Annotated in this window: 45 protein-coding genes (2 of these 45 running past the window's edge); 22 read left to right on the forward strand and 23 right to left on the reverse strand. The window is 71.7% G+C overall.

What is annotated here, in order from left to right; all coding sequences use genetic code 11:
• The 3 genes from ACIRB4_RS16930 to ACIRB4_RS16940 all read right to left on the reverse strand — a co-directional run.
• Positions 1–431, reverse strand: partial view of a 6-phosphofructokinase gene (locus ACIRB4_RS16930; RefSeq protein WP_403291961.1) — the 5' end (the start) only. 595 nt of this gene lie to the left of the window's left edge; the window shows 431 of its 1026 coding nt (coding positions 1–431); its start codon is at positions 429–431; its stop codon lies beyond the left edge, outside the window.
• A 177-nt stretch (positions 432–608) separates the two neighbouring features.
• Complete coding sequence (locus ACIRB4_RS16935; protein WP_356886556.1) at positions 609–1337, reverse strand: glutamine amidotransferase; 729 nt, start codon at positions 1335–1337, stop codon at positions 609–611.
• 19 nt (positions 1338–1356) lie between these two features.
• On the reverse strand, positions 1357–2604 hold the full coding sequence (locus ACIRB4_RS16940; RefSeq protein WP_403291963.1) for a MurT ligase domain-containing protein: 1248 nt from the start codon (positions 2602–2604) through the stop codon (positions 1357–1359).
• A 126-nt stretch (positions 2605–2730) separates the two neighbouring features.
• On the opposite strand from ACIRB4_RS16940, the gene def reads away from it, so the two are divergent.
• Positions 2731–3270, forward strand: a complete 540-nt coding sequence (def, locus tag ACIRB4_RS16945; RefSeq protein WP_403291965.1) for a peptide deformylase — start codon at positions 2731–2733, stop codon at positions 3268–3270.
• A 97-nt stretch (positions 3271–3367) separates the two neighbouring features.
• Here the strand turns inward: def and ACIRB4_RS16950 are convergent, their stop codons facing one another.
• Positions 3368–4015, reverse strand: a complete 648-nt coding sequence (locus tag ACIRB4_RS16950; protein ID WP_403291967.1) for a TetR family transcriptional regulator — start codon at positions 4013–4015, stop codon at positions 3368–3370.
• A 162-nt stretch (positions 4016–4177) separates the two neighbouring features.
• Between ACIRB4_RS16950 and ACIRB4_RS16955 the strand changes: the two genes are divergently transcribed.
• The 3 genes from ACIRB4_RS16955 (at position 4178) to ACIRB4_RS16965 (ending at position 9607) form a co-directional block, all read left to right on the forward strand.
• Positions 4178–5401 carry an acyl-CoA dehydrogenase family protein gene (locus tag ACIRB4_RS16955; RefSeq protein ID WP_403291969.1) on the forward strand — a complete coding sequence of 408 codons (1224 nt, stop codon included), beginning with the start codon at positions 4178–4180 and terminating at the stop codon, positions 5399–5401.
• Between the two features lie 112 nt (positions 5402–5513).
• The gene (locus ACIRB4_RS16960) at positions 5514–8132 is read left to right on the forward strand and encodes a DUF6185 family protein (RefSeq protein WP_403291970.1); all 2619 of its coding nucleotides are present in this window, start codon (positions 5514–5516) and stop codon (positions 8130–8132) included.
• Between the two features lie 110 nt (positions 8133–8242).
• Positions 8243–9607: a cytochrome P450 gene (locus ACIRB4_RS16965; protein WP_403291972.1), complete on the forward strand. Its 1365-nt coding sequence runs from the start codon at positions 8243–8245 to the stop codon at positions 9605–9607.
• 11 nt (positions 9608–9618) lie between these two features.
• On the opposite strand, the gene ACIRB4_RS16970 is transcribed toward ACIRB4_RS16965, so the two are convergent.
• Positions 9619–10413: a putative protein N(5)-glutamine methyltransferase gene (locus ACIRB4_RS16970; RefSeq protein ID WP_403291974.1), complete on the reverse strand. Its 795-nt coding sequence runs from the start codon at positions 10411–10413 to the stop codon at positions 9619–9621.
• Complete coding sequence (locus ACIRB4_RS16975; RefSeq protein ID WP_403291976.1) at positions 10406–10888, reverse strand: glutathione peroxidase; 483 nt, start codon at positions 10886–10888, stop codon at positions 10406–10408. The genes ACIRB4_RS16970 and ACIRB4_RS16975 overlap by 8 nt, the downstream gene beginning before the upstream one ends.
• Positions 10889–10925: 37 nt before the next feature.
• Between ACIRB4_RS16975 and ACIRB4_RS16980 the strand changes: the two genes are divergently transcribed.
• Positions 10926–11144, forward strand: a complete 219-nt coding sequence (locus ACIRB4_RS16980) for a DUF6011 domain-containing protein (protein WP_403291977.1) — start codon at positions 10926–10928, stop codon at positions 11142–11144.
• Here ACIRB4_RS16980 and ACIRB4_RS16985 read toward each other — a convergent pair.
• Positions 11141–12004, reverse strand: a complete 864-nt coding sequence (locus ACIRB4_RS16985) for an acyl-CoA thioesterase (RefSeq protein ID WP_403291979.1) — start codon at positions 12002–12004, stop codon at positions 11141–11143. The two genes, ACIRB4_RS16980 and ACIRB4_RS16985, sit on opposite strands and share 4 nt — an antisense overlap.
• 85 nt (positions 12005–12089) lie before the next feature.
• The gene (locus ACIRB4_RS16990; protein ID WP_403291981.1) at positions 12090–14603 is read right to left on the reverse strand and encodes a DEAD/DEAH box helicase; all 2514 of its coding nucleotides are present in this window, start codon (positions 14601–14603) and stop codon (positions 12090–12092) included.
• Between the two features lie 131 nt (positions 14604–14734).
• Between ACIRB4_RS16990 and ACIRB4_RS16995 the strand changes: the two genes are divergently transcribed.
• On the forward strand, positions 14735–15526 hold the full coding sequence (locus tag ACIRB4_RS16995) for a metal-dependent hydrolase (RefSeq protein ID WP_403291983.1): 792 nt from the start codon (positions 14735–14737) through the stop codon (positions 15524–15526).
• Between the two features lie 104 nt (positions 15527–15630).
• Here ACIRB4_RS16995 and ACIRB4_RS17000 read toward each other — a convergent pair whose 3' ends face one another.
• Both ACIRB4_RS17000 and ACIRB4_RS17005 read right to left on the reverse strand, forming a co-directional pair.
• Positions 15631–17412 carry an ABC transporter ATP-binding protein gene (locus tag ACIRB4_RS17000; protein ID WP_403291984.1) on the reverse strand — a complete coding sequence of 594 codons (1782 nt, stop codon included), beginning with the start codon at positions 17410–17412 and terminating at the stop codon, positions 15631–15633.
• On the reverse strand, positions 17409–19289 hold the full coding sequence (locus ACIRB4_RS17005) for an ABC transporter transmembrane domain-containing protein (RefSeq protein WP_403291986.1): 1881 nt from the start codon (positions 19287–19289) through the stop codon (positions 17409–17411). Before ACIRB4_RS17005 ends, ACIRB4_RS17000 begins: the two co-directional genes overlap by 4 nt.
• A 194-nt stretch (positions 19290–19483) precedes the next feature.
• On the opposite strand from ACIRB4_RS17005, the gene ACIRB4_RS17010 reads away from it, so the two are divergent.
• Positions 19484–21103: a peptide-N4-asparagine amidase gene (locus ACIRB4_RS17010; protein ID WP_403291988.1), complete on the forward strand. Its 1620-nt coding sequence runs from the start codon at positions 19484–19486 to the stop codon at positions 21101–21103.
• Between the two features lie 65 nt (positions 21104–21168).
• Here ACIRB4_RS17010 and ACIRB4_RS17015 read toward each other — a convergent pair whose 3' ends face one another.
• From ACIRB4_RS17015 to ACIRB4_RS17025, 3 genes are all read right to left on the reverse strand, one after another.
• Entirely contained in the window at positions 21169–22626 is a 1458-nt protein-coding gene (locus ACIRB4_RS17015) for a Gfo/Idh/MocA family protein (protein WP_403291989.1), read from the reverse strand.
• Between the two features lie 178 nt (positions 22627–22804).
• On the reverse strand, positions 22805–25729 hold the full coding sequence (locus ACIRB4_RS17020; protein WP_403291991.1) for an FAD-binding and (Fe-S)-binding domain-containing protein: 2925 nt from the start codon (positions 25727–25729) through the stop codon (positions 22805–22807).
• Between the two features lie 35 nt (positions 25730–25764).
• Positions 25765–26256 carry a MarR family winged helix-turn-helix transcriptional regulator gene (locus tag ACIRB4_RS17025; protein ID WP_403291992.1) on the reverse strand — a complete coding sequence of 164 codons (492 nt, stop codon included), beginning with the start codon at positions 26254–26256 and terminating at the stop codon, positions 25765–25767.
• A 95-nt stretch (positions 26257–26351) separates the two neighbouring features.
• On the opposite strand from ACIRB4_RS17025, the gene ACIRB4_RS17030 reads away from it, so the two are divergent.
• Both ACIRB4_RS17030 and mltG read left to right on the forward strand, forming a co-directional pair.
• On the forward strand, positions 26352–28208 hold the full coding sequence (locus tag ACIRB4_RS17030; protein WP_403291994.1) for an ABC transporter ATP-binding protein: 1857 nt from the start codon (positions 26352–26354) through the stop codon (positions 28206–28208).
• Between the two features lie 286 nt (positions 28209–28494).
• Positions 28495–29349 carry an endolytic transglycosylase MltG gene (gene mltG, locus ACIRB4_RS17035; protein WP_403291996.1) on the forward strand — a complete coding sequence of 285 codons (855 nt, stop codon included), beginning with the start codon at positions 28495–28497 and terminating at the stop codon, positions 29347–29349.
• A gap of 12 nt (positions 29350–29361) precedes the next feature.
• Here the strand turns inward: mltG and ACIRB4_RS17040 are convergent, their stop codons facing one another.
• A complete protein-coding gene (locus ACIRB4_RS17040) occupies positions 29362–30426 on the reverse strand; it encodes an NAD(P)-binding domain-containing protein (RefSeq protein WP_403292397.1) in 1065 nt (354 codons plus the stop codon).
• Between the two features lie 112 nt (positions 30427–30538).
• Here ACIRB4_RS17040 and ACIRB4_RS17045 point away from each other — a divergent pair, with 112 nt between their 5' ends.
• Complete coding sequence (locus ACIRB4_RS17045) at positions 30539–30958, forward strand: secondary thiamine-phosphate synthase enzyme YjbQ (protein ID WP_403291997.1); 420 nt, start codon at positions 30539–30541, stop codon at positions 30956–30958.
• A 193-nt stretch (positions 30959–31151) separates the two neighbouring features.
• Here ACIRB4_RS17045 and ACIRB4_RS17050 read toward each other — a convergent pair whose 3' ends face one another.
• A complete protein-coding gene (locus ACIRB4_RS17050) occupies positions 31152–32339 on the reverse strand; it encodes a helix-turn-helix domain-containing protein (protein ID WP_403291999.1) in 1188 nt (395 codons plus the stop codon).
• Positions 32340–32427: 88 nt separating this feature from the next.
• On the reverse strand, positions 32428–32610 hold the full coding sequence (locus tag ACIRB4_RS17055) for a hypothetical protein (protein WP_403292000.1): 183 nt from the start codon (positions 32608–32610) through the stop codon (positions 32428–32430).
• A 237-nt stretch (positions 32611–32847) separates the two neighbouring features.
• Here ACIRB4_RS17055 and ACIRB4_RS17060 point away from each other — a divergent pair, with 237 nt between their 5' ends.
• The 8 genes from ACIRB4_RS17060 (at position 32848) to ACIRB4_RS17095 (ending at position 43926) form a co-directional block, all read left to right on the forward strand.
• A complete protein-coding gene (locus tag ACIRB4_RS17060) occupies positions 32848–33801 on the forward strand; it encodes a DUF3068 domain-containing protein (RefSeq protein WP_403292002.1) in 954 nt (317 codons plus the stop codon).
• A gap of 314 nt (positions 33802–34115) precedes the next feature.
• The gene (locus tag ACIRB4_RS17065) at positions 34116–35342 is read left to right on the forward strand and encodes a glycosyltransferase family 4 protein (protein WP_403292004.1); all 1227 of its coding nucleotides are present in this window, start codon (positions 34116–34118) and stop codon (positions 35340–35342) included.
• Positions 35335–36084 carry a class I SAM-dependent methyltransferase gene (locus tag ACIRB4_RS17070; RefSeq protein ID WP_403292005.1) on the forward strand — a complete coding sequence of 250 codons (750 nt, stop codon included), beginning with the start codon at positions 35335–35337 and terminating at the stop codon, positions 36082–36084. Before ACIRB4_RS17065 ends, ACIRB4_RS17070 begins: the two co-directional genes overlap by 8 nt.
• 22 nt (positions 36085–36106) lie before the next feature.
• Positions 36107–40387 (forward strand): alpha-(1->3)-arabinofuranosyltransferase family protein, encoded by a 4281-nt coding sequence (locus ACIRB4_RS17075; RefSeq protein WP_403292006.1) that lies wholly within the window; start codon positions 36107–36109, stop codon positions 40385–40387.
• The gene (locus tag ACIRB4_RS17080; protein ID WP_403292007.1) at positions 40384–41985 is read left to right on the forward strand and encodes a condensation protein; all 1602 of its coding nucleotides are present in this window, start codon (positions 40384–40386) and stop codon (positions 41983–41985) included. Before ACIRB4_RS17075 ends, ACIRB4_RS17080 begins: the two co-directional genes overlap by 4 nt.
• Positions 41982–42776, forward strand: a complete 795-nt coding sequence (locus tag ACIRB4_RS17085) for a class I SAM-dependent methyltransferase (RefSeq protein ID WP_403292008.1) — start codon at positions 41982–41984, stop codon at positions 42774–42776. Before ACIRB4_RS17080 ends, ACIRB4_RS17085 begins: the two co-directional genes overlap by 4 nt.
• A 3-nt stretch (positions 42777–42779) precedes the next feature.
• Entirely contained in the window at positions 42780–43691 is a 912-nt protein-coding gene (locus ACIRB4_RS17090; protein WP_403292010.1) for a DMT family transporter, read from the forward strand.
• Positions 43681–43926, forward strand: coding sequence for a Trm112 family protein (locus ACIRB4_RS17095; RefSeq protein WP_403292011.1), 246 nt, complete (start codon positions 43681–43683; stop codon positions 43924–43926). Before ACIRB4_RS17090 ends, ACIRB4_RS17095 begins: the two co-directional genes overlap by 11 nt.
• 130 nt (positions 43927–44056) lie before the next feature.
• Here the strand turns inward: ACIRB4_RS17095 and ACIRB4_RS17100 are convergent, their stop codons facing one another.
• On the reverse strand, positions 44057–45280 hold the full coding sequence (locus ACIRB4_RS17100) for a PQQ-binding-like beta-propeller repeat protein (protein WP_403292013.1): 1224 nt from the start codon (positions 45278–45280) through the stop codon (positions 44057–44059).
• 824 nt (positions 45281–46104) lie between these two features.
• On the opposite strand from ACIRB4_RS17100, the gene ACIRB4_RS17105 reads away from it, so the two are divergent.
• On the forward strand, positions 46105–47121 hold the full coding sequence (locus ACIRB4_RS17105; protein WP_403292015.1) for a hypothetical protein: 1017 nt from the start codon (positions 46105–46107) through the stop codon (positions 47119–47121).
• 34 nt (positions 47122–47155) lie between these two features.
• On the opposite strand, the gene ACIRB4_RS17110 is transcribed toward ACIRB4_RS17105, so the two are convergent.
• Genes ACIRB4_RS17110 through ACIRB4_RS17130 form a run of 5 tightly spaced genes read right to left on the reverse strand, consistent with a single transcriptional unit; the run spans position 47156 to position 51481 of the window.
• Positions 47156–48610 carry a cytochrome P450 gene (locus ACIRB4_RS17110; protein WP_403292016.1) on the reverse strand — a complete coding sequence of 485 codons (1455 nt, stop codon included), beginning with the start codon at positions 48608–48610 and terminating at the stop codon, positions 47156–47158.
• A complete protein-coding gene (locus ACIRB4_RS17115) occupies positions 48607–49230 on the reverse strand; it encodes a GTP-binding protein (RefSeq protein WP_403292018.1) in 624 nt (207 codons plus the stop codon). Before ACIRB4_RS17115 ends, ACIRB4_RS17110 begins: the two co-directional genes overlap by 4 nt.
• Positions 49211–49576: a DUF742 domain-containing protein gene (locus ACIRB4_RS17120; protein ID WP_403292020.1), complete on the reverse strand. Its 366-nt coding sequence runs from the start codon at positions 49574–49576 to the stop codon at positions 49211–49213. Before ACIRB4_RS17120 ends, ACIRB4_RS17115 begins: the two co-directional genes overlap by 20 nt.
• Positions 49573–49980, reverse strand: coding sequence for a roadblock/LC7 domain-containing protein (locus ACIRB4_RS17125; protein ID WP_403292021.1), 408 nt, complete (start codon positions 49978–49980; stop codon positions 49573–49575). The genes ACIRB4_RS17120 and ACIRB4_RS17125 overlap by 4 nt, the downstream gene beginning before the upstream one ends.
• A gap of 1 nt (position 49981) precedes the next feature.
• Positions 49982–51481 (reverse strand): ATP-binding protein, encoded by a 1500-nt coding sequence (locus ACIRB4_RS17130; protein ID WP_403292023.1) that lies wholly within the window; start codon positions 51479–51481, stop codon positions 49982–49984.
• Positions 51482–51969: 488 nt separating this feature from the next.
• Here ACIRB4_RS17130 and ACIRB4_RS17135 point away from each other — a divergent pair, with 488 nt between their 5' ends.
• The 3 genes from ACIRB4_RS17135 (at position 51970) to ACIRB4_RS17145 (ending at position 56877) form a co-directional block, all read left to right on the forward strand.
• Positions 51970–53151, forward strand: coding sequence for an aldose epimerase family protein (locus ACIRB4_RS17135; protein ID WP_403292025.1), 1182 nt, complete (start codon positions 51970–51972; stop codon positions 53149–53151).
• A 175-nt stretch (positions 53152–53326) separates the two neighbouring features.
• A complete protein-coding gene (locus ACIRB4_RS17140; protein ID WP_403292027.1) occupies positions 53327–55315 on the forward strand; it encodes a hypothetical protein in 1989 nt (662 codons plus the stop codon).
• Positions 55312–56877 (forward strand): hypothetical protein, encoded by a 1566-nt coding sequence (locus ACIRB4_RS17145; protein WP_403292028.1) that lies wholly within the window; start codon positions 55312–55314, stop codon positions 56875–56877. Before ACIRB4_RS17140 ends, ACIRB4_RS17145 begins: the two co-directional genes overlap by 4 nt.
• Positions 56878–56931: 54 nt before the next feature.
• On the opposite strand, the gene ACIRB4_RS17150 is transcribed toward ACIRB4_RS17145, so the two are convergent.
• Positions 56932–57190, reverse strand: partial view of a polysaccharide lyase 8 family protein gene (locus ACIRB4_RS17150; protein ID WP_403292030.1) — the 3' end only. The gene runs 2177 nt beyond the window's last position; the window shows 259 of its 2436 coding nt (coding positions 2178–2436); its start codon lies off the right edge, out of view — the gene reads right to left on this strand; the stop codon is at positions 56932–56934.

A 57190-nucleotide genomic window follows, 5' to 3' on the forward strand; every position in this document is an offset into this window, starting at 1 on the left:
CCGACGGCGGTGTCGAAGCCGAAGGTGACATCGGTCGAGGAGATGTCGTTGTCGATGGTCTTCGGGACGCCGACGATCGGCAGGCCGGCCTCGGAGAGGAGGTGGGCCGCCTTGAGCGTGCCCTCGCCGCCGATCGGGATGATCGCGTCGAGACCCAGCTCGGCGACATGGCCCCGGGCGCGCTCGACGCCGTCGACCAGGTGCGCGGGCTGGACGCGGGAGGAGCCGAGGATGGTGCCGCCGCGGGCGAGGATGCCGCCCACCGCGTCGAGGTCGAGCTTGCGGTAGTCGGCCTCCAGGAGACCCTTCCAGCCGTCGTGGAAGCCGATGACCTCGTCGCCGTGGTCGACGACGGCGCGGTGCACGACGGAACGGATGACGGCGTTCAGACCGGGGCAGTCGCCGCCGGAGGTGAGCACACCAATGCGCATAGCCCGAAATACCTTTGCAACGTGGGCCGACTCCCGGACCACGTCGTCCGGTTGGATCCCCGCCACCCTATCGGTGCGGGATGGCGGGGCCGAACCGGATGTCCGCGTAGTGGACACCCTCTTCACCGACGAATCCCATGGGCGTATGCGTGCTCAGACGTGCACTCCGCCGGACGGTCAGGCGGGCTGCGTCGCGGCGGCGATGCGCTCGGCGCGCAGCGCCTCGTACCACCGGTCGTCGGTCGGCGGCAGCGCGTTCACGTCGAGGGCCAGCTTCAGGAGCAGGTCCGCGATCTGCGGGTTGCGGGCCATGACCGGGCCGTGCATGTACGTACCGAAGACGGTGTCGTTGTACGCGCCCTCGGTGCCGTCGCCCGTGCCGTTGCCCTTGCCGAAGACCGTGCGGGCGAACGGGCGGGCGGTGGGGCCGAGGTGGGTGATGCCCTGGTGGTTCTCGAACCCCGTGAGCTGGGGAAGGCCCAGGCGCGGGTCGATGTCCGCGAGGACGTCGCCGACGCACCGCTCGCCCTCGCCGCGGGTGGAGATCACGTCGATCAGACCGAGGCCGGGCTCGCGCTCGCCGAGGTCGTTGATGAACTCGTGGCCCAGGATCTGGTAGCCGGCGCAGACCGAGAAGATGATCGCGCCGTTGGACGCGGCGCGCTCCAGGCCGCCGTCGCGGCGCAGCCGCTCGGCCGCGAGCCGCTGGGGCCGGTCCTCACCGCCGCCGATCAGATAGATGTCGCCGGAGGTCGGCACCGGCTGGTCGCTGCGGACGTCGACGCGCTGGACGTCCAGACCGCGCTGGCGGGCGCGGCGCTCGACGACGAGGGCGTTGCCCTGGTCGCCGTAGGTGCTGAGCAGGTCGGGGTAGACCCAGACCAGCCGCAGGCTGCTCTCACTCATGCTGCAAGTCCTCTTCGGGTCAGTTGCCGACGCGGCGGCGGACGTCCTGGAAGGCGGTGTAGTTGGCGATCAGCTCGATCTGTCCGGGCGGGGACAGCTGCACGGCCTCGTCGATCGTCTCGCACACCCGGAAGTCCACGCCTGCGACCTCCAGGCGGACCGCCAGGTCCAGCTTGCGGTCGCCGATGACCATGATCGGGTGACCGGCCAGCCGGCCGTAGTCGACGTCCCACAGCCAGGAGGTGTCCGTGCCGTCGGCGCCGCGGGCGTTGACGGAGAGGATCACCGGGGTCGGCGGCTGGTCGATGAGGGAGAACGTCTCCAGCCACCCGGCCGGGTTCTTCGCGAGCAGCAGCCGCAGCTCGCGCCCCTGGAAGGTGACCACGTCATAGCGGCCGGCCACGGCCTGCACCTGGTACATGCGCTCCAGGGCCACCTGCGGCGGCACCCCGAAGACGGCGGCGACCGCGGCCGAGGTGGCGGCGTTGGCCTTGTTGGCGCGGCCGGGCAGCTGGAGGTGGATCGGCCAGGCGGAACCGTGCGGGTCGAGGACGTGGTCGCCGTTGAGCGCCCAACTCGGGGCCGGGCGGCGGAAACCGCACTCGCCGCAGAACCAGTCGTCGCCCGGACGCTGCATCACACCGCCGCAGGAGGGGCACGACCAGGCGTCGTCCTTCCACTCCTGGCCGGCGGCGACCCACACGACGTTGGGGGAGGAGGAGGCGGCCCACACGATCAGCGGGTCGTCGGCGTTGGCGATGACCACGGCCTTGGTGCCGGAGAGCCCCTCGCGCCACTTCTCGGCGAGCATCCGGGTCTCGGCGGCGCGGTCGAGCTGGTCACGGGAGAGGTTGAGCAGCGCGATCGCCTTGGGAGTGGTGTCCCGGGCGACTCCGGCGAGGTACTTCTCGTCGACCTCGATCACGCCGTACTTGGCGTCGGAGCCGCCGGCCAGCGCCGAGGTGATGCCGGCGGGCATGTTGGCGCCGAGCGCGTTGGAGACCACCGGGCCGCTGGCCCGCAGCGCCTCGGCGATCAGCCGGGTGGTGGTGGTCTTGCCGTTGGTCGCCGACACGAGGACGACGTCCAGATGCTGCGCGAGCCGCCCCAGCAGATCGGGGTCGAGCTTGAGCGCCACCCGCCCGCCGATCACCGATCCGCTGCCGCGTCCCGCCGCCCGCGACACCGCGGCGGCGGCCTTGCCCGCCGTCACGGCCAGCTTGGCGCGCGGCGACAGCGGCTCTGGATTACCGGGGTGTCCTGACATCGTTCTTGTTCCTCCTTGCGTCGGTCCGGGCTCAGCCTATCGAGATCCGGCCAGCGCCCCGAACCGCGGCACCACCGGGACCCTTGCCGAAACAGCGAGGTCACAGCGGACCGTACCCTTACGCCCATGCGAAACCGGCCGATCCCCGGCAGTTCCGGCCACGTCCGAGCCATGACCCTGCTCGGCGACCCGGTGCTGCACACCCCCTGCGAACCCGTCACCGACTTCGGCCCGGAGCTGGCCCGGCTGGTGGAGGACATGTTCGCCACGATGTACGCGGCGAACGGCGTCGGTCTCGCGGCGAACCAGGTGGGTGTGGGCCTGCGGGTCTTCGTCTACGACTGCCCGGACGACGAGGACGTCCGTCACCTCGGACACCTGGTCAACCCGCGTCTGGTGGAGGCGGACGGGGACGTGGTCCGGGGCCCGGAGGGCTGCCTCTCCCTGCCGGGTCTGGAGGCGCCGACGCCCCGCTTCGACCGGGCGGTCGTCGAGGGCGTGCGCCTGGACGGCACCCCCGCGCGCGTGGAGGGCACGGGGTTCTTCGCCCGCTGCCTCCAGCACGAGTGCGACCACCTGGAGGGCGGTGTCTACGCCGACCGCGTGACGGGGTGGCGCAAGTCACGCCTGATGCGGGCGATCAGGAAGGAGCCGTGGGGGAGCTGACTCACCCGGCTGTGGGCATGCGTTCCGCCGGGGCCCCAGGGCAGGTGGGCACAACCAGGACCGCGGCGCGCGTTCGGGCCTGTCGCCCCCGGGGCCCTCAGAACCCCGGACCCCCGGCGCGGTCACCGGCCTCCGCCAGCCGCCCCCACAGCAGGTCCGCGAGGCTCTTGACCAACTCGCCGCGCGAGCACGGCCGTTCACCCAGCCACCAGTCACCGGCCGCGTGCATCATGCCCACGATCCCGTGCCCCCAGATCCGCGCCTGCGCCTCGCCGCCCGGGCCGAGGTCGATCCGCTCGGCGATGACCTGGCCGAGCTCCTCGCCCATGCGGCGCAGCAGCGGGGCCGAGTGGCGGCCCACGTCGAAGCCCTGCTCCGCCTGCTGGGTCTCCTCCGCCGGGTGCATCAGGAAGCGGTAGACCTGGGGCATCGCCTCGATCGAGGCGAGGTAGGTGTCGAGCGTCGACTCGACCCGGGCACGCCGGTCGGCCGGCGCGTCCAGCGCCGCCCGCAGCGCGGCGAGCAGCGCGTCGGTGTGCCGGGTCGCCAGCGCTCGGTAGAGCCCGCCCTTGTCGCCGAAGTGGCGGTAGAGGATCGGCTTGGTGATGCCGGCCTCCGCCGCGATCGCGTTCATCGAGGCTTTGGGGCCGTCCCGGAGCACCACCCGGTCCGCCGCCTCCAGCAGTTCACGGCGCCGTTGATCGGCCGGCTTCTGCTGGTCGGTGGTCCGGTGTGTGGTCTCCATAGCGTGTCTCCCCGCCCGTGCGAATTCCGTGAGGCTGTCGCAACGTAACACCCGATCCGCCCCCGGTGCGGCGCGGGCAGGAGCGCTCCGCCGCAGGTTGACACGGCCTACTTGCGAGTAAAGACTGCTGTTACCGCAAGTAACGTAATGCTGGGAGGGAACATGGCCGAGTTCACGCTCGAACTCAACGACGACCAGAAGCAGGTCCGTGACTGGCTGCACGGATTCGCCGAGGACGTCATGCGCCCCGCGGCCGCCGAATGGGACGAGCGTGAGGAGACTCCCTGGCCGATCATCCAGGAAGCCGCCAAGATCGGCATCTACTCCCTCGACTTCTACGCCCAGCAGTTCTTCGACCCGACGGGCCTCGGCATCCCGATGGCGATGGAGGAGCTCTTCTGGGGGGACGCCGGCATCGCGCTGTCGATCGTCGGCACCGGCCTCGCCGCCGTCGGCGTCCTCGCCAACGGCACCGAGGAGCAGATCGGCACCTGGATCCCGCAGATGTACGGCGACGCCGACGACGTCAAGGTCGCCGCCTTCTGCTCCTCCGAGCCCGACGCCGGCTCCGACGTCGCCTCGATGCGCACCCGGGCCGTCTACGACGAGGCCAAGGACGAGTGGGTCCTCAACGGCACCAAGACCTGGGCCACCAACGGCGGTATCGCCAACGTCCACGTCGTGGTCGCGGCCGTCGACCCCGGCCTCGGCTCCAAGGGCCACGCCTCCTTCATCGTGCCGCCGGACACCCCCGGCCTCTCCCAGGGGCAGAAGTTCCAGAAGCACGGCATCCGCGCCTCGCACACCGCCGAGGTCGTCCTGGAGAACGTCCGCGTCCCCGGGCACTGCCTGCTCGGCGGCAAGGAGAAGCTCGACGAACGCCTCGCCCGCGCCCGCGAGAAGGCCAGGAGCGGGGACCGGGTCAAGAACGCGGCCATGGCCACCTTCGAGGCGTCCCGCCCCGCGGTCGGCGCCATGGCCGTCGGCACCGCCCGCGCCGCCTACGAGGTCGCCCTCGACTACGCCAAGACCCGCGAGCAGTTCGGCCGCCCGATCATCGACAACCAGGGCGTCGCCTTCCAACTCGCCGACATGCGCACCCAGATCGACGCCGCCCGGCTGCTCGTCTGGCGCGCCTCCTGGATGGCGACCACCGGCAAGCCGTTCACCTCGGCCGAGGGGTCGATGTCCAAGCTGTACGCGAGCGAGGTCGCCAAGAAGGTCACCGCCCAGGCCATCCAGATCCTCGGCGGCAACGGCTACACCCGCGAGTACCCGGTGGAGCGCATGCACCGCGACGCGGCGATCTACACCATCTTCGAGGGCACCAGCGAGATCCAGCGCCTGGTGATCGCCCGGACCCTCTCCGGCATGCCGATCCGCTGACCCGGGCGGGCGGCCCGGGCTCCCCTCGCGGGCGAGGGCCGGAACGGAGCGGCATGCGTCATGATGGGCCCCGACGGAGTCGAGTCGGGGGGCGCATCTGTTGAGAAGCCGCGTGCTGAGGCCGGTCGTACTGATCCTGCTCACGGCCTTGGGGGTGCCGGCGGCCGAAACCCCTGCTCGCGCGGCGGCGGGGCCCGGACCCGCCGCCGTCTGCCGGCCGGCCGGCCTCGCCGAGGCGAAGGTCACCGCATCGGCCCGGCTCGAGCACGACGACCGTTCCCACACCAAGATCACCACAGAGCTGACCGTCGACGTCCCCGACGACTGGCCGTTGGCGCGGGATCTGCTGCTCGGCGAGACGAGCGGGCCGTACATCACGGCCATGTCCTGTCTCACCATGAACGAGGTGGGCCAGCAGCGCCGTTGGCGGTCCTGGCGTACCGGCAGCCCGACCGTGGTCGCGAAGGACGGCCGGGTGAAGGTCGTCGACCGGACGCACTCCTGGGTCAACCGGTACCGGGAGCACATCGATGTCGGCCCCTGGCGGATCAGGGCCGGAGCCGAGCGGTGGACCGTCACCCTCCGGCCGCCGCCCGCGCTGGCGGGCGCCCGGTGGGAGAAGGTCACGGTGGACCCCGGCGCGCCCGGCGCGGAGACGGCCACGCCTCGCCCGACGACGGGAGAAGGCGCCTCGGCGCTGGTGTGGAAGCCCCAGGCAGCGGAGAAACCCCCGTCGGCGAAGGGGCGGAAGGCGCCCGAGAAGAAGCCCGGGCAGAAAGCCGCGGCGGCCCCGGCGCCGGACGTGACGGTCTCGCTCAAGCCCCCGTGGCAGCGGTCGTGGGCCGCCCAGAACGACCGTCTGGTCGCCGTGGGCCTCGACCGCCTCGGCCGCCTGCTCTGGACGGGCGCCGTCTCCGCCCTGCTGCTGGTCGCGGCCAGGCGCTACCGCCACCGCGGCGGCGTTCCCACCGCCCAGCAGCGGCGCACGCTCGGCAACCTCGTCGCATGGGCACCGGCCGTCGTCCTGCTCGACCTGTTCATCTTCGCGGACGACCTCCTCGTCCGGTACGCGGAACGCACGGGCGACGGATACTGGGGTGACGAGCGGATCCTGCTCGGGCACTGTCTCGCCCTTGCGGCCGCCTCCGTACTGCTCGGCTTCGCCAAGCCGTCGGGACGGCTCTGGGCGGCGGCCGCCGTACTGGCTCTGCCACCGCTCGCGGTGATGATGTGGCCGGCGGAGTTCAGCCTGTTCGGTCCCGAGGCCGGCCCCATGGCTCTCGCCACACTCGCGCTCGTCTCCTGCTGCCTGCTGGCTCTGCTGCTGCTCGGTTGCGCGGCGGCGGCCTGGCGGCTCGCCGCCGACGGGGGACTGCTGCCACCGAGCCGACGCCACCCGGGGAACCAGCGCATCATGAGGCTCCGCTGGGCCGGCCCGGCGGTCGGCGCGGTGGTGGCGGCCGTCGGCGTGTCCTTCGCGGTCGCCGAGGAGCGGAGCTGGCGGCGCGTCTCCTGGCTGAGCGACCGCACGGAGAACGCCTACGGCCTCGGCCACCGCAACGACTGGTACTGGGAACTCACGTGGTCCGTCACCCACGCCCCGGAGTGGATCCTCGACTACAGCTGGCTGCTCACCTGCGTCGCCGCGCTCGCCGTTCTGCGCACCTGGCGTGCGCCCTCCTCCCTGTCACCCTTCGACGACCCGGCGGACCGGCTGCTGTTCCTGAACTTCTACGCGTTCGGGGTCGCCCTGATCGTCGGCTACTACGCAGGCAGCTCGCTGCTCACGAGCCTCTCCGTCCCTCTCTCCATGCTGGCCCTGCTCGGTGCGGCCTCCATGGCCGCCCACCATGCGGTCCTGGCCCAGCACTTCGAGAGATCCGCGCGACCCCTGGCCGCGGTGAGGGGACCCGCGACCCGCGGAGCGCTGCTGCGCAAGTCACGCGCGTACCGCGAGACCCACGCCGAGCTGCGCCGCCTCGACCAGGGCCTCTTCGGCGACGTCCCCCCGAAACGCAAGGACCTGGAGAGGGAGTTGAGCGCCCTGCACGACTGGCCCGCCGGGTTGGGCGGATCGTCGGCCGGCCCCGATCGGCTCCCGGCGAAGGTGTCGGTCGTGGACGCCACCCTGGCGCTCGGCCCGCGCGACGACTGGTGGGCCAACGGCACCCGCGGCGCACGCTTCGCCGCGGTGTGCGGTCTGCCCGCGGCCGTCCTCGCCACATGGGCGTGGGGAGTGAGAGGGGAGGCGTGGCAGGACACGCTCTCGTACCTGTACGGGCTTCCCGACCTGCTCCTCAACTTCCTCACCTGGATGGCGACATGGGCCGGAGCGGGTTTCGTCCTCGGTGCTCTGTGGCGCATGCTTCCGGGACGCCGGGGTGCCGCCAAGGCCCTTCCGGTGGCGGTGGCCTTCGCCCTGCCCGTCGCTCTCGACATCGTGGGCATCCGGTTCGTCCGGGAGGGCTCCGCCAACCTGCCGCTCTACATGTCGCTGATGCTGTTCGTCCTCACCGTCACCGGCATCGCCCTCGACCTCGACACCTTCCAGGGCGAGCGGCGCTACTGGCAGAGCCGGCTCGGCCTGCTCCTGTCCGTCTACCAGATGCGCTACTACTCCCTGCAGCTGGCGTATCTCATCGCGCAGATCCTCGCCATGATCACGGTCTGGGAGTTCCTCACCGAACCCGATGCGTCCCCGACCAAGGAACTGACCGGCGGAGGCCGCTGACGATCGACCCAACGGACAGAAACCGGCCGGGTGTTCGCCCGCGCCTTCCGCCGGGTTAGGTTGGGCGGAAGAATGCCAGGACCGGTGACCACCCAGGGGGCAACGTACGCATGGCAACCACCACCGAGGTACCCGGGCCCGCGGGACTTCCCCTGCTCGGCTCGATGTTCGACCTCAAGAACGACTCGCTCGGCACCTTCCTGGCCGCCCAGCGCGAACACGGCGACGTCGTCCGCATCACCGCGGGCCCGCCCGGCGTACGAGCCACCGTCTACGGCGTCTTCTCCGCCGAGGGCGTCCAGCAGGTCCTGGCCACCGATTCGGCCAACTTCCGCAAGGACAACGCCTTCTACCAAGAACTCCGCGAGTCCTTCGGCAACGGCCTGCTGACCAGCCAGGACGACGACTACCTCCGCCAGCGGCGCCTGGTCCAGCCCCTCTTCACCCGCCGCCGCGTCGACAGCTACGCCGAGGCCGTCGCCGCCGAGGTCAGGGCCGTCGTCGGCGGATGGGCCACCGCGCCGGACGCCACCGTCGACGTCCTCGACGAGATGACCCGGCTCGCCCTGCGGGCCGTCTCCAGGATCCTCTTCGGCACGGACGTCGACGCGGCCGTCGAGATCGTCGAGCGGGCCTTCCCGGTGATGAACGACTACGTCTTCCGCCGAGGCTTCTCGCCCCTCAACATCCCCCGCGAGTGGCCCACCCCGGGCAACCGCCGCGCCGCCGTCGCCCACGAGGAGCTGTACGCGGTCTGCGACCGGATCATCGCCGAGCGCCGGGCGGCCGGTACGGCCGAGGGCGGGCAGGACCTGCTGACCCTGCTCGCCGAGGCCGAGAGCGCCGAGGACGGCAGCTTCGACGCCTCCGAACTGCGCGAGCAGGTCCTCGTCTTCCTGCTCGCCGGGCACGAGACGACCGCCACCTCCCTCGGCTTCGCGCTGCACCTCCTGGCCCGCCACCCCGAGGAGCAGAAGCGGGCCCACGAGGAGGTCGACCGTGTCCTGTCCGGCCGCACCCCGGGCGCGGCCGACCTCGACGCCCTGCCCTATCTCACCCGGGTGCTCAAGGAGACGATGCGGCTCTTCCCGGCCGCGCCCGCCGTCGGCCGCCGCGCCGTCACGGCCACCGAGATCGGGGGCCACACCGTTCCGGCGGGCGCCGACGTGATCGTCTCCTCCTGGGTCACCCACCGGCACCCCGCGTACTGGGAGGACCCGGACCGCTTCGACCCCGAGCGCTTCACGCCGGAGGCCGAGGCATCCCGCCCCCGCTACGCCTGGTTCCCCTTCGGCGGCGGCCCGCGCGCCTGCATCGGCCAGCACTTCTCGATGCTGGAGTCGGTGATCGCGCTCGCCATGATCCTCCAGGAGTACGCACTGGAGGCGGTCGACACCGAGGTGCCGGTCACCTCCGCGATCACCCTCCGGGCGACCGGCCCGGCCCGCGTCCGACTGCGCGCCCGTACCGCCTAGCGGGCGATAAGTCAGGCCCGGGCCGCCGGCTGGGGGACGGCGGGGCGGGTCGCGATCAGTACGGTCGCGTACCACTCCTCCGAGGTGACCACCCGCGGCGTCAGTCCGTGCCCGGAGACCGTCTCGACGGCCCGGGCGGCCTGGCGCTCGCTCGTCTCGACGAGGAGATGTCCGCCCGGCGCCAGCCAGTCGGCGGCCTCGGCCGCCACCCGGCGCAGGACGTCGAGCCCGTCCGCGCCGCCGTCGAGCGCCACCAGCGGCTCGTGCTCGCGCGCCTCGGCCGGCAGCAGCCCGACCTCCTCGGTCGGTACGTACGGCACATTGGCGACCAGCACCTCGACCCGCCCCCGCAGCCCGCCCGGCAACGCGGCGAACAGGTCGCCCTCGTGGACCCGGCCGCCGCGCGGTTCGATGTTGCGCCGCGCGCAGCGCACGGCCGCCGGTTCGATGTCGGAGGCGTGCACCTCCGCACCCTCCACGGCCGAGAGCAGCACGGCCCCGGCCGCGCCGGATCCGCAGCACAGATCGACGCACACGGCACCCGGCCGGGCCAGGCCGACCGCCCGCCGGACGAGGAACTCCGTACGCCGCCGGGGGACGAACACCCCCGGCTCGACGGCTATCCGCAGACCCGAGAACTCGGCCCAGCCCACCACGTGCTCCAGCGGCAGGCCCGCCGCACGCCGCGCGACCATCGAGTTCAGCTCGTCGGGACCGGCCGCGGCGGCGAGCAGGACGTCCGCCTCCTCCTCGGCGAACACACAGCCCGCCGCGCGCAGCCGGGCGACGACGCTCGCGTCAGGCAAGCTGCGCTTCGATCGCCGAGAGGACCTCAGGGGAGTCCGGCTCGGTGCGCGGGCGGAACCGGGTCACCCGGCCGTCGCGGCCGATCAGGAACTTCTCGAAGTTCCACTGCACGTCCCCGGCCTCGCCGTCGGCGTCCGGGACCTGGGTCAGCTCGACGTACAGCGGGTGGCGGCCCTCGCCGTTCACGTCCGTCTTCTCCAGGAGCGGGAACGTCACGCCGTACGTCGCCGAGCAGAACGTCTGGATCTCGTCCGCGCTGCCCGGCTCCTGGCCGGCGAACTGGTTGCACGGCACGCCGAGCACGGTGAAACCGCGCTCCCCGTACTCCTTCTGCAACCGCTCCAGGCCGGCGTACTGCGGCGTCAGACCGCACTTGGAGGCCACGTTCACGACCAGGACGGCCTGGTCGCGGTAGTCGGCCAGCGAGATCGGGTCGCCGGACAGCGTCCGCAGGGGGATGTCGTACAGACTCATGGAGAGCTCCTCGTCGAGACTAGGGTGTGATCACAACATGAGTGACGAACCGCTGGCAATCGACATCGACCCCGCCCCGCCGAGCACACGACGGCCCGTGCGGTGCCGGCTGTGCGGCCGGCCGCTGACCGGCGCGCAGTCCCGGCGCACCGGCCTCGGCCCGTCCTGCGACGCCAAGCTCCACCCTCCGGGCCCGGAGATCCGGACCCGCCGCCACGAGGTCGCCCAGGACCCGCTCCCGGGAATCTGCCCCTAGAGCTTGCGGAAGAGACCCTCCTGCACCACGGAGACCAGCATCCGCCCCTCGCGGTCGTAGATCCGGCCGCGCGCCAGGCCGCGGCCGCCCGTCGCGATCGGGGACTCCTGGTCGTACAGGAACCACTCGTCCGCACGGAACGGCCGGTGGAACCACATCGCGTGGTCCAGCGACGCCATGTCGAAGCCGCGCGGCCCCCACAGCGGTTCGATCGGGATGCGGACCGCGTCCAGGAGCGTCATGTCCGAGGCGTACGTCAACGCGCAGGTGTGCACCAGCGGGTCGTCGCCCAGCGGGCCCACCGCGCGCATCCACACCGCGCTGCGCGGGTCCGCGCCCCTGACCTCCTCCTTCGTCCAGCGCAGCCGGTCCACGTACCGGATGTCGAACGGCTGGCGCCGCGCCATCCGCTCCAGCGACTCCGGCAGCGTCCCCAGGTGGTCGCGGATCTCGTCCGCGAGCCTCGGCAGGGTCTCCGGGTCCGTCATGTGCCGGGGCGGCAGCTGGTGCTCGAACCCGGCCTCCTCCGGCAGATGGAAGGAGGCCGTCAGGTTGAAGATCGTGCGGCCCTGCTGGATCGCCGTGACCCGGCGCGTGGTGAACGAACGCCCGTCCCTCACCCGCTCCACCTGGTACACGATCGGGACGCCCGGGCGCCCCGGCCGCAGGAAGTAGGAGTGCAGCGAGTGCACCGGCCGGTCGCCCTCGGTGGTGCGGCCCGCGGCCACCAGGGCCTGACCGGCGACCTGGCCGCCGAACACGCGTTGCAGCGACTCCTGCGGGCTCTGGCCGCGGAAGATGTTGACCTCGATCTGCTCCAGATCGAGCAGGTCGACGAGACTCTCGGCGGGACTGGTCACGACTGCGCTCCTTAAACCCGGCTACAAACCCCGGCCGCAGACTCCGGCTACGGCCCCCGGCAACGAACCCCGGCTGCGAAACCGGCTACAGCTGTCCGACGGACGTCACGCGGACGACCGCGCGGCCCTCCTCGTCGGAGGCCGCGAGATCCACCTCCGCGCTGATGCCCCAGTCATGGTCGCCGTTCGGATCGGCGAACGTCTGCCGGACGCGCCACAGACCGTGGGCCGTGTCCTCCTCGATGGCGAGCAGCTTCGGACCGCGCGCGTCGGGACCCGTACCCAGGTCGTCGTACTCGTCCCAGTACGCGTCCATCGCGTCGCCCCACGCGTCCGCGTCCCAGCCGGACTCCGCGTCCAGCTCGCCCAGCGCGTCCACGTTGTCCAGGGCCGCCAGCTCCACCCGGCGGAACATCGCGTTCCGTACCAGGACCCGGAACGCGCGGGTGTTCGCCGTGACCGGCTTGACCTGGTCGGCCTTCTCCTGCGCCTCCTCTGCGGTCTCCACCTCCGGGTTGGCGAGCTGCTCCCACTCGTCGAGCAGCGAGGAGTCCACCTGGCGCACCATCTCGCCCAGCCACTCGATCAGGTCCGTCAGATCCTCGGTCTTCAGATCGTCCGGGATCGTGTGGTCCAGCGCCTTGTACGCGCTCGCGAGGTAGCGCAGCACGATGCCCTCGGTCCGCGCCAGCTCGTACCAGGACGTGAACTCCGTGAAGGACAGCGCCCGTTCGTACATGTCCCGGATGACGGACTTCGGCGAGACCGGGTGGTCGCCCACCCACGGGTGGGACTTCCGGTATACCTCGTACGCGTGCCAGAGCAGCTCCTCCAGCGGCTTCGGGTACGAGATGTCCTGGAGCCGCTCCATGCGCTCCTCGTACTCGACGCCGTCCGCCTTCATCCGGCCGACCGCCTCGCCGCGCGCCTTGTTCTGCATGGCCGCCAGGATCTGGCGAGGATCGTCCAGGGTCGACTCGACGACCGAGACCATGTCCAGGGCGTAGGACGGCGACTCCGGGTCCAGCAGGTCGAACGCCGCGAGCGCGAACGTGGACAGCGGCTGGTTGAGCGCGAAGTCCTGCTGGAGGTCGACGGTGAGCCGGATCGTGCGCCCCTCGGCGTCCGGCTTGTCGAGTTGCTCCACCACCCCGCCGTCGAGCAGCGAACGGTAGATCGCGATGGCCCGGCGGATGTGCCGCAGCTGCGCCTTGCGCGGCTCGTGGTTGTCCTCCAGGAGCTTGCGCATGGCCTCGAACGCGTTCCCCGGGCGCGCGATCACCGAGAGGAGCATGATGTTGGTGACCTTGAAGCGGGAGGTCAGCGGCTCCGGCTCGGCGCCGATCAGCTTCTCGAAGGTCGTGTCGCTCCAGGCGACGAACCCCTCCGGGGCCTTCTTCCGCACCACCTTGCGGCGCTTCTTCGGGTCGTCGCCCGCCTTCGCGAGCGCCTTCTCGTTCTCGATGACGTGCTCGGGCGCCTGCGCGACCACGAGCCCCGCCGTGTCGAAGCCGGCCCGCCCTGCCCGGCCCGCGATCTGGTGGAACTCCCGCGCGCGCAGCGTCCGCACCCGGTTGCCGTCGTACTTCGTCAGCGCCGTGAACAGCACCGTACGGATGGGCACGTTGACACCCACGCCGAGCGTGTCCGTACCGCAGATGACCTTCAGCAGGCCCGCCTGGGCCAGCTTCTCGACGAGACGGCGGTACTTGGGCAGCATGCCGGCGTGGTGGACGCCGATGCCGTGGCGCACGTATCGCGAGAGGTTCTGGCCGAACTTGGTGGTGAAGCGGAAGTTGCCGATCAGCTCGGCGATCTTGTCCTTCTCCTCGCGCGAGCACATGTTGATGCTCATCAGCGACTGCGCGCGCTCGACGGCCTGCGCCTGCGTGAAGTGCACGATGTAGACCGGAGCCTGCTTGGTCTCAAGGAGCTCGGTCAGGGTGTCCGTGATGGGCGTGAGCCGGTACTCGTACGAGAGGGGCACCGGCCGGGTCGCCGAGCGGACCACCGAGGTCGGGCGGCCCGTGCGCCGGGTCAGGTCCTTCTCGAACATCGAGACGTCACCGAGCGTGGCCGACATGAGCACGAACTGTGCCTGGGGGAGCTCCAGGATCGGGATCTGCCAGGCCCAGCCGCGGTCCTGCTCCGCGTAGAAGTGGAACTCGTCCATCACGACCTGGCCGATGTCGGCGTACTTGCCGTCCCGCAGCGCGATCGAGGCCAGCACCTCGGCCGTGCAGCAGATCACGGGCGCGTCCGCGTTCACGGAGGCGTCGCCGGTCAGCATGCCGACGTTCTCGGTGCCGAAGAGCTTGCACAGGTCGAAGAACTTCTCCGAGACCAGGGCCTTGATCGGCGCGGTGTAGAACGTCACCTTGTCCTGCGCCAGTGCCGTGAAGTGCGCACCTGCCGCGACCAGCGACTTTCCCGAGCCGGTGGGGGTGGACAAGATCACGTTGGCCCCGGAGACCACCTCGATCAGCGCCTCCTCCTGGGCCGGGTAGAGCGTGATGCCCCGGTCCTCCGCCCATGAGGAGAAAGCCTCGAAGAGGGCGTCGGGGTCGGCGTTCGGCGGCAGCTGATCGATGAGGGTCACGCCCCCATCTTGCCTGGCATCCGCCCGGATGAGGGAACCGGCCACCGCACACAAGATCACGGACGATACGCTGGCGCGTCGACCGGTCGTCAACTGGGCGCCGGCGCGGGAGGAACGGGGCGGGAACGAGCATGATGGGACCGGCGCACTCGCTGTCCGGAGCGGCGGCCTGGCTGGGCGTCGGAGCCGCGGCGGCCGCCGCAGGCCATCCGATGCCATGGCCGGTTCTCGTCGTCGGAGCGCTCCTCTGCGCGGGAGCGGCCCTCGCCCCGGACCTCGACCACAAGTCCGCGACGATCTCGCGCGCCTTCGGTCCGGTCTCCCGGGGCCTGTGCGAGATCGTCGACAAGCTCTCCTACGCCGTCTACAAAGCGACCCGCTCCTCCGCCGACCCCCGCAGGTCCGGCGGGCACCGCACGCTCACCCACACCTGGCTCTGGGCCGTCCTCATCGGCGCGGGAGCGTCCGTCGCGGCGATCACCTGTGGCCGCTGGGCGGTCCTCGCGATCCTCTTCATCCACCTCGTCCTGGCCGTCGAGGGCCTGCTCTGGCGGGCCGCGCGGATGTCCAGCGACGTCCTGGTCTGGCTGCTCGGCGCCACCAGCGCCTGGATACTGGCGGGCGTCCTCGACCAGCCGGGCAACGGCTCCGACTGGCTGTTCACCGGCCCCGGCCAGGAGTACCTCTGGCTGGGCCTGCCGGTCGTCCTCGGCGCACTCGTCCACGACATCGGCGACGCCCTGACGGTCTCCGGCTGCCCGATCCTCTGGCCCATCCCGGTGGGCCGCAAGCGCTGGTACCCCGTGGGGCCGCCGAAGCCGATGCGCTTCCGCGCGGGCAGCTGGGTCGAGCTGAAGGTCCTCATGCCGGCGTTCATGCTCCTCGGCGGCGTCGGCGGAGCGGCGGCGCTGGGGTTCATCTAGGGCTTCTCGTTCAGGGCCTCGCGTTTCGTCCGGATCATGCCGGACCCCCGCGGGGCCCGGCATGATCCGGACGGAGAGGCGGTCTCCGGCAGCCGTGCAGGACGTCAGCCGTGCCAGGACCTCCACAGCGCCGCGTACGCCCCGCCGGCCGCCACCAGCTCGTCGTGGCTGCCGAGTTCGCTGATCCGGCCCTCCTCGACGACCGCGATCACGTCCGCGTCGTGGGCGGTGTGCAGCCGGTGGGCGATCGCCACCACCGTGCGGCCGTCCAGGACCCGGGCGAGCGAGCGCTCCAGGTGGCGGGCGGCCCGCGGATCCAGGAGCGAGGTCGCCTCGTCCAGGACCAGCGTGTGCGGGTCGGCGAGGACCAGCCGGGCCAGGGCGATCTGCTGGGCCTGCGCCGGGGTCAGCGCCACCCCGCCCGAGCCCACCTCCGTGTCCAGGCCTTCTTCCAGCGCCCTGGCCCAGCCGTCCGCGTCGACCGCGCCGAGCGCCGCCCACAGCTCGGCGTCCGCCGCCCCCGTCCTGGCCAGCAGCAGGTTGTCCCGCAGCGAGCCGACGAAGACGTGGTGCTCCTGATTCACCAGGGCCACGTGCTCCCGGACCCGTTCGGCCGGCATCCTGGCCAGCTCGGCGGCGCCGAGGGTGACCGTGCCCGAACGCGGGGCGTAGATGCCCGCGAGCAGCCGCCCGAGCGTCGACTTGCCCGCGCCGGACGGGCCGACGAGCGCCAGCCGGGTGCCCGGAGGGACGTCCATCGACACCCGGTGCAGGACGTCGACGCCCTCGCGGTAGCCGAAGCGCACCTCGTCCGCCCGGACCGTCCGCCCCTCCGGCCGTACGCTCTCGTCGCCCGCGTCCGGCTCGATGTCCCGGACGCCGACCAGCCGCGCCAGCGACACCTGGGCCACCTGCAGCTCGTCGTACCAGCGCAGCACGATGCCGATCGGGTCCACCAGCATCTGGGCGAGGAGCGCGCCGGTCGTCAGCTGCCCGACGTTGATCCAGCCCTGCAGCACGAACACGCCGCCGAGCAGCAGCACGGCGGCCAGCACCGTCGTATGGGTGAGGTTGATGACCGGGAAGAGCACCGAGCGCAGGAAGAGCGTGTACCGCTCCCACGCCGTCCACTCGGCGATCCGCCGGTCCGACAGGGCGATCCGGCGGGCGCCGAGGCGGTGCGCCTCGACCGTGCGGCCCGCGTCGACCGTCTCGGCGAGCGCCCCGGCGACCGCGGCGTAGCCGGCGGCCTCCGAGCGGTAGGCCGAGGGCGCCCGCTTGAAGTACCAGCGGCAGCCCACGATCAGCAGCGGAGCGGCGATCAGGATCGCGACCGCCAGCGGCGGCGCGGTCACGGCGAGTCCGCCGATCAGCAGCCCGGCCCAGACCACCCCGATGGCGAGCTGCGGCACGGCCTCGCGCATCGCGTTGGCCAGCCGGTCGATGTCGGTGGTGATACGGGAGAGCAGATCCCCGGTCCCGGCCCGCTCCAGGACGCCAGGGGGCAGCCCCACGGATCGCACGAGGAAGTCCTCGCGCAGATCGGCGAGCATCTCCTCGCCGAGCATCGCGCCCCGCAGCCGCACCAGCCGTACGAAGAACGTCTGGACGACGAGGGCGACCGCGAACAGGGCGACGGTGTGCTCAAGCCGCAGATCGCGCGCACCGTCGGCGAGCCGCTCGACGAGCGAGCCGAGGAGATAGGGACCGGCCATCGAGGCGATCACGGCGACCGCGTTGACGCCGACGAGCAGGGCGAACGCCCCGCGGTGACGGCGCAGCAGCTCGCGTACGTACGCGCGTACGGTCGCGGCCGTGCCGACGGGCAGGGTCGTCGCCGTCCGCGGGGCCGCCGGGTCGTACGCCGGTGGCGCCAGCCCGATCATGCCGACTCTCCTTCCAGCTCTTCGATCTCTTCGATCTCTTGGTCAGTCTTCTGGATGTCCGCGAGCTCCTCACCGACCTCGCGTTCCCCGGGGGCCTCACGCTGCGCGCCGGGTGCGGCGCCGGCCGCGAGTTCGTCCTCGGTCTCGCGGGTGACGACGGCCCGGTAGCGCGGCTCGTCGCGCAGCAGCTCCCGGTGCGTCCCCACCGCCACCACCTCGTCCTCGTGGATCAGGACGACCCGGTCCGCGAGGTCGAGCAGGAGCGGCGAGGACGCCAGGACCACGGTCGTGCCGCCGTCGCGCAGGCGTCTGACGCCCGCCGCCACCCGGGCCTCGGTGTGCGAGTCGACCGCCGAGGTCGGCTCGTCGAGGACCAGCACCTCCGGGTCGGTCACCAGGGAGCGGGCCAGGGCCAGGCGCTGGCGCTGACCGCCGGAGAGCGACCGGCCGCGCTCGGTGATCGTGGCCCGCATCGGGTCGCCGCCGGTGTCCACCGACCCCTGGGCGAGGGCGTCGAGCACATCCCCGCACTGCGCGGCGGCCAGGGCGTCCTCCGCCCGGACCGCGCCCGACGAGGGGACGTCGAGCAGATCGTGGAGGGTGCCGGAGAGCAGGACGGGATCCTTGTCCTGGACGAGGACGGCGGTCCGCGCGGCGTCGAGCGTCAGCTCGTCGAGCGGCACCCCGCCCAGGAGGACGGAGGTGTGGCCCTCGCCCGGCTCGACGGGATGGCCGCCCAGCCGGTCCGCGAGCCGCCCGGCCGCGTCCGGGTCGCCGCAGACGACCGCGGTGAAGCGACCCGCGGGGGCGAGCAGCCCGGTGGCCGGGTCGTACAGATCACCGGACGCCTTCGTCTCGTCGCGCGTCTCCGACACCGTCGACGTGCGCGTCAGCGCCAGCACCCGGGCGGCCCGTTTCGCGGACGGCCGGGAGAAGGAGAACGCCATCGCGATCTCCTCGAAGTTCCGCAGCGGATGGTGGGTCAGCGCCACCGCGCCGTAGACGGTGACCAGTTCACCGACGGTGATCCGGCCGTCGAGCGCGAGCCGGGCGCCGTACGCCACCACGGCGATCAGCAGGACGCCCGGCAGCATCACCTGGATCGCCGCGATCAGCGCCCACATGCGGGCGCTGCGCACGGCGGCCCGGCGCACCTCCTGGGAGGCGGTGCGGTAGCGGCCGAGGAAGAGCTCCTCGCCACCGATGCCGCGCAGCACGCGCAGCCCCGCCACGGTGTCGGAGGCCAGTTCGGTGGCCTTGCCCGCCTTCTCGCGCTGGACGTCGGCCCGGCGCGTGGCACGCGGCAGCAGCGGCAGCACGGCCAGGGCGAGGACCGGTACGCCGACCGCGACGAGGACACCGAGCGCGGGCTGGTAGACCACCAGGGCCACGCAGACGACCACGAGGGTGGTGGCCGCCGCGGCGAACCGCGACAGCGCCTCGACGAACCAGCCGATCTTCTCGACGTCACCGGTGGAGACGGCCACGACCTCGCCCGCGGCGACCCGCCGGGTCAGCACGGAGCCGAGCTCGGCGGTCTTGCGGGAGAGCAGCTGCTGCACCCGGGCGGCGGCGGTGATCCAGTTGGTGACGGCGGTGCGGTGGAGCATCATGTCGCCCACCGCGATCGCCGCGCCGAGCAGGGCGAGCAGACCGCCCGCGAGCCCGAGCCGTCCGCCGTCGCGGTCGACGACCGCCTGCACGGCGAGGCCGACGGCGAGCGGCAGTCCGGCGATGCCGAGCTGGAGGAGGAGTCCCCACAGCAGGCTCCTGACCTGTCCGCCGAGTTGGTTGCGGCCGAGCCAGAGGAGGAACCGGGTGCCCGAGCGGACATCGGGGACCCCTGGGTCGGCGTAGGGTAGTTCGCGAATCTGCATGTCGTCCCAGGGTCTTCCGGTGGTCCGGTGGTCCGGTGGCTCGTCGGCTTGTGGCCGGTCGGTTCAAACCGTGCAAGGTTCGCGTCCGGGGACGGCGGACGGCAATCGATTTATTCGCAATCAGGCACAGAACGCGCCAAGATCCGACGACGCCCTCTGGACGCCCCGCGTCACCCGCGTTTCACTCGCGACCCATGAGACATCAGAAGATCATGGGCATGATCAGTGCTCTGGTGCTGGCCGCCGGTGCCCTGCTCACCGCGCACCCCGTGGCCGCGCGCCCGGCCACCGCCCAGGCTCCGGCCGACGCGCCCCCGGCCGAGTTCACCACCGACTGGCACGACCCGGTGACCGCGGCGCCGCCGGTCGCCAAGCCGGCCACCCCCTCCTGCGAGATCACCCTCGCCGCCGCCCAGTTCCGTGACTTCACGCCGTACAAGGGGAGTTACACCCCGCCCGAGAAGTGCGGCACCCGCTGGAGCAAGGTCGTGCTCCGCCTCGACGGCGAGGTGAAGGGCCGTCAGTACGACCGGCTCGGCCACGTCGCGGTCGGCGGTGTGGAGATCTTCCGCACCTCGACACCCCAGCCCTCGCCCGACGGCATCCGCTGGTCGGTCGAGAAGGACGTCACCCGCTACCGCGACACGCTCAGCCGCCCGCAGCCCGTCGAGATGCTCATCGGCAATGTCGTGAACGAGACGTACACCGGTGTTCTCGACGTCCGCGTCACGCTCACCTTCTACACGGCGCGAGGACCGGTGAAGCCCGCCGCGGACACCCCCGACCGGGTGATCCCCCTGCACTCCACCAGCCTGACCACTCCCCGGAACACCGAACGCATCCTCGCCGAGGTGTACGCCACCGGCTCCGGCGGCGGCTGCGAGGAGTACTGGTACCTGACCGTCCCCGACACCGCCCCGTACTCCTGCAAGGCCACCGACGGCCCCTACCGCGAGGTGCGGATCTCCGTCGACGGCAGGCTCGCGGGGATCGCCGCCCCGTTCCCCACGGTGTGGACCGGCGGCTGGTCCAACCCCTTCCTCTGGTACGTCACCCCCGGCCCGCGCGCCTTCGACGTCCAGCCGATCGTCTACGACCTGACGCCCTTCGCCGGCCTCCTCAACGACGGCCGCGCGCACCGGGTCGAGGTGTCGGTGCTCGGCGTCCCGGCCGGGCGGACCGGCTGGAGCACCCCGACCAACGTGCTGCTCTGGCAGGACGAGGGAAGGTCGGTCGTCACCGGCTCGCTCGACCGTCACGAGGGCAGCTCCCCGCGCAACTCCTCTGTGTACACGCCCGGTTCGGAACACCGTCTGGAGACGGACGGCGGACACCGGCTCACCGTCGCGGGCCATCTCGACACCTCGCACGGGCGCGTCGACACCACGGTCACCCGGGCCGTCGCGCACACCTCCGTCCACCGCTGGGGCGAGGGCGAGAACCCCGACGCGCTCACCGCGCGGTGGACCGACGACGAGACCGTGACCGCCGGACGCACCACCACCCGCACCCACCGCACGTACACCATGGACGGCGAGACCACGGTCGGAGCCGGCGACCGGCTGCGGACCGTGCTCGCGCTCGGCGACCGGGCCGACACCGTCGTCCTGCGCGGCGGCGAGCGGGCGTCCTTCTCGCGCCTCGACCACAGCTACGCGGGCGACGCCACCTACACCACGGGCGTGCCCCGCGATCAGCGGCACGCGGTCGGCACGACGACCGACCGGTACCGGCTGTACGGCTCCGGCGGCTGCTACGACCGGACTCTCAGGACGGTGCAGGGCACCCTCACGCAGGACCGCCTTCGCTGCTGAACGGCCGCCCCCCGGCGAGCGGGGCCCGACCGCGCCGCCGCGCGCCGGGCCCCGCTCGCCGTGCGCTACGCCGGCCTGGCCGAGTCCACGCCGGACCTGGCCTTGCGCCACTCGCCCCGGGTGAAGTCCGGGATCGCCTGAGGCGCGCCCTTCGCCTTGATCGAGGCGTCGCTGAGCGGCACCGGAGCGGTCCAGGTCGCCGCGTCGTACACGTCGAAGTCCGGAACGAGCCCCAGCCGCATGCACTGCATAAGCCGGAAGATCATGATGTAGTCCATGCCGCCGTGCCCGCCGGGCGGGTTGGCGTGCTCCTTCCAGAGCCAGTGGTCGAACTCGCCCGCGTACGCCGAGAAGTCCCCCCACTGATGACCCTTGTGGTCGGGCTCCAGATAGATCCGCGCCGGATAGTCCTCGAAGACACCCCGCGTACCGCCGAGACTGTTGATACGGCTGTACGGGTGCGGGGTCGAGACGTCGTGCTCCAGGCGGATGACCCGGCCCTTCGCGGTCTGGAGCAGGCTGATCGTCCGGTCGCTCCCGATGTACGTCTCCTTCCAGCTCGGGTCGCCCGGCGGCACCTGCTCGGCCCGGTACTGGGCCAGACCGAGCGCCGGCGTCCCGAAGCTGCTGATGCTGACGACCCGGTCCCCGCGGTTGACGTCCATGTAGTTGGCGACGGGACCGAAACCGTGGTTCGGATAGAGATCACCGCGCAGCCGGGTGTGCCACAAGCGGCGCCAGGGGCCCTCGTAGTACGTCGGCGAGAACATCAGCTCCCGCAGATCGTGGTTGTACGCGCCCGCGCCGTGCAGCAGATCGCCGAACTTCCCGGCGTGGGCCATCCGCAGCACCCGCATCTCGTTGCGGCCGTAGCAGCAGTTCTCCAGCTGCATGCAGTGGCGGCGGGTCCGCTCCGAGAGGTCGACCAGCTGCCACAGCTCGTCGAGCCGCATCGCGACCGGACACTCGACGCCGACGTGCTTGCCGTTCAGCATCGCCGCCCGCGCCATCGCGAAGTGGAGGTGCCAGGGAGTGGCCACGTAGACGAAGTCCAGGTCGGAGCGTTCGCAGAGCTGCTCGTAGTCGTCCTCGCCGTGGGTGTACACGGCGGGGGAGGGCTGGCCGGCGGCGACGACCTTCGCCGCGGCGCGCTCCGTCTTCGCCTTCACCGGGTCGCAGAGGGCGACCACCCGCACCCCGGGCAGGGCGAGGAACAGGTCGATCATGCTGCCGCCGCGGTTGCCGAGGCCGATGATGCCGACCCGGACGGTGGAGCGGCCCTCGAAGGGGACGCCGGCCATGGTGGCGCCCCGGCGCGGCGGTGTCCGCGCCGCCTCTTCGGCGTGGCCGGCGGCAGCGGCGTGGGCGGCGGTGGCATCGGGAGCGGCGTGGGCCGGGGCGCCGCTCAGGGCGCCGAGGCCGAGGCCGGCTCCGGCCGCGCCGGCCGTGGTCCGGAGTACGGAACGGCGGCTCGGGGGCTGTGGTGCGTTGTCGTTCATCGAACCTCCGGGTGCGGTGTGCATGGCTGGTTCATGAATCCCGCACAGGACCCTGGCCGTTGAGGTTCGTGGTGCGCAAGGGCGCGGATTGGACTCTTGCGACGGGTGGTTGGACTCTTCGCCTCCGGTTGCCGCCGCCCAGGAACGACGAGGGTCCCTCACCGGCCGGTGAGGGACCCTCGTCGTCGGCCGGCCCGGGCCGTCAGGGCCGGGTGGCACGCTCCAGGGCGAGGAGCGCCGACTCGTAACGCCGCCCGGTCGCCCGGTCCATGCCGATCTCGCACATCCGGTTCGCCGACAGGTGCGCGTCGAAGGGGCGGGCCGTCACCTCGGCCGCCTCGCGCGCGGTGGCGGCGGCCGTCAGCTCGGGATGGAGCATGCCGCGGTCGCCCGCGAAGGCGCAGCACGCCACGTCGTCCGGTACGACGACGTCGACCGCGCACGCCGCGGCGAGGGCCGTCAGCCGGTCCTCGTCGCCCAGGTGGAGCATGGAGCACGTCGGATGGACCACCGCCGAACCGAGCCTGCGGCGCACGTCGAGCCGAGGGAGCAGCTCGTCGGCCGCCCACACCAGCGAGTCGACCACGGTCAGCTCCGCGTGCAGCTCCCGGTTGTCGTCGGTGAGGTACGGCACGACCTCGTGAGCGATGCCGAGCGTGCAGGAGGAGGCGTCGACGACCAGCGGGAGCCGTCCGCCCGCCGTCCAGCCCCAGGCCGCCTCCACGATCCGGTTGGCCATCACCGCGTTGCCGCGCTCGTACCCCTTGGAGTGCCAGATCGTCGCGCAGCACGTACCGGCCACGTCGTCCGGGATCCACACCGGCTTTCCGGCACGGGCGGAGACCCGCACCACCGCCTCGGGGAGCGAGGGACCGCGCGCCTCGTCCGCACCGCCGAAGACGCGGTTCACACAGGCCGGGTAGTAGACGGCGACCGCCGCCGGGCGGTGGGTGGGCGGCAGGCGACGGGCCGCCGCACCGGGGATCTCGGGCAGCCACCGCGGTACGAGGTCGGGCCGCACCGCCCTGCGTACGAGCCCGGTCACCGACTCCATCAGCCGGTCGCCGATCCGGTCGCCGGCGGCGACCGCGAGCCGGGCCGCGGCCTCCACGCCCCGGAAGTCGCGGGCGGTGAGCGCGGCGATCCCTTCCTCCCGGGGTGAGTGCCGCGCGTGCCGGAACTCCTTCATCAGCGCACCGGTGTCGATCCCGACCGGGCAGGCCAGCGCGCAGGTGGAGTCGCCCGCGCAGGTGTCGACGGCGGCGTAGCCGTACGCGGCGAGGAGACCGGCCTCGACCGGAGAGCCGTCGCTCTGCCGCATCATCTCTCTGCGCAGCACGATGCGTTGGCGGGGTGTGGTCGTCAGGTCCCGGCTGGGGCAGGTCGGTTCGCAGAATCCGCACTCGATGCAGGGGTCGGCGATCGCCTCGACCTTCGGGATGGTCTTCAGATTGCGCAGATGCGCCCGCGGGTCCCGGTCGAGGACGATCCGGGGGGCGAGGATCCCGTCCGGGTCGATGAGCTCCTTGGTCCGCCACATCAGTTCGGTGGCCTTCGGCCCCCACTCCAGCTCCAGGAACGGCGTGATGTTGCGGCCGGTGGCGTGCTCGGCCTTCAGCGAGCCGTCGAACCGTTCCACGGTCAGTTTGCAGAACGCGTCCATGAAGGACGCGTACCGCTCGACGGCGGCGGGGTCGGCGGCGTCGAAGGCGAGAAGGAAATGGAGGTTCCCGTGGGCGGCGTGACCCGCCACGGCCGCCTCGAAGCCGTGCCGTGCCTGCAGCTCGCGCAGTTCGGCACAGGCCTCCGCGAGCCGGTCTGGCGGCACCGCGAAGTCCTCGGTGATCAGCGTCGTGCCGGGCGGGCGCGAGCCGCCCACCGCGGTCACGAACGCCTTCCGCGCCTTCCAGAGGCGGGCGATCGTCCCCGGATCGCGGGTGAAGGCGTTGTCGACGGAACCGACGGGGGCGACGAGGTCCAGCCCCTCCAGGACCCGGCCGGTCTCCTCCTCGTACGCCTCCAGCGCGGCGGCGTCCGGAGCCCGGAACTCCACCAGGAGCGCCGCCGATTCGCTGGGCAGCTCCGCCCAGTCGGCCGGCGCCCCGGGGACGCGGGCCGAGGCGCGCAGGGTGTTGCCGTCCATCAGCTCGACCGCGATCGCCCCGGCCTCGGTGAAGCGGGGCACGGCAGCGGCGGCGGCCGGCAGCGAGGGGAAGAGGAGCAGCGCGGTGGAGACCGCGCGGTCCAGGGGCAGGGTGTCGAAGACGACCTCGGAGATGAAGCCGAAGGTGCCCTCCGAGCCGACCATCAGACCGCGCAGGATCTCCACGGGTGTGGCGCCGTCGAGATAGGCGTCCAGGCGGTAGCCGTTGGTGTTCTTGAGGGTGTACTTGGCGCGGATGCGGGCCGTGAGCTCCTGGTCGGCCTCGATCTCGGCCTTGAGGGCCAGCAGGCCCTCGCACAGGCGCGGCTCGGCGCGGGCGAGCGTGTCGTCGGCCGCCGGGTCGGCGGTGTCGACGACCGTGCCGCTCGGCAGGACGAAGGTGAGCGAGGAGACGGTCCGGTACGAGTTCCGGGTGATCCCGGCCGTCATGCCGGAGGCGTTGTTGGCGACGACTCCGCCGATGGTGCAGGCGACGGCGCTGGCCGGGTCGGGGCCGAGCACCCTGCCGTACCGGGCGAGGGCGGCATTGGCCCGGGCCAGGGTGGTGCCGGGCCGGATCCGGGCCCGGGCGCCCCCGTCCAGGACCTCGACGCCCACCCAGTGCCTGCGCACGTCGACGAGGATGTCCTCGCCCTGCGCCTGGCCGTTGAGGCTGGTGCCGGCCGCCCGGAAGACCACCTCGCGCCCCTTGCCGTGGGCGTACGACAGGATCGCGGAGATGTCGTCGACGTCCTCGGGGACCACCACGACCTGCGGGACGAACCGGTAGGGGCTGGCGTCGGAGGCGTAGCGCACCAGGTCGGAGATGGTGGAGAGCACCTTCTCGGGGCCGATGAGCGCCGCGAGCTCCTCCCGCAGATGCCGGGGGGTGCCCCGGGCCTGGAGATCGGGGACCCGGTCGGGGGCCGGCGTCCGCTTCGTACCGGGTCGCAGGGCCTGCGGGTTCGGTTCCAGCAGTGGCATGGCTCGGCTCCCCTTCGGCGGGGCGTCCGGTCGGGTCAGCAGTGGCGCTCCGGCAACGGGTCGACCAGGGCGGACAGCAGACCTCCGAGCACCTCGCGCTGATCGACGGTCAGTGGAGCCAGGATGTCCTCCGCGGCCGCCCGACGCGCGCTGCGCAACGCCCGCAGCGTCGCGCGTCCCGTGTCCGTGAGCTCGATCCGGACGACCCGGCGGTTGGTCGGATCGGCGACGCGGCGGACCCGGCCGGCCGCCTCCAGACCGTCCACGAGGCTGGTCACGGCGCGGGGGACCACCTCCAGGCGTTCGGCGAGATCGGCCATCCGGGGCGGGTGGTCGTAGTGCGCGACGGTGCGCAGCAGCCGGGACTGGGCGGGGGTGATGCCGACCGGCTCCAGGTGCAGCTTCTGGATGCGGTGCAGGCGCCGGGTGAGCCGGAGCAGCTGCTCGGCGAGGAGCCCGTCGGCGTCCGCGCTCCCCGCGTCAGCTGTGCGCGTGTCCGGAGTGCTCGTACCGTCGGAAGTGTCCATGCCGGGAACAATATCAGGACCTGGTTCATTGTGAGTGTAGGTAACAATGCACTATGCTCTGATCGTTCTCCCTTCCGCACCCCTCGTAGGAGCCCATGAACCCCCATGAAGAGTCCGCCTGGACGCCTCCCGCGCGTGATCCCGGGCAGCCGAAGGAGCCCGCGCAGGTGCGGCGCATCCTGCGGCTCTTCCGCCCGTACCGCGCCCGCCTCGGCCTGGTCGGTGTGCTCGTCGGCGCCTCGTCGCTGGTCTCGGTCGCCTCGCCGTTCCTCCTGAAGGAGATCCTGGACACCGCCATCCCGCAGGGCCGCACAGGGCTGCTCACGCTGCTCGCCCTCGGCATGATCGCCACCGCCGTGATCACCAGCGTCTTCGGCGTGCTCCAGACGCTGATCTCCACCACCGTCGGCCAGCGCGTCATGCACGACCTGCGGACCGCCGTCTACGCCCAGCTGCAGCGGATGCCGCTCGCCTTCTTCACACGCACCCGCACCGGCGAGGTCCAGTCCCGGATAGCCAACGACATCGGCGGCATGCAGGCGACGGTCACCTCGACGGCCACCTCCCTCGTCTCCAACCTCACCGCCGTCGTCGCCACCATCGTCGCCATGCTCGCGCTCGACTGGCGGCTCACCGTCGTCTCGCTGCTCCTGCTGCCCGTCTTCGTCTGGATCAGCCGCCGCGTCGGCCGCGAACGCAAGAAGATCACCACGCAGCGCCAGAAGCAGATGGCCGCCATGGCCGCGACGGTCACGGAGTCGCTGTCCGTCAGCGGCATCCTGCTCGGCCGGACCATGGGCCGCGCCGACTCGCTCACCACCTCCTTCGCCGCGGAGTCCGAGCGCCTCGTCGACCTCGAAGTGCGCTCCTCCATGGCCGGACGGTGGCGGATGTCCACCATCGGCATCGTCATGGCCGCCATGCCGGCGCTGATCTACTGGGCCGCGGGCCTCGCCCTCCAGTCGGGCGGCCCGGCCATCTCGCTGGGCACGCTGGTCGCCTTCGTCTCGCTCCAGCAGGGCCTCTTCCGGCCCGCCGTGAGCCTGCTCTCCACCGGCGTGCAGATGCAGACCTCCCTCGCCCTCTTCCAGCGGATCTTCGAGTACCTCGACCTCCCCGTCGACATCACCGAGTCCGAGAACCCCGTCCGGCTGGAGAAGATCGCCGGCGAGGTGGTCTTCGAGAACGTCGAGTTCCGCTACGACCGGGAGGCGCCCGGCGGGCCCACCCTCGACGCCGTCGACATCACGGTCCCGGCCGGCGGCAGCCTCGCCGTGGTCGGCCCCACCGGCTCCGGCAAGTCCACGCTCAGCTATCTCGTGCCCCGGCTCTACGACGTGACCGGCGGCCGGGTCCTGATCGACGGGGTCGACGTACGCGACCTGGACTTCGACACCCTCGCCCGGGCCGTCGGCGTCGTCTCCCAGGAGACGTACCTCTTCCACGCCTCCGTCGCCGACAACCTGCGCTTCGCCAAACCGGACGCCACCGACGAGGAGATCGAGGCCGCCGCGCGCGCCGCGCAGATCCACGACCACATCGCCTCCCTGCCCGACGGCTACGACACCCTGGTCGGCGAGCGCGGCTACCGCTTCTCGGGCGGTGAGAAGCAGCGCCTGGCGATCGCCCGCACCATCCTGCGCGACCCGCCCGTCCTGATCCTCGACGAGGCGACCAGCGCGCTCGACACCCGTACGGAGCACGCCGTTCAGCAGGCCATCGACGCGCTCTCCGCCGGACGCACCACCCTCACCATCGCCCACCGGCTCTCCACCGTCCGCGACGCGGACCAGATCGTGGTCCTCGAAGCCGGCCGGATCGCCGAACGAGGCACACACGACGAGCTCCTCGCCCGAGGAGGCCGGTACACGGCGCTGGTGCGTCGGGACGCCGAGACGGCACCCGGCGGCGAACACGCGAACGTGGGAGCGGTTGTTCCCCAGAACGTGTGATCGTTCCGATTTTCGTTGCCCCACTCCTCTGCGACGCGTGATGCTTACGGTGCGCAAGCGACGGGCTGCAGACCGCGACCGCGCTGTCCCACACACGCATACGTACGAGGAGAAGCACCACCATGAACGTGATCACCAACCTGCTCGCCGGCGTCGCCCACTTCCTGGGCTGGCTCGTCTGACGATCGCAGTGCACGGCGCCGCCGGTCCCCCGTCCCAGGGGAACGGCGGCGCCGCCGCGTGCGCGCTCCCGGGAATCGCCCCTGCCGCGGGTTAGCGTGCGCCCATGACGTACCGGTCCTGGCGCGCGAACCGCCGCCGACGCACCCGGCTGACCCGGCGCGGCAAACTGGTCCTGATCCTGTGCGCCGCCCTGGTCGTGGCCACGGCCGTCACGGTCCCCCTGCTGCTGCACCGCGACGCGCCCCCGGTGGAGAAGGCGCGGACCCTGCTCATCCCGGAGGGCTGGCGGGCGAACCAGGTCTACGCGGCCGTCGACCGCTCCCTCGGCCTCGCCCAGGGCACCACCCGCAAGGCCGCGGGCACCCGGGCCACCGGGCTGAAACTGCCCGAAGCGGCCGGAGGCAACCCCGAGGGGTACCTGTTCCCCGCGACATACCCGGTGACGTCCTCGACGACCCCCGACGCGCTGCTGCGGTACATGGTCGACACGGCGCGCAAGAGATTCGGCGCCGACCACATCAGCGCGGGCGCGCAGCGCAACGGCGTCAGCGTGCACCAGACGGTGATCATCGCCAGCATCGTCCAGGCGGAGGCCGACACCCCCGAGGACATGGGAAAGGTCGCCCGGGTCGTCTACAACCGCCTCGCCCGCGGCATGGCGCTCCAGATGGACTCGACCCTCAACTACGCCCTCGGCCGCTCCACCGTGGACACCACGCACGCGGACACCCGGATCGAGAACTCGTACAACACGTACAACCGGACGGGGCTGCCCCCCACGCCCATCGGGAACCCGGGGGAACAGGCGATGGCCGCGGCGATCTCGCCGGAGCCGGGGGAGTGGCTGTACTTCGTGACGGTCAAGCCGGGGGACACGCGGTTCACGAACGACTACGCGCGGCACGAGGAGAACGTGGCGGAGTTCAACGCGAACCGCCGGGCGGCGACGGCCGGTTGACCCCTCGCCGGGCTACCCGGAGAGGGTGGCGGGCTCCCGGTCGAGGGCTCGGCGGATCTCGGTGACGGCCGCGCGTCCGGCCCGGTTGGCGCCGATCGTCGAGGCCGACGGGCCGTAGCCGACGAGATGGATCCGCTCGTCACGAGCCGCACGCGTGCCCTCCAGCCGGATGCCACCGCCCGGCTCCCGCAGCCTCAGCGGCGCGAGGTGGTCGATGGCGGCCCGGAAGCCGGTCGCCCAGAGGATCACGTCCGCGTCGACGGTCCGGCCGTCGTCCCAGGCCACGCCGGTCGGTGTGATGCGGTCGAACATCGGGGCGCGGTCCAGGATCCCCCGCTCCCGGGCGCTCCTGATCGCCTCGGTGAGCGGAAGCCCGGTGACGGAGACGACACTCTGCGGCGGAAGTCCGCTGCGTACCCGCTCCTCGACCATGGCGACGGCCGCGCGGCCCTCCGCCTCGCCGAAGGGGCCGTCGCGGTAGACGGGCTCGCGCCGGGTCACCCAGGTGGTCTCGGCGGCGACCTCGGCGATCTCCATCAGATGCTGGGTCCCCGAGGCGCCGCCGCCGACCACGATGACCCGCTGCCCGGCGAACTCCTCGGGACCGGGGTAGTTCGCGGTGTGCAGCTGACGGCCGCGGAAGGTCTCCTGTCCCGGGTAGCGGGGCCAGAAGGGGCGGTCCCAGGTGCCGGTCGCGTTGATCAGCGCCCGGGCCGCGTACGTACCCTCCGAGGTCTCGACCAGCAGCCGGCCGCCCTGGCCGTCCCGGACCGCGCGGACCTCGACGGGCCGGTGGACGCGGAGGCCGAAGCGCTCCTCGTACGCGGTGAAGTACGCGCCGATCACCTCGGACGAGGGCCGGCTCCCGTCGGCGCCGGTCAGCTCCATCCCGGGCAGCGCGTGCATGCCGTGGACCTTGCCGTATGTGAGCGAGGGCCAGCGGAACTGCCAGGCGCCGCCGGGCCGCGGGGCGTGATCGAGGACGACGAAGTCCCGGTCCGGCTCGAGCCCGGTACGCCGCAGATGGTAGGCGGCCGAAAGCCCCGCCTGTCCGGCGCCGATGACCACCACGTCCATGTCGCGCACACCGAAATCGTTCACGATTCCACTAACGAGGGTGGGGGCCGGGATCTTCCCCGCCCCGGAGCGTGGATGCGTGATCTTGCGGAACGAGCGGCAGGATGACCTCATGTCCACTTTCACGACCCGCGTCCTCACCCTCACCACGGGCGGCACCGAGACCGTCACCGACCTGACCTCCGAGTGCGCCGGCTTCCTCGCGGAGACCGCCGACGGCCGTGACGGCCTGCTCAACCTCTTCGTCCCCCACGCCACGGCCGGCCTGGCCATCCTCGAAACCGGCGCGGGCAGCGACAAGGACCTCCTGGCGGCCCTCCATCACCTCCTCCCGGCCGACGACCGCTGGCAACACCGCCACGGCTCCCCGGGCCACGGCCGCGACCACGTCCTCCCGGCCCTGGTCCCTCCCCACGCGACGGTCCCGGTGGTGGGCGGCCGCCTGGAACTGGGGACGTGGCAGTCGATCTGCCTGGTGGACACGAACAGGGACAACCCGGAGCGCCAGGTGCGGCTGAGCTTCCTGGGCTGATCGAACCGATCAAGATCGTCCTGGGCGTGGCCGTCACGTCTCCTCACGCTCCGGCGCAACGGGAGAGATGCGCCCTACCACCAGGACGAGATCGACGGCTGCGGAAAGTGCTTGCTCGGAGCACGCCGGCTGTGCGACCGCGGACGCTGTCAGGCGCGAGGTCCCGGGCCGTCCGCCGGCGTCCTCCCGGGGGTCAGTCAGGCGGCGGGACGAGATCTCCGCGCAGCCGTCGGGTACGGAGCACCAGCTCCAGTTCGAAGCGCCGGTCCGGGTCGTCCAGGTCGTCGCCCCACAACTCGCGGAGCTGTCTCAGCCGGTAGCGCACGGTCTGCGGGTGAACTCCGAGCCGGGCGGCCACCTCCGGGGCGCCTCCCCGCGTTTCCAGCCAAGCCAGCAGTGTCTCGGCGAGACGGTGGGCGTGCGCCGGGCCGCCGGACTTGTCCAGCCGCGCCAGCCTCCTTCGCGCCAGATCGTCGATCAACTCACCTGCGGGCAGCAGTACCAGGGCTTCGACGTGCTCGCCGCAGTGCAGGAGCCGCCCTCGCGGCAGCAGGCCCTGTTCGATCATCCCGACGGCGGCATCGGCCCACCGCAGCGACGTGGCGGCCTCGGTCACGGGAACCGAAGGGCCGATCGCGCCGGACCAGCCGGCGACTGCCCGGTGCAGCAACTCCGCGCGTCCGGGGGCGTCCGGGTCCGGTACGACGAGGCGCGGCCGCTCGCCCTCCATGTCGAACAGCACCTCGTCTCCGACGGCCGGGGCGACCGCCTCCGCCGCAGGGCGGAGCAGCACGGCCACCGCGACCTTCTCGGGCAGGTGCCAGCCCACGTCGGCCGCGCGGTCGGCAAGGACGGCGGAGGGATCCGAGCGGTGCTCGGCGAGCAGGAGATCGACGAGAAGACGTTGCAGGCGCAGCCGCTCCCCGGCCTGGCGGGCGATGGCTTCGGCGTAGCCCTGTACCGACTGGGCCACTATCACGTCGAGGTACTCGAACGCGGACTCGGCGAGCTCGTACATGGCTGAGGACGGAATCTCGGCCTGCTGGCCGATCTCCGCCATGCGCCGCCAGGAAAGGCGCACGCCCAGCCGGTAGATCCCCTGCAGGGAGTCCAGGCTGCGCCCGTGTGCGACCTCGCCCCGCCCGAAGTCCCGGAACATCTCGGGCAGGGCGCTCGGCCGGTCCGCGCCGGTGATCATCTGCTCCACGAAGAGCTCCAGCGCGTGCCGGATCGCCACCAAGGCCTTGGGCTCTCCGGACTCGTCGACGATGAACACCAGGCCCGGGTACTCCCGCCGAATCTCGGCGAGGATGTCCTGGGCCAGTTCGGGGACCTGCTCCAGGGCCCGGTCGGCGAACTGCTGAATCCGTTCTCGTGGCACGTCGCGCCACGCTGACGAGGCTTCCAAACCACCGCTCCTGGATGTCCGGTCTTCATGAGCTCGGTCAGCCGGCCTGCACAGGCACAAACTAGCCCGCGCCGGGGCCAGGTGTGCCGGAGGGCCCGTGGGCGGGCGGGTCGGGGAATGTGACGAGCGGCACGTTCTGCTGCTCGGGTGTGGCGTCGAGAGCGGCGACGATCCCGAAGGCGGCGCCTGTGGCCAGAGCGGCAGCGGCGACGCAGGTCAGGAGGGCGGCGAAGAGTCTGGACATGAGGATGATCGGCCTCTCAGTCGATGAGGTCTGTCACCCAGCGCGCCGGCCCGGTCCGGCGCGGTCAGTATGCGAGGCGCATTGACAGGTGGTCAAGCTCCACCTAGCTTCGCCGTTCACAGCAGTGTTACCACCGGGTAAGTCGCTCATCGCCCCGGACAGGCTGTGATCCGTGCGCGCGGCCCGTCCCGCACCGCCCTGAACTCCCGCATCTCGCGTCCGTATCGGAGTACCCGCATGCGTCGTTCGATATCACCTTTGTCCCTGATTCTGCTGGGTGCCGGTGTCTTTCTGCTGGTGCTCACCCAACTGCTTGCCTGGTACGTGGAGCCGCGCGCCAAACGCACGCCGACCGATACGGTCTCCACGACGGTCTTCGAAGGTCAGGGCAGCTACTTCGACACCGGGTCCGTTTCCAGGGTGGACGACCAGACGATAACGATCACCCGCCGGGTGCTGGGGGACGTCGCCGGCAGTGAGCGCACCGGAAACGCGATCTGGGACGTGTCGACCCAGATCGACACGCCGAAGACGCTGCCACTCGCCGACCCGCGGAAGTCCCTGCAGTGGGCCACCGAACGATGGGTGACCGACCGCCGGACGAACCTTCCGGTGCACTGCTGCGAGGAGAAGCCTCGGTTCGAGGGCGAGGCCTACCTGAAGTTCCCGTTCGACGTCGAGAAGCGCACCTACGCCTGGTGGGACAGCACTCTGGGTGCCACCGTGCCGCTGGAGTTCGACGAGGTCACCAAGATCGACGGGCACGAGGGCTACCGCTTCGTCGGTGCCGTCAAGGCCACCGCGACGGGCACCCGTCTGGTCCCCGGCGTACTGGTCGGCAGTTCGAAGCCGGGCCAGGTTCTGGCCGAGGAGTGGTACTCCAACGCGAGGATCGAGCTGACCGTGGACCCGCGAACGGGACGGATCATGAACGCGCTGATCGCTCCGACGAAGACGCTACGGGCCCCGGGTTCACGGAAGGACGCGGTCACCCTGCTGTCCAGCGAGCGGCTGGAATTCACCGACGCGACCCGGCGCGAGCAGGTGAAGCTGGCCTCCGAGGACAGCGGCCGACTGGAGCTGCTCGGTGAGACCGCGCCTCTGGCGGGTGGGATCGCGGGCGGTCTGCTGGTCGCCGCGGGCACGGTGCTGCTGGTTCGGGGCCGACGGCCGCGACACTCAGAAGAGTGATGAAACGCGGCTCTTCGAACGGCCCGAACTTGTCACCGCCGTGAGTAGCCGTAACGAATCGCTTGAACGAACACTGACGTTACCCCTCAGTAGACAAGTGTTTCCCGGTGGAACCGGCTCCCATCCAGGGGTCTCCCGCCATCCCGGTGCGGACAGGACGCACGCACGTCCAGGTCCGGTCCGGCACCGCGGCACCCGCGCCTGTACCCGCAGTACCCGCCGCACCCGCACACCGAGCCAGCCCAGCGCTTCATCCCCGGAAGCCCGGCAACCCCACCCGCCTGCCTCTCGCAGCCCCGAGTTGGAGCACCCCTATGCCCCAGCGCGCGTCCGCCCTGGCCCTCGGCCAGAAGGACTCCTTTTCCGTCCCCCCTCAAGCCCGCACCGGCAGCTACGTCGCCGACTCGCCTGCCGCTGACCCGCACGTCGCATCCCCCGACGCACCTCTGCCGCGCAGGATCACCTTTCTCGCCCGCCGTGACCTGGCCAACCGGGCCGCCGGTGGCTCGGAACTGCTCATCGACCGGATAGCCGACGGTCTGACCGCCGGCGGCCACGAGGTGACGCTCGTGTGCGGTGGACCGGCCGCCCCGCGCGACTACCGGGTGGTCTCCGCGGGAGGTGACGCAGGCCACTTTCTGCGCGCCAGAGCGACCCTCGCCCGGGAGGTCGGCGACTGCGACCTGCTGGTCGAGGTGTGCAACGGCATGCCGTACCTGGCGCCGCTGTGGCACCGTGGACCGACGTTGTGCCTGGTCAACCACGTGCACACGGATCTCTGGCAGATGCGTTACCCGGGCCCTGCGGCACGGCTCGGACGCAGGCTGGAGCACTGGGCACTGGCAGGAACGCACCGCGACAACCTGATGGTGGCCGTCTCGGAGTCGACCGCCTCCGAGCTGCGCGGCATCGGCGTGGCCGCGGACCGCATCCGGATCGTCAACAACGGCGTCGAAGAGCCCGGCCCCCTGCTGCCCGAGGCGAAGGAGCCGCTGTTCCTGGCCGTCGGCCGACTGGTGGAGTACAAACGCATCGACCTGCTTCTCAGATTGTGGGAGCGGGTCCGCCCCGTGACCGGTGGCCGACTCGTCATCGTGGGTGACGGTCCCGAACGGTCACGCCTCGAAGCCATGGCCGGCCCCGCCGTGACGTTCGCCGGCCGGGTGTCGGACGCCGAGAAGCACCGGCTGATGTGCGAGGCGTGGCTGCTGCTGCACCCTTCCCTCGTCGAGGGCTGGGGGCTGGTCGTCACCGAGGCAGCCGCCCGGGCCACCCCCGCGATCGGTTTCGACATACCCGGCCTGTGCGACTCCGTCGAGGACGGGGAGACCGGGGTGCTCGCCCGGGGCGAGAGTTCGTTCGCCGCCGCGTGGTGCACCTTGTCCCTCAGCACCGAACGGCGCGCGTCCATGGGACGTGCCGCCGCGCAGCGCGCCAAGCGCTTCCGCTGGAGCATGACGGTCCGTCAGTTCCAGGAGGTCGCCGCCGAGGCGGTGGCCCGCGCCGCCGTCCAGGAACGCGGCGGGCGCGGCCATGGCTGAGATCACCGAACGCGGATTCAAGGATCCGTCGCTGAGGCGATCGGCCGCTCTCTTCCGGGCGTTCATGCGCGAACCCAGCGATCCCGAACGGTGCTACACCCTGTTGGCCCGGGACTCGGTCGCACAGGTGGCACGTCATATCGACCTGTCCGGCAAGATCGTCGTCGACATCGGTGGCGGCAGCGGCCACTTCACCAAGGAGTTCCGCCGCCGTGGTGCGCAGAGCTACCTCTTCGAGCCCGACCTGCGGGAGCTGAGCGCCGGCGGCCCGGTCACCGAGGACGCGGTGCTCGCCGACGGATATCTGCTGCCGCTCGCCGACGGGGCGGCGGACGTGTGCTTCTCGTCCAATGTGCTGGAGCACGTGTCGGACCCGCAGACGTTCATCAGCGAGATGGCGCGAGTCACCCGCCCCGGCGGACTGATCTACCTGTCGTTCACCAACTGGCTCTCCCCGTGGGGAGGCCACGAGACCGCGCCGTGGCACTACCTCGGGGCCGACCGGGCCCGCGAACGCTACGAACGGCGCACCGGCCGGGAGGCCAAGCACACGCTCGGCGAGAACCTCTTCCCCGTCCATATCGGTCCCACCCTCCGGCACGTCCGCGGCCGCGACGATGTACAGGTCGTCACGGCGCGCTCCCGTTACTGGCCATTCCTCGCGAGCACGATCACCCGGGTGCCGGGACTCCGCGAGATCGCCACCTGGAATCTGCTGCTGATTCTCAGGCGAAGCCCATGAGCATGCGAAGCGAGGAACGGTCATGACCACTACGGTCCAGGCGCCCACGCGGGTGCCGCAGCCCGGCCCGAAGCCGTCGGAGGCGTTCGGTGATCCGCGCGGAAGACGCCTGCTGTTCGGCTTCTGGGCCGTCGTCCTGGTGTCGTTCCTCGCGGTGTCACCGGGGAAGATGACGTTCGAGACCAAACTCGGCGTCGCCCTCGACCCCTGGCGCTTCATCGGCGACCTCGGTTCGCTGTGGAACGGCAACGTGGGCCTCGGCGGCATAGCCAACCAGTACATCGGCTACGCCTTCCCGGCACTGCCCTACTACGCGCTCATGGACACGCTGCAGGTGCCGGTGTGGCTGGCCGAACGGCTCTGGCTGTCGATCATCGTGACCGCTGCCTTCTGGGGCGCGCTCAGGCTCGCCGAACGGCTGGGCGTGGGGACGCCCGCGTCCCGGGCCGTCGGTGCGGTCGTCTACGCACTGTGGCCCACCTTCACGATCGTCATCGGATCGACCTCCGCCGCCGCGCTGCCCGGTGCCGTGCTGCCCTGGGTGCTGCTGCCGCTGACCTCCGCGAAGTCGAGCCCGCGGACGGCCGCCGCACGTTCGGCCCTGCTGATCCCCTTCATGGGCGGCGTGAACGCCGCCTCGACACTGGCAGCGCTGCTGCCCGTGGGTCTGTACCTGCTCAGCCGCCCTCCCGGCCGACGGCGGCGGGCGCTGCTGGTCTGGTGGATACCGGGCGTCGTGCTGGCCACCGTGTGGTGGGTGGTCCCGCTGCTCCTGCTCGGCATGTACGGCGAGAACTTCATGCCGTACGTGGAGCAGGCCGACACCACCACCGCCACCATGTCCGCGACCGAATTGCTGCGCGGCGCCGGCAACTGGGTGGCCTATCTGAACTTCGGTGAGGCGTGGCTGCCGGCCGGCTGGACCGTCGCGACCTCCGTCGTCACCGTTCTCGGTTCGGCGTTCGCCGCGGCGCTGGGGCTGGCGGGCCTGGCCCGGCGGGACCTGCCGGAGCGCCGCTGGCTGATGCTGACCGTCCTGGCCGTCGTCCTGATCGCGCTCGCCGGGTACGGCGGAGCCTTCGGCGGTCCGTTCCACGGTGCCGTCCAGGACTGGTTGAACGGGCCGCTGAAGCCGTTCCGCAACATCTACAAGTTCCAGCCGGGGCTGGCCCTCGCGCTCGCCCTCGGACTGGCCCATCTGACAGCCGTGCTGTCCGAGAGCAGGGGGTCTCGCGCACTTCGCGGTCGCCGCTGGGTGCCCGCTGCCACGGCGGTGCTGGTACTGCCCGGTCTGGCGCTTCCGTACGTCAACGGCTCGGTCCTCCAGCCCGGGGCGTTCACCAAACTGCCCACCCATTGGGAGAAGGCCGCCGACTGGCTCAAGGACAACGCCCCGAACAGCCGGGCACTGGTCGTACCGGCGACGGCGCACGGCATCTACACCTGGGGATCCCCCATCGACCAGCCGTTCGACGTCCTGGCCGAGACCCCCTGGGCGCAGCGTGACTTCGTCCCCTTCGGTACGCCCGGAGCACGCCGCATGACGGACGCCGTCGAGCAGGCGCTGCTGTCGGGCTCCGAGGTTCCGGGCCTCCAGGCCTACCTGGCACGGGCCGGCATGCACGAGGTGGTCGTCCGCAACGACCTCGACCCCGACCAGATCGGCTATGTCCCGCCGCAGACGGTGAAGCGGACCCTGGAATCGTCCGGCTACCGCAAGATCACCGGGTTCGGACCGCTGGTGACCGGCGGACGCATCGCCGCCGACACCCCACTCCAGGTGCAGGGGCTCTACCCGCGGCTCCAGGCCGTGGAGATCTATCAGCCGCAGGACCGCGACGGGAGGCCCGACCGGGTCGGCGTCTCGGCCGTGGCCGACACGGCCGTGGTCAGTGGCGGACCCGAGGCGCTGCTCCAGCTGTCCGCCGACCCCTCGATGGCCGAGCGGCCGGCCGTACTGGCGGGGGACGGTCTTCCCCAGGGCGTCGTCCCGCCGGTGAAGGCGGCCGCGGACGGGTTGCGTCGAGCCGACACCCGGTTCGGCCTGGTCAACAACAACACCTCGTACACGTACACGGCGGACGAGCGCAATCACCCCGGCAGCCTGCAGAACCCGGGCGAGGAGCCCAAGCAGATCCTGCCGTCGGAGGGCACCGACCACCAGACGACGGCGGTGCTGCGCGGCGCCCGTGCCGTGACGGCTTCCAGCAGTGGCAACTGGCTGTTCCACCTGCCGCAGTACGACCCGGTGAACGCCTTCGACGGCAACCCGGACACCGCGTGGGCCGAGGGCAGCCCGGGCGAGCCGGCCGGACAGTGGCTCAGAGTGGAGTTCTCCCGGCCGACCGACATCCCGGCCTCCATCCAGCTGACGCCCCTGCCGGGGGACTCGATGCGCGCGGCGCCCACCCAGGTGCGGATCGAGACCGACCGCGGTTCGGCCGACAGCCCCCTGCAGACGAACGGCCTGCCGCAGACCGTCAAGACTCCCGCGGGCGAGGCCTCCTGGATGAAGATCACCATCGTGGCCGCGCAACAGGCGCGCCCGGGCCTCTCCGGAGCCGGATTCGCCGAGGTGTCGGTCCCGGACGTCCAGGTGACGCGCATGCTGGTGCTGCCTGCCGACGCGGAGCACACCGACGCGGCGGCGAGCGTGTACTCCCTGCACCGCGGCACCGACGCGGGCGGTCTGTCGCCCGTATCGGCCGAGGTGGGACTGCACCGGCGGTTCAGCACCCGCGAACCGGGCGAGTACCAGGTGTCGGCGCGAGCCGTCGCCGTGCCCGGCGGCGCGCTCGACGAACTGCTCGACCGCTCGGCCCCCGGGCCGAAGGACCGGGTGACGGCCACCGTGGACTCCATCAGCCGCGGCGGCGCGTCACTCAGCGCCCGCAACCTGGTCGACGGTGACCTCACCACCGCCTGGATCGCGGGCGACCGGCCCGTCATCCACCTGAGCTGGCCCCGCAAGAAGAAGATCGACGAGGTCATCCTCGCGCCGGCGGGCGGGGTGTCCACCCGGCCCGAACAGGTGATGATCAGCTCCCCGCACGGCGCCGCGGTGGCCGACGTCGACGAGAACGGGCGGGTCCGCTTCCCGCAGATCGAGACGAACCGGCTCGACATCACCATCAGCAGGGTCGCCCCGCTCACCGTCCACAATCCGGTGGCGAACGCGGGGTTGCAGCTGCCGGTCGGGCTGAGCGAGGTGCACGTTCCCGCACTGGCCGATCTGCGAGTGCCGCGGGCCAAGCCGTCCGCGCGCTTCTCGCTGCTGTGCGGTGAGGGCCCGGACCTCGCTGTGGGCGGTGTCCTGCACAAGACGAAGGCATCCGGACTCGTCCGGGACCTCACCGAGCGACGCCCCGTCACCGTCGCCCTCTGCGCGGGAGAGGAGAAGGACGGCACCCTGGACCTTCCGCCCGGCGATCACGAGGTGGAGGCGGGTGACGCGGGGCCGCTGGCGATCACCGACGTCACGCTGACCCGGGGCACTCCGCGGGAACTGGAGGGAGCGGCGGGGCGCGAGGCCACCGTCACCCGGTGGACCGACGACAGCCGGACCGTTTCGGTGTCGGCCGGCTCGGGCGAGGCGACGTACCTGCGGACCTACGAGAACGCCAACGACGGTTGGAAGGCCACCCTGGACGGCACGGAACTGGAGCCGGTGCGCCTCGACGGCTGGCAGCAGGCCTGGGTGATTCCGGCCGGGGCGTCCGGCACGGTGACCATGGAGTTCGAGCCCTCGGGGTCGTACCGGGCAGCCCTGATCGGCGGTGCGTTCGCCCTCGTCGCCCTGGCCGCCCTGGCCTTCGCGGGCCGCCGACGCGGAGACCGGGGGACCGACGAGGAACTGCCCGAACCGCCGCCGCCGGGGATGCCGCTCGGAACACTCGCGCTGACCGCGGTCGTCGCGGTGGCGGCGGGGCCGCTGGCCCTGGTCGTGCCCGTAGTCGCCCTGGCGGCACGGTTCCGGCCGGCCGTGCTGGTGCCGACCGCGGCGGCGGCGATGGCCGGAGCGGGCCTTGTCGCGGCCGTCGGCGCCGGGGAGCCGGTCGCCACCGGGGAGGGCGCGTTCAGCGGCTTCGCCCAGGTGCTCGCGCTGGTGGCGCTGGCCTCCGCCCTGGTGACCGCGGTGAGGCCGGCGTCCGTTGCCGCCCGTGGGCGTGGCGACGGGCGCGAGGACGACGGTTCCGACGCGCCGGAAGCCGGACCGGTGGTCACGGCCAAGCCGCGCGGAACCGGCGACGGGCACAGGCCGGAGCCGCCCCTTCGGCGGCCGGAAGGCGGTGGCCCCTCGTGATCGCGCCCTGGACCCCCGCCGGGGGGACCGATGCCTCTCCCGGCGGCGTCCGGATCCCCTTTCCGACCGTCGACGAGGTGTCGCGGCACTGCCTCAGTGACGACGAACCGGAGAGCGTGCACATCGAGGTTCATCTGCCCGGACGACTGGACCCGGCACGGCTGCGGGCCGCGTTCCGGCGGGCGCTGCTGACGCACTCCAGGGTGCTGGTGCGGGAAGTGCCCGGCCGTCGGCACCGGCGGTCCTTCGCGTGGGAGCTCACCGGTGAACCGGACAGCGACCCGGTGGGCCTCGCGGGGCGGGGCCCCGACGCGTTGGCCGCTGCCCGGGCCCGCGCGCTGAGCGCATGCCCGCCGCTCACCCTGTCGCCCCCCCTGCGCCTGGAAGTCGTCGAGACGGACGGGGCAACGGGCGCCCCGGAGCGGACGGCGGCGGGCGAGGCTTCGCGGACCGGGACCGTGCTCCTGCTGACGATGCATCACACCGCCCTCGACGCGCCGTCGGGGCTGCGGCTCCTCGCCACGACCGCGGAACAGTACGGAGGAGTGGACCCCGTCCCGGTCGCCGGGCGGGTCCGGCCGGGGCGCCCGGGCCCCGCTCCGAGCGGGACAGGCCGCGCCGTACGTACGCGCCCCGTACGCGTCGCGCCGGACTCCCGCCCCGAGCCGGTACGCGCCCGCGCCGTGGGCAACGGCATGCTGCAGACCGACCTGCCCGTTCCTCGGCGTGTGACGCGGGACGGAGGCCACTCGCCCTGGACCGTCAACGACCAACTGCTGGTCGCCACCTCCCTGATGGTGGCCCGTTGGAACGTCTCGCAAGGCCGACCGGCCGGTTCCGTACGGATCACGATGCCCGTCGACGACCGGCCGCGCGGCACCGAGATGCCGATGGGGAACGGAACCCGGCTCGTCGAGGTGGCCATGACCCCCGAGGACCCGCACGACACGGACCTGCTGCTCGGTGAGCGGCCGGACCCGGCAGCTGTGGCCCGGCTGCTGCGCACCACCGCTCGGCGCACCCACGCGCTGAAGTCGGCACAGGGCGCCCCCCTGGGTGCCGGGGCGAGTCTGCTGACCGCACCGCTGCTGCCGGTCGGCATCCGGGGCGTGCTCACCCGTGGCGCACGGCGGGTGGCGGCGCCCTGGATGTCGACGGCACTGGTCACCAACATCGGACGCGTGCCGTACACGCTGGACTTCGGCGACGCCGGCCGGGCGACGGCCGTGTGGTTCTCCGCACCGGCGCGGATGCCGCGCGGGCTGAGCGTGGCCGCGGCGTCCACCGGCGGGCGACTGCATGTGACGCTGCGCTGGTCGCGGGCGCTGCTCGACGACGCGGCCGGTGCGGACCTGGTGGGCTTGTTCGCGGCGTCGCTGTCGACGACCTCTCTCACCTCTGCCGGGGCGAATGCTCCGGGGGCGGGGCCGGGAGCCGCGACCGGGGAGGTGGACGCCACCGCCGCGGACGCCGAGGCGACTCCGGCCCGGGAACACGCACCGGGCCCGGGCGGCCCGTACCACCGCGACACGCGGCATCCCGACCCGACACCAGGTGGAGCCCGCTCCGCCCAGGACCACCACAAGAGGCCGTCATGACTCTCTCCGCCAGCGGCTCCGCAGCAACCGGGAAGTCGCCCGAGGCGGCGGTGACTTCGCCGGGCCGGCCGGTTCCCGGGCTCCGGGACTTCTACGAGAACCCCACCGTTCCCGTCGCCTCGGGGGAAGCCCGTACCCTGCGCCAGGCCCGGATGCTGGCCGATGCGCTCGGCCCCGTCGGGCCCGGCCGCCCGGCCGCGACCGTGCTCGACGTGGGCTGCGGGGACGGCTCGGCGGGCGCGACCGCCACCCGCGTCCTGGACGGGCACCGCATCGTGGGGATCGACTGGTCGCAGGACGCGCTGCGCCGGGCGGCGCCGCGCCTGAGCCAGGTCGTCCGCGGCGAGCTGACCGGCAGCGGGCTGCCGTTCGCCTCCGGCAGCGCCGACGCCGTGCTGTTCAGCGAGGTCGTCGAGCACCTTGTCGATCCCGACAGTGCCCTCGACGAACTGCGCAGGGTGCTGCGACCGGGTGGGCATCTGATGCTCTCGACGCCGAACCTCGGCGCCTGGTACAACCGCGCCCTGCTGCTCGCCGGGATCCAGCCGGTGTTCTCCGAGGTGAGCCTGCGCCGCATCCACGGCAGACCGGGCAAGGAGGTGGTGGGCCATCTGAGGCTGTACACGGCGCGCGCGCTGCGTGAGTTCGTGGCGGCGTCCGGGTTCGAGGTGGTGACGGTCGCCGGTGCGCCGTTCCACGGGGTGCCGCGCCCGCTCCGCCCGCTGGACCGCTTGGCCTGTGGGCTGCCGTCCCTCGCTTCCATCCTCCTCGTACATGCGAGAAAGGTGTAGCCCGTGGTGTGGGGTGTGACCGCCGCGCTGGTGGCGAACGTCCTGTACAGCACCGGCTTCGTCCTGGAGAAGCGGGCGCTGGCAGGCATGCCGCCGCTGAGCGCCGCACAGCCGGGCCGGGCCCTGATCCTGCTGGCCCGCAGGCCCTTGTGGATCTGCGGGGCCATGGCGCTGGCCCTGGGGTTCGCCGCGCAGCTGGCTGTCTACCGCACACTGCCGATCGCCGCCGCCCAGGGCTTGTTCCTGTCCGGGCTGGTCCTCCTGCTGGTGCTCTCGTCGGTGGTGCTCGGTGAGCGCCCCTCCGGCCGTGAGCGGCGTGCGGTGGCTGTCATCGGTCTGGCGCTGGTGATGGTGGTGGCCTCGCTGTACGAGTCCAGCGAGGAGATCAGCCGCAGCGCGCCCGCGGGTACCCTGCTGACACTGTGCGTGCCGACCCTCGCGGCCGGCCTGGCGCTCTACACGGCCGCGGAGCGGCGCGCCCGTCGGCGCCATCGGCAGCCGACCACAGGAGTGGCCTACGCGGTCGCGGTCGGTCTGATCTACGGCGTCAGCTCGCTCGCCATCAAGGGCGTCTCCGGGCATCTGGACACGTCGGACCTCCTGGGTAGCGTGCCCGCCCTGGTCTCCTCCCCGTACCCGTACCTCCTCCTGCTGACAGGGGTCAGTGGTCTGGTGCTGTCACAGACCGCGCTCCAGCGTTGCCGGGCCTCGCTGATCGTCCCGGTGTGCTCGACGGTGACCTGTGTGTTCACCATCGTGAGCGGCACGATCGCGTTCGACGAGCCGCTGCCCGATGACTTGTTGCGGCTGTTACTGCGTCTCGGCGGCATCGTGCTCGCACTGACGGTTCTGCTCACCCTGCCGCGACACGACGCGGACACCCCACTTCCGAAGGAACCCGGTCATGAAGCCTGACAACCCGCTGCTGAAGATCCTCGCCTGCCCGCTCGACAAGGGGCCGCTGATCCTCGACGAGAGCGGGGGCGCGCTCTACAACCCGCGCCTGCGTCGTCGCTATCCGATCGTCGACGGCATTCCCCAGCTGCTTCCTTCCTCCGGAGTGCAGGCCGTCGAGGAGGGACCCGCCGTCGAGAACGAGCATGACGTCTCCGCCGGGCTGTCCGACTCCGCAGACCGGGACCGCGCTTAGGCGACCGCTGCCCACCGACAGCCGGTGCCCGGCCGGTGACCGCTCCGAAGGTCCGTACCGGACCTCCAGGAACGGCCGGCGCAGGCCCAGGACCCGCGCCGGTTCCGGGCTGGAACGGTCTGAGTGGGTGTCAGACGGGCAGCGCGTGCAGTTTCTTGCCGTGCAGGGCGAACACGTGCTTCCCGTCCGTGGCCACCAGCCACGCGTGATAGTCACCGGTCTTGTCGTTGAACGTCCATCGCACGGCACCGGTCTTCGCTTCGATGGCTATCACACCACCCCGCTCGTCCAGATCTGTGGCCGCGTACAGGACATCGCCCGCCTTCACGTACTGCCGCGGTACCGTGAGATTCGCGTCGGCGAGCGCCGTCGACTGCCAGATCTCCTTGCCCGTACGGGGGTCGAGGGCACGCATCGTGCGGTCGCTGTCGGCGATGTAGAGCACGTCGTCCAGGACGGCCGGCTCCTTGAAAGCGACGTAGCTCTCGGCGGTCTTCACCGACCACTTCGCCGAGCCGTCGGCAAGGCCGAAAGCCAGAAGATCCGGACCTTGCGGAACGATCACCAGATCCTTGTACACGGCGAAGAAGCCGTAGTTGGTCTTGGTGGTCTTGTGCGTCCACACCTGCTTGCCGGTGGCGGTGTCGCGCACCGTCAGGTTCTTCTTGAAGTCGGTGTACACGAGGTGGCGACCGTCGGCATGGGCGTGAATACCGTTCTGCTCGGTGCCGAAGTCGCGCTGTTCCTTCCACGCCACTCTGCCCGTAGCGCTGTTCAGCGCGGCGATCACGTTGGTCTTGGACGAGCCGTCGGCCTCCTGGATCTCGGCGATGACGTACACCTGATCGCCGTCCACCGCGATCGGTCTCGGTTGCCGGTAGTCCTTGCCCAGGTGGCTGCGCCACGTCTGCCTACCCGAGGCCGGGTCGTAGCCGGCGACGGTGCCGTCGTAGGCGGCGCTGGCCAGATACAGCGTGCTGCTGCCGAGCAGCATCGGTGCCCCGGGGGTCGCGCCGTCCTTCAGCGACCACTGCTCCTTGCCCGACGCCGCGTCCAGTGCGACCAGCGGAGCACCGCTGGCGATCACCACACCGCCCGCGGCCACGAGTTCGTCGTTGTCGCCGTAGGTCTGAGCGGATGTCGTCTTCGTCCACAGCGGCTCAGGAGCCTGCCCGTCCTTACCGGCGCCGCTCCCGGCCGGCTTGTCTCCGCCGACCGGCTCGGACCCCCCGGATCCGCCGGCATCGAAGCCGTCCTCACGACAACCGGCCACACCCGCGGTCAGCACGGCCATCGTGAGACCGCCGCCGGCCAGCCGTAGTGCACGTCGCCGGGAGAACCTGTCATCCGGCATGCCGTCTCGTCGCATGGTCATGTCGCCGTACCCCCGTGGAGTCGTCAGAGCAGAAAGGTGCATGGTCGGCGCCGCACGGACGTGCGACCCCAAGGTCGGGAACGCTATCCGTCACTGCACGACACAGGGGACGGCCGGGTCTCAACCGCGACAGCTTCGTGAACCAATCGGGACACCACACGGGAGCTGCGGCCCCGGTCGTCGTCAGCGCGCCCTGGGGTCACCCCGGCGTCCGTTCCCGCGCGCGTTCGCTGATCCGACGGACCCCACCGCCGCGTTGCCCACCGCATGCTGCCGCCTCTCGCGGCAGCACTTGGTCGGTGGCTGTGGCTCCGCTCCGGTGATCGGCCCACGCATGGCTTCCAGTGCGTCCGCACCACGCCGAACGGCCGGGTCGACGCCCGTCCGCTCCTACCGGTACCGCTTCCATCCGCCCGAGTCCTCCATGTTCGAGCGCTGCATCCGGCTCGCCTGGTGTTCCGGTTGCAGGATCTACGCCGGCAGCCTGGTGCACGTCCCACGGAACCGAGTCCTGGTCGACGCCCTCGCTTCTCTTCCCTCGGAGCAGCGAGAGCGGCTTCTCCGCTCCGAAACGCGACTGCTCGGTTTCCTGGACCGCCAGGCGGGAGGCGGCAGAGGGTAGGCCCGGAGCTCGGCAGCGGCCCGGGGCTGCAGCATGCACAGGGCTTCTGGCAGCGGGTCCCGCGCCCAGCCCGCGCCGTAGCACCGGCAGGTGAACGCCGGTCGCCTTCCCACACGCCCGGCCGCTCGCGACTATGGTCCGCACATCCGTGCCGGACCAAGAGAAGGAAGGGCTGGTTCCCATGACAGCGCAGGCCGTCACGCTTCCCGGTCTCTGGATGCCCTATCCCGTACGCGCCAATCCGTATCTGCCCGCCCTGCACGAGGCGAGTGAGACGTGGGCGCGCGAGATGGGCATGCTGGACGGTGAGGAAGGGCCTCCGACCGGGCGGGCGATATGGAGTCGGTCCACGTTCCATGCCATGACCGTCGACCGGCTGACCGCGTGGACGCTTCCCGATGCCTCGCGCACCGCACTGGTGCTCAACCACCGGTTCAACGTCTGGGCTCTGGCCTGGGACGACTACTTCGCCTCCGCCTTCAAGCGGACGGACGACCTCGCCGGGGCCGTGGCTTTCACCTCCCGGCTCCACCACTTCCTGCCGTCGGAGGCGGACGCGCGGTTACCCGAGCCGGGGAACGCGGTGGAGCGGGGGATCGCCGCCCTCCAGCGACACCTTTTCCCCGGGGAACTGGCGTACTGGCGGCCGGAGTTCAACCGGGCTCTGGCGAGCTACATCGACGCGGGAGTGCAGGAGCTGGCCAACAGCCGCACCGGCCGTGTCCCGGACCTGATCGAGTACGCGCAGTTCCGCCGTGAGAGCTTCGCCGCCTACACCGCCCCCTACTCCGTCGAGCTCGCCACCGGCGGGCGGATCCCCGAGCGGATCCGCCGCAGCCGTACCGTCCGCGCCCTGCTCGACGCCTTCATGGACTACATGGGGCTCGCCAACGACATCGCCTCCTACGAGCGCGAGGTCCACGAGGAACGCGACGTCAACAACCTCGTCGTCGTCCTCGCGACATCCCTCGGCATCACCGTCCACGAGGCGGTGCCCGCGGCCGTCGAGCTGGTGAACGCGCGGCTGCGTCACTTCGACCACCTCAGGCGGAGCGAACTGCCCCCGCTCGTCCAGCGAGCCGGTCTGCACACCGGTGAGCGCCTCGAACTGGAGACGTGGCTCCGGGGGGCCTGCAGTTTTCTGTCCGGCCTCCATGCCTGGTACACCGGAGCCCCCCGCTACGCCCCCGCCCCGTGAGGCGCCCACCCTTCGCGCGTACGTCCGTGAACGCCTACCGCCTCCACAGCAGGCGTCTGACGCGCGACCGCCACGAGGAACGGGGTGCGGGATGGTGTCGCGGATCGGGGTCGTTCTCCGGCCGCGGCGGCGCGGCGGGCTCACCGCCGCTCCGGGAGGGCGGGGCGGGCAGCGGTGCCGGGATGTCCGGGACGTGGGGCGCCCGGGGCGCGAAGTCGACGGGCAGCGCCGTCAGATGCCGCGCCCAGGTGGAGGAGCGCCAGGTGAGATCGGCCTCCGGGATGGACAGGGCGATGTCCGGGAGCCGGGCGAGCAGGGTGTCGATGCCGGCGTCGGCGATGATCCGGCCGATCTCCTGGCCGGGGCACTCGTGGATGCCGGCGCTGAACGACAGGTGCGCGCGGTTGTGGTGCACGGATGACGAGCCGTGCGGGCGGATCACCTGATCGACGTTGCCGGCGGCCAGGCCGAGCAGCAGCATGTCTCCCGCCTTGATCCGCTGTCCGCCCAGGGTGGTGTCCCCCTTGGCCCAGCGGCCCGGGCACACCATCAGCGGCGGCTCGTCCCAGAGAACCTGCTCCACCGCCTCCGGCAGGGTCATCTGGCCGCCGGCCAGCGACCCGCGGAACCGGGGGTCGGTGAGCACCATGCGCAGGACGTTGGACATGAGGTTGGCTGTCGTCTCATATCCGGCGAGCAGGATGAGGCGCAGGTGGTGCTGCACCTCCTCGTCCGTGAGGTTGGCGGGATGGGCCATCAGCGCTGATGCGATGTCGAACCCCGGCTGGGCCCGCTTGACGGCGACGAGCTGTTCGAGGCTCTCCAGCACATAGGCATTGCTGGCGAGCGACGTCTCGGTCGCCTTGAAGAGATCGCGGGCGGCGTGCACGAGCTGGGGGCCGGACTCGTCCGACATGCCCAGCAGGTGGGTGAGGGTGAGCATGGGCAGGTGCTCGGTGAACCGACTCACCAGCTCCACCTCGCCCTTCTCGCAGAACCCGTCGATCAACTCGTGCGCGAAGCGCGTGATGTGGCGCCGCAGCCCGTGGTGGTCGAACTGGTCGAGGCCGGCCGTGACCGCACCGCGCAGCCGCTGGTGCTCTTCCCCGTCCGCGCACACGCAGTCGGGACGCCAGCCGATCATCGGCATGAGCGGCGAGGTGGCGGGGTCGATCTCCCCGCTCGTCCAGCCGTGCCAGACGCGGGGGTCGCGGGAGAAGTGGGTGGAGCGGGTGGCCACGTCGCGGTTCTCGAGATACCCGAGGACGAGCCAGGCGCGTACGTCGCCGTCGAGCAGGACGGGCGCCACCGGACCGTGGGCGGCGCGCAGTTCCTCGTACAGCCCCATGGGGTCGGTCGCGGCGACGGTGCCGTAGAGCCGGGTCGCTCCACCGGTTCCGGCGGCTCCGGCGGGGGTGTGGGCCGGACAGCCCGGAGGCGGGACGGGCCCGGGCTCCGTGGCGGTGTTCTCGGCGGGTGGGACGGTCATACGGGCTCCTGGGCGGCGGTGAGGGTGCACAGGTAGACCATCAGCGAGAGCAGGGCGTCACGGCAGGACGCCCGGTCACGTGCGTCACAGGTGACGATGGGTACGGATTCGCTGAGGGCCAGAGCGGTGCGCAGATCTGGTACGGGGTACTGCGGGGCGTCCGGGAAGGCGTTGACGGCCACGATGAAGGGGACGCGGCGGTCTTCGAGGCGGGTCACGACCTCGAAGCAGACTTCGATCCTCCGTGTGTCGACGAGGACGACGGCACCGAGCGCGCCTTCGAAGATGCCGTTCCACAGGAACCAGAAGCGTTCCTGTCCCGGGGTGCCGAAGAGATAGAGGATCAGTTCCTCGTCGAGGCTGATCCGGCCGAAGTCCATCGCGACGGTGGTGGTCTTCTTGCCGTGGGCGCCGGGGTTGTGGTCGATCCCGACGCCCGCCTGGGTCATGGTCTCCTCGGTGGTCAGGGGCGGGATCTCGCTGACCGCTCCGACCATGGTCGTCTTGCCGACGCCGAAGCCGCCGACGATCACGACCTTGACTCCCCGGGCGCCGTGGGGCAGCAGCATGTCGGTGCCGCGTGGGCCGGCCTTGAGCGCCTCAGAGCTTACGTAGTCCATGGATCACCGCCTCCAGAAGGCCGCGTTCGGGGTATTCCGCGACAGGCACGGGTGCGATCGCCTCCACCAGCTCGTCGTCGACGAGGCGGGAGAGCAGCACCGTGACGACGCTGAACGGAAGGCTGAGGTACGCCGACACCTCGGCCACCGACAGCGGGTACGCGCACATGGAGAGGATGGCCGCCTGCTCGGGCTGCATCGCGGGTTCGGGTTCGGACCGCGCCACGATGAGGGTGACCAGGTTGAACGTCCCGGCCGTCTTGGCCGAGGAGTCCGGGCCACCGGCGAGGAGATAGAGCGGAACGGGACCGCCTTCGTTCCACGGGTCCTGTTTCTCTGATGTCACATCGCCTGCCCGATGTCATCACGAGGCGGGCTGGTCATGTGCTGACCGATCCGGACCACCAACGTCCGCATACGGTCGCCCAGCAGGCGGGCGTCGACCTCCTCGTCGGCCAGGACCGCGAGATAGGCGCCGGGGCCGGCCGCCATCATGCAGAAGTAGCCGCCGTCGGCTTCGATCCCGACCATCCGCGTGGAGCCGTCGCCGTCGGGGAACCGCTGTGCGATGGCCCTCGCCAGGCTCTGGATGCCGGAGCTGGCCGCGGCGATCGCGTCGGCGGTGTCGGGCTCCGTGTTCGCCTGCCCGATGCACAGGCCGTCCGACGACAGGACGACCACGTGGCGCACGTACGGGACGCCGCCCTCGAGCTCCTTGAGCATCCAGTCCATGTTGGGCAGTGGCTGCATGTTACTCGACCTCATCTGACGGCTCGCTGTGTGGAGTGGAAGGTGCGGTGCCCGATCTCTTGTCGCCCTTGAACGCCTCCCACATCAGGCCCGGCTGGCGGCGTGCGCCGTTGGTCCGCCGCGGGGCGGGCGGTGCGGCGGGGGGCTCGGGGGAGACGCGGACGACCGGTGGCGGGACCGGTGACTCGCGTCGCCGCTGCGGAAGCCCGTTGACGGTCTTCCGGGCCTCGCCGGGATCCGTCGGGGTGGGGCCCGAGGGCGTCGGCCGGGGCAGGGCGGGGCCGCCCGAGTGCCTGCGGGCGATGTCGGGGATCCTCACGATCGGCTGCGACAACGTGGTGATCAGATTCCGGGGCACGAGCACGACGGCCCGTACGCCTCCGTAGGCGGAGGTGCGCAGGTCGACCTGGCAGCCGTACTCGCGGGCCAGCCTGCCGACGACCGGGAGGCCGAGCTGGGTGACCTCGCCCAGTGCCGCCAGATTGATACCGTTCGACCCCGCCTGCGCCATGATGCGCTCGGCGCGCTGCCGGACTTCTTCGGTGAGCCCCACCCCGCGGTCCTCGATCTCGATCGCGATGCCGGAGGGCACCTCGCTGGCGGTCACCTCCACCGGGGCCTGCGGCGGGGAGAACGTCGTGGCGTTGTCGAGCAGTTCGGCGAGAAGGTGGATCAGCGGCTCGGCCCCGGGGCCGACCACCGCCACTTCCGTGACCGACTGCAGCTTCACGCGGGGGTAGTCGACGATGCGCGACATGGCCCCCCGGAGGATGTCGTAGAGCGGAATCGCCTTCGACCACTGGCGTCCGGGCCGGGAGTCGCCCAGGACGGCGATGCTGGCCGCGAGGCGGCCGATCAGGGCGTTGCGGTGGTCGATGTCCTGCAGGCCGCGGGAGACCTCGAAGTCGTTCCCGTGGACGATCTGCATGGTGTGGAGGTCCTTGGCGAGCTGATGCACGATCGCCTGGACCCGGCGCGCGACCGCCACGAGTACCCGCTGCGAGGAGTCGCGTGTCTGCTCCTGGATCTCCACGGCGTTCAGGACCGTCCGCAGGGCCCCGCGGAGTGCTTGGGCGAACTCGTCGTCGAGGTGTTCGCCGAAGGTGACGGTCCGCAGGATCTCCGAGCCGGCGTCGCCTTTCCGCAGCCGGGCGACGGCCGCGGGGAGCAGTTCTTCGGCGAGCCATACGGTGGTGGTGCGCTGCTCGGACAGACGCCGCGTCAGTGCGGCTTCGCGCCGGGCGTGGTGCTCCTCGGCCTCGGCCGCGGCCCGTGCGTGGGCGGCCGCGTCCGCCGAACGGATCCGGCGCGCCGTCGCGGCCGAGGTGATCGCCGTCAGGACGACCGCGGCGAGACCCCACCAGGCGAGCGGTGTCCGTATCTGCGCAGGGGAGAAGAGCAGCGCTATCGCGAGGACTCCGGCCAGAACTCCCGGAGAAATGAGCCATACCGGAGCGGCCGCGGGCGGCCGGGCTCTGGAGATCGAACCTGCGCGAACCATCAAGGGATCCCTAAACAGTCGGGAATGAGCGGGCTGAAATGCGATGCGCGACAAAAACGGGCCGGACTTTTCTCGGGCGAGAGCACATGCTCCGAAGAGGCCCCCGACCAGTTGCTTCGGGGTCGCGCCCATGGTCGCTTCCCTCGGCAGCCGCGTGCCGTCCGCGCGCACCACAGCGTCCATGACTCGCTGTGAGCGCAGCGCAACACATGTGGGGAGCATAGTCAGTTCGGGTTCGCCATGTGACTTTGCTGAAAGGGCGGCCGCCACTGAACAATTCGGGCCCATAAACTGATCAATTACCGCACCTTAAATGCAATGAATCGATCACATCGTGGCGTCCGCTCCCCAGGGCTTTCCGGTCCCGGCAGGCCTGCCGGCCGTGCGCGAACCGTTGACAGGCCCCACACCGCCTCACTACGGTCACGCCACCATTTCGAACGTGTGACGAAATATCGAACATCAGAGTTCCGAGGAGCCGTGACGACATGACCATCAGCAGACGTACGGTGATGGCGGCGGGCACCGCCGCCATGGCAGCGGCGGGGGCCGCCGCCGGAAGCGGCCGGGCCGCCGCCGCGAACCACTACGGCAGCGCCGGCGGCGCGGGCGGAGGCCCGGTCAGGGAGCGCTTCGGCACCCTGGCCGACGGCACCCGCGTGGACCGCTGGACCGTGGCCGCCGGGGGCACCCGGCTGCGGGTGCTGTCGTACGGCGGGATCGTCCAGTCCCTCGAAGTCCCCGACCGGCGCGGGCGGTACGCGAACGTGTCACTGGGCTTCGAACGGCTCCAGGACTACGTCTCCCACAGCCCGTACTTCGGCGCGATCATCGGCCGCTACGGCAATCGCATCGCGGGCGGCACCTTCACCCTCGACGGCACCGAGCACCACCTGCCCCGCAACGACGGCCCGAACAGCCTGCACGGCGGGGACAAGGGTTTCGACAAGCGGGTGTGGGACGTCGAGCCGTACGCCGAGGGGTCCGACACCGGTCTCACGCTGCGCCACGTCAGTGCGGACGGCGACATGGGGTACCCCGGCACGCTGCGGGTCCGCGTCGACTACGTCCTCACACCGCGCGGCGACTTCCGCATCCGGTACGAGGCCACGACGGACCGGGCCACCGTCGTGAACCTGACCAACCACACGTACTTCAACCTGGCGGGGGAGGGAAACGGCGGCATTCTCGACCACACCCTGCGGATCGCCGCCTCCCGCTACACCCCGGTCGACTCCACCCTCATCCCGACTGGCGAACTCGCCAAGGTGGCACACACCCCGTTCGACTTCCGTACCGCCAAGCCCATCGGCCGGGACATCCGCGAAGCCGACCCGCAGATCCTCGCCGGCAGCGGCTACGACCACAACTTCGTCCTCGACAAGGGCCTCACCGACACCCCCCGGCACGCGGTCACCCTGGCGGAACCGGTCAGCGGCCGCATCATGAAGATCGCGACCACCGAGCCGGGCGTCCAGTTCTACAGCGGCAACTTCCTCGACGGCTCCCTCGCGGGCACCTCCGGCAAGGTCTACCGCCAGAGCGACGGCCTCTGCCTGGAGACACAGCACTTCCCCGACTCCCCGAACCACCCCTCCTTCCCCTCGACCGTGCTGCGCCCCGGACAGACCTACCGCTCGACGACCGTGCACTCCTTCACCGCCCGCTGACGACGGCGGCGACCCCCGGGCGGTGGCACTCGACCGGCCGGGGGTCGCGGCGCCGGAACGGAACGCCGTTCGTTCACAACCCTCTGCCCAGCCCGCTTCCGTCAGGTAAGTTCCCCCTGTGCACGGCGAGTTGATCTCATGATGCGCGACTGGCAGGGGAAGGCGGGGGAGCGCCATGGGCGGGAGACTCTACGGTCAGCAGGCCCTGCAGGAGAGCTTCGTCCCCCGGCTGGTGGGGCTGCACCACAAGGACAGGTACCACGTCCCCTTCGCCTACCCCGACGGCGCACCCGTGGTGCGGATCGTCGGTGGCCGCGGGAGCGGCAAGACCGCCCTCCTGGGCGCCGTCCACGACGCGTACAACGGACGGGTGCCGCTCGCACGGGTCGATCTCGCGGCTCGGGGGTTCGGCGAGCCCGGTGTCGCCGACGGCGACACCGACGTCCCCAACGCCTCCCGCATCACCCACCTCCTGTATCTGCTCGCCTACAGACTCGGGCTCGACGTACGCCACTTCGGCAGGCCCATGGCCTTCCCACGGCTGTCGCTCGGCCTCCTGGTCGTCACCGCCTGGCGCCCCCTGAACAGCGACGAGACCGATCTGCGGCCGCCCGACCTGCGCCGGGCGGAGGCCGATCTGCGTACCCTCATCACCGCCGAGGACCCCGACGTACGCCGCCGCAAGGAGAGCCTCGGCCGCTGGTTCGACGTCGTCACGAGCAACCTCCCGCAGGTCCTGTCCGCCGTGCCCGGCCTCGACTCCATCGCCGGGATCGTCCTCGACACCGCCCGGGCACAGCTCGTCAAGAGCGAGCCGGACAAGGGCGCACTCGCGTGGTGGGGCGGCCGACTGCACCGCTCCCAGGGCTACCAAGGGGACTCGCTGCAGCGGCTCTTCCAGTTCGTCCGTGTCTTCCGCCGGCTCGACGACCGCAGACGCACCGCCGAGGAACATCTCGTCGCCGCCCTCCTCGACGACATCGACGGCAACTACGGCAGACTGCGCCGGCTCGACAGGAAGCCCAGACCGCTGCTGCTCCTCGACAACGCCCACGCCGGCATCGGCGGCGACTTCCTCGACCTGCTCGACGCCGGACACGGCGCCCCGGGCAAGGCCCCGACAAGGCCGGCCGTCCTCGCCACCCTGCTCGGCACGGGTCACGGGCACCCGCCCCTGAGCGAGGTCGGCGGCGCCGCAGCACCGCGGGACCGGCCCCTGGTGCTGAGAATCCCTCCCATCGAACCGGCCGACATAGCGGAGATGCTCAGCCCCGTCGACTATCCCGAGCATCTGCCCCGCGTCGTCGCCCGCTACAGCGGCGGACGCGCGGCGAGCGCCCGCACCCTGGCGGACGCGGCCGTGCGCCGTATCGAGGAGGCGGGCACGATACGCGCCGGGGAACTCCTCGACGCGGCCGCGCCCGCGCTCCTCGCCAAACTGCTGCCCGATCCGGTGCTGTGCGAGCGCCTGGTCCTGCTCTCCGCCGCCGTCGACCCGGGCACGCGGCGCGCCCTGTGGACCTTCGCCCACCCCGAGGACCACTCCGAGGAACTCGTCGCCGCCCGGGTCCGCGAAGCCGACGACTACCGCGAGCGCTCCTGCCTCGACGGCGACCGCGCCCTCGATCTGCTGCTGCGGCACCGGCTGGCCGCCACCACCACCCACGAGCGCTGGCGCGACACCCAACTGCGCCTGCGCTCCCTGTGCGACCCGCGCGGCGACACCTATCTGCACCACACGCTGGCCCTGGGCCGGGTCGAGGAGGTGGTCAGCGTCCTGCACCACCGGTACACCGCCGTCCCGCCCCACGCATGGCTGACCACGCTCAACCGGATCTGCGCCGCCCCTCACCCCCGTGAGGGCTACCAACCCCCGGTCGCAGGCCCCACCCTGTCCTGCACGGCCTGCGGCAGCGACGCCCCGGGCCCCCACCACGACGCCGTCGCCTCCCTGGTGCCGCTGCTGTGGCGGCTGTCCGACCCGCTCACCCTCGCCCCGCGCGAGGACGAGCTGACCACCGTCCGCATCGCGCTGGAGACGCTGTACGGCAACAGGCCCGCGCACGCCGCCTACCGCGACGCGTCCACCGCCTGGCCCGCCCGCCTGCGGGCCGGAACGCAAGCCCCCGACCTGCCCGTCCTTCCGGAAGGCGCCGCGTCATGACGTCGCTCATCGCAAGACTCCCCGGCGGGCCGATCACCAAGGCGGCCGTGCTGGCCGTCGCCCTGGCCGTGCTCGGCGCAGCCGTGTGGACCGGCATCGTCCTCTTCGGACCGGACCCGGCCTGCGGCAAGGGCATCGAGGAACGCGGCCCCGAAGGCGCCAGGGAGTGCACGGGCGTCACCGACGGGAGCTTCGTCTTCGCACCCAACCTCAAGGAGGTCAGCGCCCGGATCAAGGCGGAGAACGACCGGATCGCGAAAGAACCCCACGTCTCCGTCGCCGTGATGCTGCCGATGGCACCCGTCCAGGGCTTCGAACAACGCAAGACGCTCCACGAGGTGCAGGGCGCCTACCTCGCGCAGTACCGCGCCAACCACGAGTCCAACAGCAAGAAGCCGGCGATACGGCTCCTGCTCGCCAACCCCGGCCGCAGCCACGCCCACTGGAAGCCCGTCGCCGAACAGCTCGGCAGCATGTCCGAGTCCACGACCGACAACCTCCGGGCCGTGATCGGCTTCGACGTCTCCACCGCCACCACCCAGGCCGCCATCGGCTACCTCACCCGCGAGCGCGGCATTCCCGTCGTCGGCGGTCCCATCACCGCCGACGACTCCGGCAACAGCGCGGCGAGGCCCCACGCCTACCCGGGCCTCGCCCGGGTCGTCCCCACCACCACCGACCAGGCCAAGGCCCTTTCCCACTTCAACAAGGGCATCGACCCCCGGCACACCCTCGTCGTCGAGGACATCCGCACCGGCGACAACTACGTCGACGCGCTCAAGCGGGCCTTCGCCGAACGGACCCTCGGATCGCCCCGCGCACCCGAGCAGTACCGCGCGCCCGACGAGTTCCACGAGGAAGGCACCACCGCCAACGCCTTCGACCAGATGGTCGACACCATCTGCACCTCCGCCGCCAAGGTCATCTACTTCGCCGGACGGCCCGTCCAGCTCCGCCAGTTCATCAACGAACTCGGCAACCGGGGATGCACGGAGAAGGAGTACACCGTCATCACCGGCTCCGGCGCCTCCACCCTCTCCTCGGACAAGCTCCTCGACTGGGACGCCTTCCGCAAGGGCGTGACCCTCCAGTACGCCGCCGTCGCCCACCCCGACGCCTGGACCGGGCCCACGGCGCCCGCCACCGGCGGTTCCGCCACCGCCTTCCGCACCCTGGCCGCGCTGGCGACCGGCGAAGAGGTCGGGAACATCGGCCCGGTGGAGCTCACCGACTCGCGCACCATCACCTTCTACGACGCCGGCCTCACCGCGATCACCGCCATCCGGATGCGCGACGACCACGACCCCGTCATCCCCACCCTCGGCCGCATCCGCGACGCCTGGCTGCGGCTGCACGGCATGGGGAGGGTCGACGGGGCCAGCGGCTGGATCTGCCTGGACAACTACGGCAACCCCTACAACAAGGCGGTCTCCGTGGTGGAACTCGCCCCCGACGCACCCGGCCGCATCCGCTTCGTCGGCCTCGCCTGGCCGACCGGCCGGCCCACCCCCGCGGACTGCACCGCGAGCCGCACGGACACCGGCGCGGCACCGAGCCGCTGAACCGTCGCACCAGCGGATGCGGACGGGCGCGGGGGCGCCGGGGGAGGGAGGCCGTCAGCCGAGCGTCACCACCGCCTTGTGCGTGGCGGCGAGTGTCCCCGGAGTGATCCGCAGCCGGAGCGCGGAACCCGTGGCCAGCACCTGGACCGCCGGGTCCTTGGACACCACGGCCGGCACGGGCCGGTTCCAGGTCAGGTCGATCGTCGCCCCGTCGCGCAGCGGCCCCGAGACGCAGACCGTGGCCGTGCTCCCCGACTCGCGGATCATCACGGAGGCCGGGGCGCTGGCCGTGACGTCGCCGACCGTGCCGCCG

It is taken from the genome of Streptomyces sp. NPDC093600 (assembly GCF_044764755.1).
In the GTDB taxonomy this organism is placed as follows: Bacteria; Actinomycetota; Actinomycetes; order Streptomycetales; family Streptomycetaceae; genus Streptomyces.

What these genes read in the sequence shown, in the direction of transcription:
- ACIRB4_RS16955 (WP_403291969.1), top strand. Translation starts at nt 4,178, where the DNA reads ATGGCCGAGTTCACGCTCGAACTCAACGACGACCAGAAGCAGGTCCGT.
- ACIRB4_RS17085 (WP_403292008.1), top strand. Translation starts at nt 41,982, where the DNA reads ATGACTCTCTCCGCCAGCGGCTCCGCAGCAACCGGGAAGTCGCCCGAG.
- ACIRB4_RS17055 (WP_403292000.1), bottom strand. Translation starts at nt 32,610, where the DNA reads ATGTCCAGACTCTTCGCCGCCCTCCTGACCTGCGTCGCCGCTGCCGCT.
- ACIRB4_RS17075 (WP_403292006.1), top strand. Translation starts at nt 36,107, where the DNA reads ATGACCACTACGGTCCAGGCGCCCACGCGGGTGCCGCAGCCCGGCCCG.
- ACIRB4_RS17095 (WP_403292011.1), top strand. Translation starts at nt 43,681, where the DNA reads ATGAAGCCTGACAACCCGCTGCTGAAGATCCTCGCCTGCCCGCTCGAC.
- ACIRB4_RS16940 (WP_403291963.1), bottom strand. Translation starts at nt 2,604, where the DNA reads ATGTCAGGACACCCCGGTAATCCAGAGCCGCTGTCGCCGCGCGCCAAG.
- ACIRB4_RS17115 (WP_403292018.1), bottom strand. Translation starts at nt 49,230, where the DNA reads ATGGACTACGTAAGCTCTGAGGCGCTCAAGGCCGGCCCACGCGGCACC.
- ACIRB4_RS17060 (WP_403292002.1), top strand. Translation starts at nt 32,848, where the DNA reads ATGCGTCGTTCGATATCACCTTTGTCCCTGATTCTGCTGGGTGCCGGT.
- ACIRB4_RS16935 (WP_356886556.1), bottom strand. Translation starts at nt 1,337, where the DNA reads ATGAGTGAGAGCAGCCTGCGGCTGGTCTGGGTCTACCCCGACCTGCTC.
- ACIRB4_RS17030 (WP_403291994.1), top strand. Translation starts at nt 26,352, where the DNA reads ATGAACCCCCATGAAGAGTCCGCCTGGACGCCTCCCGCGCGTGATCCC.
- ACIRB4_RS17110 (WP_403292016.1), bottom strand. Translation starts at nt 48,610, where the DNA reads ATGACCGTCCCACCCGCCGAGAACACCGCCACGGAGCCCGGGCCCGTC.
- ACIRB4_RS17010 (WP_403291988.1), top strand. Translation starts at nt 19,484, where the DNA reads ATGAGACATCAGAAGATCATGGGCATGATCAGTGCTCTGGTGCTGGCC.
- ACIRB4_RS17015 (WP_403291989.1), bottom strand. Translation starts at nt 22,626, where the DNA reads ATGCACACCGCACCCGGAGGTTCGATGAACGACAACGCACCACAGCCC.
- ACIRB4_RS17145 (WP_403292028.1), top strand. Translation starts at nt 55,312, where the DNA reads ATGACGTCGCTCATCGCAAGACTCCCCGGCGGGCCGATCACCAAGGCG.
- ACIRB4_RS17040 (WP_403292397.1), bottom strand. Translation starts at nt 30,426, where the DNA reads ATGGACGTGGTGGTCATCGGCGCCGGACAGGCGGGGCTTTCGGCCGCC.
- ACIRB4_RS17100 (WP_403292013.1), bottom strand. Translation starts at nt 45,280, where the DNA reads ATGCCGGATGACAGGTTCTCCCGGCGACGTGCACTACGGCTGGCCGGC.
- def (WP_403291965.1), top strand. Translation starts at nt 2,731, where the DNA reads ATGCGAAACCGGCCGATCCCCGGCAGTTCCGGCCACGTCCGAGCCATG.
- ACIRB4_RS17140 (WP_403292027.1), top strand. Translation starts at nt 53,327, where the DNA reads ATGGGCGGGAGACTCTACGGTCAGCAGGCCCTGCAGGAGAGCTTCGTC.
- ACIRB4_RS17125 (WP_403292021.1), bottom strand. Translation starts at nt 49,980, where the DNA reads ATGCAGCCACTGCCCAACATGGACTGGATGCTCAAGGAGCTCGAGGGC.
- ACIRB4_RS16965 (WP_403291972.1), top strand. Translation starts at nt 8,243, where the DNA reads ATGGCAACCACCACCGAGGTACCCGGGCCCGCGGGACTTCCCCTGCTC.
- ACIRB4_RS17045 (WP_403291997.1), top strand. Translation starts at nt 30,539, where the DNA reads ATGTCCACTTTCACGACCCGCGTCCTCACCCTCACCACGGGCGGCACC.
- mltG (WP_403291996.1), top strand. Translation starts at nt 28,495, where the DNA reads ATGACGTACCGGTCCTGGCGCGCGAACCGCCGCCGACGCACCCGGCTG.
- ACIRB4_RS16995 (WP_403291983.1), top strand. Translation starts at nt 14,735, where the DNA reads ATGATGGGACCGGCGCACTCGCTGTCCGGAGCGGCGGCCTGGCTGGGC.
- ACIRB4_RS17000 (WP_403291984.1), bottom strand. Translation starts at nt 17,412, where the DNA reads ATGATCGGGCTGGCGCCACCGGCGTACGACCCGGCGGCCCCGCGGACG.
- ACIRB4_RS16980 (WP_403291977.1), top strand. Translation starts at nt 10,926, where the DNA reads ATGAGTGACGAACCGCTGGCAATCGACATCGACCCCGCCCCGCCGAGC.
- ACIRB4_RS16975 (WP_403291976.1), bottom strand. Translation starts at nt 10,888, where the DNA reads ATGAGTCTGTACGACATCCCCCTGCGGACGCTGTCCGGCGACCCGATC.
- ACIRB4_RS17135 (WP_403292025.1), top strand. Translation starts at nt 51,970, where the DNA reads ATGACCATCAGCAGACGTACGGTGATGGCGGCGGGCACCGCCGCCATG.
- ACIRB4_RS17025 (WP_403291992.1), bottom strand. Translation starts at nt 26,256, where the DNA reads ATGGACACTTCCGACGGTACGAGCACTCCGGACACGCGCACAGCTGAC.
- ACIRB4_RS17005 (WP_403291986.1), bottom strand. Translation starts at nt 19,289, where the DNA reads ATGCAGATTCGCGAACTACCCTACGCCGACCCAGGGGTCCCCGATGTC.
- ACIRB4_RS17020 (WP_403291991.1), bottom strand. Translation starts at nt 25,729, where the DNA reads ATGCCACTGCTGGAACCGAACCCGCAGGCCCTGCGACCCGGTACGAAG.
- ACIRB4_RS16950 (WP_403291967.1), bottom strand. Translation starts at nt 4,015, where the DNA reads ATGGAGACCACACACCGGACCACCGACCAGCAGAAGCCGGCCGATCAA.
- ACIRB4_RS17130 (WP_403292023.1), bottom strand. Translation starts at nt 51,481, where the DNA reads ATGGTTCGCGCAGGTTCGATCTCCAGAGCCCGGCCGCCCGCGGCCGCT.
- ACIRB4_RS17065 (WP_403292004.1), top strand. Translation starts at nt 34,116, where the DNA reads ATGCCCCAGCGCGCGTCCGCCCTGGCCCTCGGCCAGAAGGACTCCTTT.
- ACIRB4_RS17105 (WP_403292015.1), top strand. Translation starts at nt 46,105, where the DNA reads ATGACAGCGCAGGCCGTCACGCTTCCCGGTCTCTGGATGCCCTATCCC.
- ACIRB4_RS17070 (WP_403292005.1), top strand. Translation starts at nt 35,335, where the DNA reads ATGGCTGAGATCACCGAACGCGGATTCAAGGATCCGTCGCTGAGGCGA.